General features: G+C 74.0%; 48 protein-coding genes and 1 tRNA gene. 40 read left to right on the top strand and 9 right to left on the bottom strand.

What is annotated here, in order from left to right; translation table 11 throughout:
* The first annotated feature begins 2 nt into the window (after nt 1-2).
* From IH44_RS0117100 to ddaH, 16 genes are all read left to right on the top strand, one after another.
* Entirely contained in the window at nt 3-3,425 is a 3,423-nt protein-coding gene (locus IH44_RS0117100; protein WP_051816997.1) for a DUF4132 domain-containing protein, read from the top strand.
* 320 nt (nt 3,426-3,745) lie between these two features.
* A complete protein-coding gene (locus tag IH44_RS0117095) occupies nt 3,746-5,149 on the top strand; it encodes a hypothetical protein (RefSeq protein WP_030460440.1) in 1,404 nt (467 codons plus the stop codon).
* Nucleotides 5,150-5,383: 234 nt separating this feature from the next.
* Complete coding sequence (locus IH44_RS0117090) at nt 5,384-6,664, top strand: SidA/IucD/PvdA family monooxygenase (protein WP_030460439.1); 1,281 nt, start codon at nt 5,384-5,386, stop codon at nt 6,662-6,664.
* Complete coding sequence (locus IH44_RS0117085; RefSeq protein WP_051816996.1) at nt 6,664-8,247, top strand: class I tRNA ligase family protein; 1,584 nt, start codon at nt 6,664-6,666, stop codon at nt 8,245-8,247. The genes IH44_RS0117090 and IH44_RS0117085 overlap by 1 nt, the downstream gene beginning before the upstream one ends.
* The gene (locus IH44_RS0117080) at nt 8,244-9,323 is read left to right on the top strand and encodes an FAD-binding oxidoreductase (RefSeq protein WP_030460437.1); all 1,080 of its coding nucleotides are present in this window, start codon (nt 8,244-8,246) and stop codon (nt 9,321-9,323) included. The genes IH44_RS0117085 and IH44_RS0117080 overlap by 4 nt, the downstream gene beginning before the upstream one ends.
* Nucleotides 9,320-10,612, top strand: coding sequence for an MFS transporter (locus IH44_RS0117075; RefSeq protein WP_030460436.1), 1,293 nt, complete (start codon nt 9,320-9,322; stop codon nt 10,610-10,612). The genes IH44_RS0117080 and IH44_RS0117075 overlap by 4 nt, the downstream gene beginning before the upstream one ends.
* Nucleotides 10,609-11,889, top strand: coding sequence for an ATP-grasp domain-containing protein (locus IH44_RS0117070; RefSeq protein WP_030460435.1), 1,281 nt, complete (start codon nt 10,609-10,611; stop codon nt 11,887-11,889). The genes IH44_RS0117075 and IH44_RS0117070 overlap by 4 nt, the downstream gene beginning before the upstream one ends.
* Entirely contained in the window at nt 11,886-13,202 is a 1,317-nt protein-coding gene (locus tag IH44_RS0117065) for an ATP-grasp domain-containing protein (protein WP_030460434.1), read from the top strand. The genes IH44_RS0117070 and IH44_RS0117065 overlap by 4 nt, the downstream gene beginning before the upstream one ends.
* Nucleotides 13,199-14,392 (top strand): acyl-CoA dehydrogenase family protein, encoded by a 1,194-nt coding sequence (locus IH44_RS0117060; RefSeq protein WP_030460433.1) that lies wholly within the window; start codon nt 13,199-13,201, stop codon nt 14,390-14,392. Before IH44_RS0117065 ends, IH44_RS0117060 begins: the two co-directional genes overlap by 4 nt.
* A 50-nt stretch (nt 14,393-14,442) precedes the next feature.
* Nucleotides 14,443-15,612 carry an acyl-CoA dehydrogenase family protein gene (locus IH44_RS0117055; protein ID WP_030460432.1) on the top strand — a complete coding sequence of 390 codons (1,170 nt, stop codon included), beginning with the start codon at nt 14,443-14,445 and terminating at the stop codon, nt 15,610-15,612.
* Nucleotides 15,613-15,648: 36 nt separating this feature from the next.
* Nucleotides 15,649-17,376 (top strand): tryptophan 2-C-methyltransferase, encoded by a 1,728-nt coding sequence (gene tsrT, locus IH44_RS0117050; RefSeq protein WP_030460431.1) that lies wholly within the window; start codon nt 15,649-15,651, stop codon nt 17,374-17,376.
* Nucleotides 17,377-17,439: 63 nt separating this feature from the next.
* Nucleotides 17,440-18,174: a response regulator transcription factor gene (locus IH44_RS0117045; RefSeq protein WP_232794975.1), complete on the top strand. Its 735-nt coding sequence runs from the start codon at nt 17,440-17,442 to the stop codon at nt 18,172-18,174.
* 54 nt (nt 18,175-18,228) lie between these two features.
* Nucleotides 18,229-18,564, top strand: coding sequence for a cupin domain-containing protein (locus IH44_RS0117040; protein WP_051816995.1), 336 nt, complete (start codon nt 18,229-18,231; stop codon nt 18,562-18,564).
* Nucleotides 18,561-18,908, top strand: coding sequence for a hypothetical protein (locus tag IH44_RS0117035; RefSeq protein WP_030460428.1), 348 nt, complete (start codon nt 18,561-18,563; stop codon nt 18,906-18,908). The genes IH44_RS0117040 and IH44_RS0117035 overlap by 4 nt, the downstream gene beginning before the upstream one ends.
* Nucleotides 18,905-20,260, top strand: a complete 1,356-nt coding sequence (locus IH44_RS0117030) for an FAD-binding oxidoreductase (protein WP_030460427.1) — start codon at nt 18,905-18,907, stop codon at nt 20,258-20,260. The genes IH44_RS0117035 and IH44_RS0117030 overlap by 4 nt, the downstream gene beginning before the upstream one ends.
* Nucleotides 20,261-20,337: 77 nt before the next feature.
* The gene (ddaH, locus tag IH44_RS0117025) at nt 20,338-21,147 is read left to right on the top strand and encodes a dimethylargininase (RefSeq protein ID WP_030460426.1); all 810 of its coding nucleotides are present in this window, start codon (nt 20,338-20,340) and stop codon (nt 21,145-21,147) included.
* A 67-nt stretch (nt 21,148-21,214) separates the two neighbouring features.
* Here ddaH and katG read toward each other — a convergent pair whose 3' ends face one another.
* Nucleotides 21,215-23,437, bottom strand: coding sequence for a catalase/peroxidase HPI (gene katG, locus IH44_RS0117020; protein WP_030460425.1), 2,223 nt, complete (start codon nt 23,435-23,437; stop codon nt 21,215-21,217).
* A gap of 191 nt (nt 23,438-23,628) precedes the next feature.
* Between katG and IH44_RS0117015 the strand changes: the two genes are divergently transcribed.
* The gene (locus tag IH44_RS0117015; protein ID WP_030460424.1) at nt 23,629-24,039 is read left to right on the top strand and encodes a Fur family transcriptional regulator; all 411 of its coding nucleotides are present in this window, start codon (nt 23,629-23,631) and stop codon (nt 24,037-24,039) included.
* Here IH44_RS0117015 and IH44_RS0117010 read toward each other — a convergent pair.
* Nucleotides 24,009-25,493 (bottom strand): MFS transporter, encoded by a 1,485-nt coding sequence (locus IH44_RS0117010; RefSeq protein WP_051816994.1) that lies wholly within the window; start codon nt 25,491-25,493, stop codon nt 24,009-24,011. The two genes, IH44_RS0117015 and IH44_RS0117010, sit on opposite strands and share 31 nt — an antisense overlap.
* 91 nt (nt 25,494-25,584) lie before the next feature.
* On the opposite strand from IH44_RS0117010, the gene IH44_RS0117005 reads away from it, so the two are divergent.
* From IH44_RS0117005 to IH44_RS0116990, 4 genes are all read left to right on the top strand, one after another.
* Nucleotides 25,585-26,019: a MerR family transcriptional regulator gene (locus IH44_RS0117005; protein WP_030460422.1), complete on the top strand. Its 435-nt coding sequence runs from the start codon at nt 25,585-25,587 to the stop codon at nt 26,017-26,019.
* 149 nt (nt 26,020-26,168) lie between these two features.
* A complete protein-coding gene (locus tag IH44_RS0117000; protein ID WP_051816993.1) occupies nt 26,169-26,876 on the top strand; it encodes a hypothetical protein in 708 nt (235 codons plus the stop codon).
* On the top strand, nt 26,876-27,880 hold the full coding sequence (locus IH44_RS0116995) for a hypothetical protein (RefSeq protein WP_030460420.1): 1,005 nt from the start codon (nt 26,876-26,878) through the stop codon (nt 27,878-27,880). The genes IH44_RS0117000 and IH44_RS0116995 overlap by 1 nt, the downstream gene beginning before the upstream one ends.
* Nucleotides 27,870-28,697, top strand: coding sequence for a hypothetical protein (locus tag IH44_RS0116990; RefSeq protein WP_157852350.1), 828 nt, complete (start codon nt 27,870-27,872; stop codon nt 28,695-28,697). Before IH44_RS0116995 ends, IH44_RS0116990 begins: the two co-directional genes overlap by 11 nt.
* 106 nt (nt 28,698-28,803) lie before the next feature.
* Here IH44_RS0116990 and IH44_RS0116985 read toward each other — a convergent pair.
* Nucleotides 28,804-28,891, bottom strand: a tRNA-Leu gene (locus IH44_RS0116985).
* Nucleotides 28,892-29,345: 454 nt separating this feature from the next.
* Here IH44_RS0116985 and IH44_RS0116980 point away from each other — a divergent pair.
* A complete protein-coding gene (locus IH44_RS0116980; RefSeq protein ID WP_369794963.1) occupies nt 29,346-29,921 on the top strand; it encodes an ATP-binding protein in 576 nt (191 codons plus the stop codon).
* Between the two features lie 26 nt (nt 29,922-29,947).
* On the opposite strand, the gene idi is transcribed toward IH44_RS0116980, so the two are convergent.
* A complete protein-coding gene (idi, locus tag IH44_RS0116975; protein WP_369794962.1) occupies nt 29,948-30,559 on the bottom strand; it encodes an isopentenyl-diphosphate Delta-isomerase in 612 nt (203 codons plus the stop codon).
* Between the two features lie 447 nt (nt 30,560-31,006).
* On the opposite strand from idi, the gene IH44_RS0116970 reads away from it, so the two are divergent.
* From IH44_RS0116970 to IH44_RS0116900, 15 genes are all read left to right on the top strand, one after another.
* Nucleotides 31,007-31,762, top strand: coding sequence for a sugar phosphate nucleotidyltransferase (locus tag IH44_RS0116970; RefSeq protein WP_030460416.1), 756 nt, complete (start codon nt 31,007-31,009; stop codon nt 31,760-31,762).
* The gene (locus tag IH44_RS0116965; protein WP_030460415.1) at nt 31,750-32,811 is read left to right on the top strand and encodes an iron-containing alcohol dehydrogenase family protein; all 1,062 of its coding nucleotides are present in this window, start codon (nt 31,750-31,752) and stop codon (nt 32,809-32,811) included. The genes IH44_RS0116970 and IH44_RS0116965 overlap by 13 nt, the downstream gene beginning before the upstream one ends.
* Nucleotides 32,789-33,619: a CDP-alcohol phosphatidyltransferase family protein gene (locus tag IH44_RS0116960; protein ID WP_081966929.1), complete on the top strand. Its 831-nt coding sequence runs from the start codon at nt 32,789-32,791 to the stop codon at nt 33,617-33,619. The genes IH44_RS0116965 and IH44_RS0116960 overlap by 23 nt, the downstream gene beginning before the upstream one ends.
* Nucleotides 33,616-34,500, top strand: a complete 885-nt coding sequence (locus IH44_RS0116955; protein WP_030460413.1) for a glycosyltransferase family 2 protein — start codon at nt 33,616-33,618, stop codon at nt 34,498-34,500. Before IH44_RS0116960 ends, IH44_RS0116955 begins: the two co-directional genes overlap by 4 nt.
* Before the next feature lie 134 nt (nt 34,501-34,634).
* Entirely contained in the window at nt 34,635-35,576 is a 942-nt protein-coding gene (locus tag IH44_RS0116950) for an ABC transporter permease (RefSeq protein WP_030460412.1), read from the top strand.
* 37 nt (nt 35,577-35,613) lie between these two features.
* The gene (locus IH44_RS0116945) at nt 35,614-36,375 is read left to right on the top strand and encodes an ABC transporter ATP-binding protein (RefSeq protein WP_030460411.1); all 762 of its coding nucleotides are present in this window, start codon (nt 35,614-35,616) and stop codon (nt 36,373-36,375) included.
* A 192-nt stretch (nt 36,376-36,567) separates the two neighbouring features.
* Entirely contained in the window at nt 36,568-37,488 is a 921-nt protein-coding gene (hpnC, locus tag IH44_RS0116940; RefSeq protein WP_232794974.1) for a squalene synthase HpnC, read from the top strand.
* Nucleotides 37,489-37,529: 41 nt separating this feature from the next.
* Nucleotides 37,530-38,387: a presqualene diphosphate synthase HpnD gene (gene hpnD, locus IH44_RS0116935; RefSeq protein WP_051816992.1), complete on the top strand. Its 858-nt coding sequence runs from the start codon at nt 37,530-37,532 to the stop codon at nt 38,385-38,387.
* Between the two features lie 94 nt (nt 38,388-38,481).
* Nucleotides 38,482-39,879, top strand: a complete 1,398-nt coding sequence (gene hpnE, locus IH44_RS0116930; RefSeq protein ID WP_030460408.1) for a hydroxysqualene dehydroxylase HpnE — start codon at nt 38,482-38,484, stop codon at nt 39,877-39,879.
* The gene (locus IH44_RS0116925) at nt 39,876-41,039 is read left to right on the top strand and encodes a polyprenyl synthetase family protein (protein ID WP_369794961.1); all 1,164 of its coding nucleotides are present in this window, start codon (nt 39,876-39,878) and stop codon (nt 41,037-41,039) included. The genes hpnE and IH44_RS0116925 overlap by 4 nt, the downstream gene beginning before the upstream one ends.
* 7 nt (nt 41,040-41,046) lie before the next feature.
* Nucleotides 41,047-43,005 (top strand): squalene--hopene cyclase, encoded by a 1,959-nt coding sequence (gene shc, locus IH44_RS0116920; RefSeq protein ID WP_030460406.1) that lies wholly within the window; start codon nt 41,047-41,049, stop codon nt 43,003-43,005.
* Nucleotides 43,002-43,670 (top strand): hypothetical protein, encoded by a 669-nt coding sequence (locus IH44_RS0116915; protein WP_063759629.1) that lies wholly within the window; start codon nt 43,002-43,004, stop codon nt 43,668-43,670. The genes shc and IH44_RS0116915 overlap by 4 nt, the downstream gene beginning before the upstream one ends.
* A gap of 3 nt (nt 43,671-43,673) precedes the next feature.
* Nucleotides 43,674-44,699 (top strand): adenosyl-hopene transferase HpnH, encoded by a 1,026-nt coding sequence (hpnH, locus tag IH44_RS0116910; protein WP_030460404.1) that lies wholly within the window; start codon nt 43,674-43,676, stop codon nt 44,697-44,699.
* 123 nt (nt 44,700-44,822) lie between these two features.
* Nucleotides 44,823-46,748 carry a 1-deoxy-D-xylulose-5-phosphate synthase gene (gene dxs / locus IH44_RS0116905; protein ID WP_030460403.1) on the top strand — a complete coding sequence of 642 codons (1,926 nt, stop codon included), beginning with the start codon at nt 44,823-44,825 and terminating at the stop codon, nt 46,746-46,748.
* A 19-nt stretch (nt 46,749-46,767) separates the two neighbouring features.
* Complete coding sequence (locus IH44_RS0116900; RefSeq protein ID WP_030460402.1) at nt 46,768-48,159, top strand: aspartate aminotransferase family protein; 1,392 nt, start codon at nt 46,768-46,770, stop codon at nt 48,157-48,159.
* Between the two features lie 3 nt (nt 48,160-48,162).
* On the opposite strand, the gene IH44_RS0116895 is transcribed toward IH44_RS0116900, so the two are convergent.
* The 4 genes from IH44_RS0116895 to fabG all read right to left on the bottom strand — a co-directional run bounded on the left by IH44_RS0116895 (nt 48,163) and on the right by fabG (nt 50,979).
* Nucleotides 48,163-48,438 carry a DUF6343 family protein gene (locus tag IH44_RS0116895; RefSeq protein ID WP_030460401.1) on the bottom strand — a complete coding sequence of 92 codons (276 nt, stop codon included), beginning with the start codon at nt 48,436-48,438 and terminating at the stop codon, nt 48,163-48,165.
* A gap of 82 nt (nt 48,439-48,520) precedes the next feature.
* A complete protein-coding gene (locus IH44_RS49720; RefSeq protein WP_369794959.1) occupies nt 48,521-49,543 on the bottom strand; it encodes a phosphatase PAP2 family protein in 1,023 nt (340 codons plus the stop codon).
* 306 nt (nt 49,544-49,849) lie between these two features.
* Nucleotides 49,850-50,041, bottom strand: coding sequence for a hypothetical protein (locus IH44_RS0116885; protein WP_030460399.1), 192 nt, complete (start codon nt 50,039-50,041; stop codon nt 49,850-49,852).
* Between the two features lie 152 nt (nt 50,042-50,193).
* Nucleotides 50,194-50,979: a 3-oxoacyl-ACP reductase FabG gene (gene fabG / locus IH44_RS0116880; protein ID WP_051816991.1), complete on the bottom strand. Its 786-nt coding sequence runs from the start codon at nt 50,977-50,979 to the stop codon at nt 50,194-50,196.
* A 507-nt stretch (nt 50,980-51,486) separates the two neighbouring features.
* On the opposite strand from fabG, the gene IH44_RS48095 reads away from it, so the two are divergent.
* Entirely contained in the window at nt 51,487-52,287 is an 801-nt protein-coding gene (locus tag IH44_RS48095; protein WP_232794972.1) for a MarR family winged helix-turn-helix transcriptional regulator, read from the top strand.
* Between the two features lie 168 nt (nt 52,288-52,455).
* Here the strand turns inward: IH44_RS48095 and IH44_RS0116865 are convergent, their stop codons facing one another.
* Nucleotides 52,456-53,331 carry an aldo/keto reductase gene (locus IH44_RS0116865; RefSeq protein ID WP_030460396.1) on the bottom strand — a complete coding sequence of 292 codons (876 nt, stop codon included), beginning with the start codon at nt 53,329-53,331 and terminating at the stop codon, nt 52,456-52,458.
* 392 nt (nt 53,332-53,723) lie between these two features.
* Between IH44_RS0116865 and IH44_RS0116860 the strand changes: the two genes are divergently transcribed.
* Both IH44_RS0116860 and IH44_RS0116855 read left to right on the top strand, forming a co-directional pair.
* Nucleotides 53,724-55,589: an ABC transporter ATP-binding protein gene (locus IH44_RS0116860; protein WP_030460395.1), complete on the top strand. Its 1,866-nt coding sequence runs from the start codon at nt 53,724-53,726 to the stop codon at nt 55,587-55,589.
* Nucleotides 55,590-55,758: 169 nt separating this feature from the next.
* Nucleotides 55,759-57,516, top strand: coding sequence for an ABC transporter ATP-binding protein (locus IH44_RS0116855; RefSeq protein ID WP_030460394.1), 1,758 nt, complete (start codon nt 55,759-55,761; stop codon nt 57,514-57,516).
* The last annotated feature ends 155 nt before the right edge of the window (nt 57,517-57,671 follow it).

The following is a 57,671-nucleotide window of genomic DNA, read 5'->3' as shown; positions in this document are numbered from 1 at the left end:
GAGTGCAGCAGTGGGAGCCGGTCGGCGGCGGTTCGGCGGAGTGCCGGGAGGCCGACGTGTCCGCCCCGGTCGCCGGGTTCCCGGGCGAGGACGTGTTCGTGCTGCCCGAGGCGTGGCGCGAACACGTGCTGCCGCGCCGCCGGGGCGGGGTGCCGGTGCCGCTGCCCGAGTGGTGGCCGGTGGTGGGCGCGGCGGCGGTGGCCGAGGCGGAGGACCTCCACATGACCGGGCCGCACCGGGCGATCGAGCAGGTGCTGACCGCCCCGGGGTCCGACCCCGGAGTGGTGGCCGCCGTCCGGGCGTACCGGGCCGGTGCGCCGGACCCGGTGGGGCTGGCGGTGGTCACCGCGATGGTCCGGGAGTGGGGGGTCTCCGACCAGGCGGAGCGGGAGTTCGCGGGCTGGACGGCGCGCTTCGGCCTGAGCCTCGCGGTGCGGGCCGCCCTGATGACCCTGGAGGTGGACACCTCACAGCTGCAGGTGTCCTACGGGCAGCGGGCCAGGGTGACCCTTCGCGACCTGGACTCCATACAGCATTCCGGTACGGAGTTCGACCTCCGGGTGCTGGCGGCCGCCCGCCGGGCGCTGGCCGCCGCGCCGGAGCCCGAGTACGCCGCCGTGGTGGCGGAGTTGGCGGGGATGCGGGGCACCCTGGCGAGCCGGGCGGCCACCGCGTTCCTGGTGCCGGAGCGGGCGGAGTGGGTGGACGAGTGCCTGGCCGAGATGTTCGGGCACTCGCGCGCGATGAGCGGCCTGCTGCGCGCGCTGCTGCTGCCCGCACTCGGCAGCGCCGAGCAGGCGCAGCGGTTCGGCGCGGAGGATCGCGGGGCGTGGACGTACTGGACGCCCCAGGTGGTGGCCACCCTCACCGACGGGGTGGGGCCGGCCGCGGCGCCGCTGGTGGCGGGGGCGCTGGAGCAGAATGCCTGGGACGACGACTGGGCGCGCGGGTGCGCCGAGTACGTGGCGGAGTTCCCGACCGACGAGGCGATGGTCGAGCTGGTAGACCGGATCGCCGGCAAGACCTTCCGGCTGGTGCTGCTGGCGATGGTGGAGCGCTTCCCGGTGCGCTCGGTGCGGGTGCTGTCGGCGGCGGCGCGGCGCGGTGGCGTTGAGGCGGCGGCGGTTCGGCACCTGCTCAACCGGCAGGTGGCGTTGCTGCGTTCGCGGCTGCCGGAGATCCTGCCGACCCTGGACGAGGAGAGCGCCGCGTACGTGCGGGGCCTGGAGGGGGCGCGGGAGCCGCTGCCCGAGGCGGTGCCGGAACGGCTGCCCGCGCTGCTGGTCGACCCGCCGTGGGCGCGGCGGCGCGCCGTCCGCAAGCCGCGGGTGCTGACCGGCCTGGTGGCCGACCAGGAGGTCCAACTGCTCTGGCAGGAGGGCGAGTCGGCGGCGTTCGCGGCCACCCCCTACCGCTCCTGGGAGTACACGGCGAACATCGGCTGGGCGGAGAAGGTGCGCAAATCCGAGGAGAACGGCTGGACCGGCCAGTGCTGTCGGCTGCTGGCCATCGCTCCGGCGGAGTTGATGGCGCCGTACCTGGAGTCCTGGGACCCGCGCGAACTGGCCTCCTGCGGCGAGCAGTTGGCACCGGTACTGGCCAGGTTCGGCCCGGCCGCGCTGCGGCTGGTGCTCGGTGCGGCAGTGGCCCGGCCGGCCCAGGTCGCGCCGGTGCTGCTGCCGGTGCGGGGCGCGGTCGCGGCGGAGGTGATGGCGGACGCCCTGCTGCGGCTCAAGTCCGTTCAGCCGGTGGCCCGTTCGTGGTTCGCCCGGCACAGGGTGGCCGGGGCGCTGCTGCTGGTCCCGGCGGCGGTCGGCAAGGCCGGGAAGGCCCGGCTGGCGGCGGAGAACGCGCTGCGGCTGGTGGCCGCCCAGCAGGGGGCGGAGGTGCTGACGGCGGCGGTGGCCGAGCGGTACGGCGAGCACGCCGCCGCGGTGGTCGCGGACGCGCTGGAATCCGACCCGCTGGAGACCGCGCTGCCCACCAAGCTGCCCGAACTCCCGTCCTGGCTGCGGCCGGAGGCGCTGCCGCAGGTGCAACTGGCCGACGGTGGCGGGGCGTTGCCGCTCCATGCGGTGCGCCACCTGCTGACGCTGCTGCAGTTGGGGAAGCTGCGCGACCCGTACCCGGGCCTGGCGGTGGTCGCACCGGCGCTGCGGGCCGACACGGTGCGGGCGTTCTGCTGGGCGCTGCTGGAGGAGTGGCGGCAGGCCGGGATGCCGGGGCCGGGCAGTTGGACGCTGTACGCGCTCGGCGAGTTCGGTGACGACGACACCGCCCGGCAGCTGGCGCCGCTGCTGCGCGAGTGGCCGGGGCAGAACGCCCACCAGCGGGCGGTGGAGGGCCTGGACGTGCTGGCCGCGATCGGCACCGATGCCGCCCTGCTGCAACTCCAGAACATCGCGCAGCGGGTGAAGTTCAAGGCGCTCAAGGTCCGTGCCCAGGAGAAGGTCGCCGAGATCGCCGAGGTACTGGGCCTGACGGGCGAGCAGTTGGCCGACCGCTTGGTGCCGGACCTGGGCCTGTCCCCGGACGGCACCACGGTCATCGACTACGGCAGCCGGACGTTCACCGTCGGCTTCGACGAGCAACTGCGCCCGTACGTGCTGGACTCCGACGGCAAACGGCGCAAGGACCTGCCCGCCCCCGGCACCCGCGACGACCAGGAACTCGCCCCCGCCGAGCGCAAGCGCTTCGCCGCCCTGAAGAAGGAAGCCCGCACCCTGGCCGCCGACCAGACCGCCCGCCTGGAAGCCGCCATGGTCACCGAACGGACCTGGAGCGCGGGCGAGTTCACCGACTTGCTGGTCACCCACCCCCTACTCGGCCACCTGGTGCGCCGCCTGGTTTGGACGGCCGACCACACCGCTTTCCGGGTCGCCGAGGACCGCACCTTCACCGACGTCCACGACGAGCCCTTCGCGCTGCCCCGGGACGCCACCGTCCGGCTCGTCCACCCGCTGCACCTGGCACCCGCCGACCTCGGCGCCTGGGCGGAGCTGTTCGCGGACTACGAGATCGTTCAGCCGTTCCGCCAACTGGGCCGCCCGACAGCCGCGTTGACCGAGGAGGAGGCCGCCGGCCACCGGCTGCACCGGTTCGAGAAGCACACCGTCCCGACGAGTCGGCTGCTCGCCCTGACCAAGCGCGGCTGGCGGCGCGGCGAACCGCACGACGCGGGGCTGGAGTTCTGGTTCCACAAGCCGCTGTCGAACGGCCGCCACCTGGTGATCGAGATCCAGCCGGGCATCGTGGTCGCCCTCCCCAACGAGTACGACGAGCAGACCTTCGAGGCGGTGTGGCTGGGCGCCTCACCGGAGGGCTACTGGCCGAACGGCCGCGAGTACCGTGACCGGCTCGGCGACCTGGACGCCGTTTCCGTCTCCGAACTCCTCGCCGACCTCCAGGAGTTGACCGCCGACTGACGAAGGACGGCCGATCGGCCGAGCCGGTGCGTCCGTCCGAGGAGTGAGAAAGGGGCAGCGCGGTGCGGGACGCGGCCGCTAGGGTGCCTGGCATGACCCTGTTGGTGAGCCGCCGCCATGTCGACCATGGCCGTGCCACCACGACGGGCTGTCGCCGCGTCGGCTGACGCGGCCCGCACCCCTTCCCTCCCGTCGAGGGCCGCTCACGCACTCCGCCGAGCGGCCCCGCGCTTGCCCCGTCCCCGGTGCCGGGTGCCGTTCGGCGTCCCTTCCTTCCGCTCCCGGCGGAAGGGCCACGACTTCCCGAACAGGACCCCGCCATGCGCCCACGTCTGCTGCTGCCCGCCCTCGCCCTGGCCGCCGCGCTCGCCGCCACCGCCTTCGGGCCGCTGCCCCCGCAGAACCCGGCGACCGCCCCGAACGGCAACGCCGGCATGCACGGCGACTCCGCGTCCAGCGACACCACCCCGTACGCCGGGCCCGGCACCGGGGCCGTCGACTGGAGCCGCACCGCGCTCGCCTCGGCCTGCCCCACCGTCACGGTCGGGCAGGACGGCTACCCGGTCGCGCTGTGCACCACGATCTTCGGCCGGACCCCGACCGTGCACCTGCTCGACCCGGCGAACGGCGACGACCTGGCCTCGCTGGAGCTCCCCAAGGGCGCCCTGTTCGGCGGCGTGTACGCCTACCTGGACCAGAACGACGCCCTGGTCGCCGTCGACGGCAACGACGACCTGCTCCGGATCGGGCACCACCGCACCGGCAGCGGATGGCAGTTGACGGTCGACCAGCGCACCCCGCTGGCCGCCGCGGTACCGTCCGGCGACAACATCGTCGGCCTCAGCCCCGGCTGGGACGGCAAGGTGTGGTTCGCCACCGACCACGGCGTGATCGGCACCGCCGACACCGCCACCGGCGCGGTCCGCACCCTGGCCACCGGCGAGGGCGTCGCCAACAGCATCTCCACCGTCCCCGGCCACACCGCCGTCGCCACCGACCACGCCCTGTACCTGCTCGGCCAGGCCGCCGACGGCACCCCCGTCGTGCAGTGGCGCGCCCCGTACGACCGCGGCCCCGGCCGCAAGCCCGGCCAGCTCAGCTGGGGCACCGGCGCCACGCCCAGCTTCTTCGGGCCCGGCGACGGCACCGAGTACGTCACCCTCACCGACAACGCCGCCCCGCACGAGAACCTGCTGGTCTACAAGGTCGACGCCGGGCCGGTACCGGTCTGCACCACGCCCGCGCTCACCAAGTGGGCGGCCAGCGGCACCGAGGACGCGGTGATCGCCTCCGGCCGCAGCGTGTTCGTCACCAACACCTACGGCTACCCGTACCCGGCGCTGCCCGACGGCGCGCCCGCCAGCGTCCCCGCCTCGGCCTCCTACCAGGGCGGCATGGCCCGGATCGACCTGAACGCCGACGGCACCGGCTGCGCCACCGTCTGGGAGAGCGACGTCAAGTCGGCCGCGCTGCCCCGGCTCTCGCTCGGGGACGGCCTGATCTACACCGCCACCGTCAGCGGCCCCACCGACTCGGTCGGCGCCCAGACCTTCGCCACCTACGCGCACGCGGTGATCGACCCGGCCACCGGCGCCAAGGTCGCCGGGAGCACCTTCGGCATCGGCCTGCTGTACAACCCGCTGCAGATGACCGGCACCACCGCCCCCGACGGCACCCTCTACCAGGGCACCGAGACCGGGGTGCTGCGGATCACCCGGAAGTAGCGGCCGCACGGCAGAACGGGCCCCGGGGGCGGGCCGGACCGGTTCCGGCGATCCCGGGGCCCTTCGCGTGCCCGTCCGGAATTTCCCCCACGGCCGGGAAACCCGCCCTACCCGCCGGGAATCCGGGATTCCTAGATTCCTCCTCGAACCAACCGGCCAACCGACCGACCGGTCAACCGACCGATCGACCGGTCAACCGGCCCTGGACGAAACCGAGTTCACGAGGGGGAAAGTGTGGCTGACCTAGAGGTGGGCGTACTGGCGATCGGCGCCGGCCCGGCGAACCTGGCCCTCGCCGCCGCGATCGAGGAGAGCGGCTCCGCCGAACTGGCCCGGAACACCCTGCTGTTGGAGCAGGCCCCGGACATCAAGTGGCAGCGCGACCTGCTGATGCCCTGGGCCCGCAGCCAGGTGTCCTTCCTGAAGGACCTGGTGACGCTGCGCGACCCGCGCAGCCGCTTCTCGTTCCTCAACTTCCTGCACCAGCACGACCGTTTGGACCAGTTCATCAACCTGGGCACCTTCCACCCGCACCGCTGGGAGTTCTCCGACTACCTCCAGTGGGTGGCCCGCTCGCTGGAGCAGGTGCGGATCCGCTACGACGCCAAGGCCACCGCCACCGAGCCGCGCCACGACGCCGACGGCAAGCTGATCGGCTGGCAGGTCACCCTCGCCGACGGCGACACCATCCGCTGCCGCGACCTGGTCGTCGGCGCCGGCCGCGACATGCACATCCCCGCGGTCTTCGCCGACCTGCCCGCCGAGAAGGTCATCCACAGCGCCCGCTTCCGCAGCCGGATCAACGCCGTCGACAAGGACGCCCCGCTGCGCACCGTGGTGGTCGGCGGCGCGCAGAGCGCCGCCGAGATGTTCATGGCGCTGTACGAGAACCTGCCGAACTCCACCGTCACCATGCTGGTCCGCTCGATCGGCCTGCAGAACTACCAGACCAGCAAGTTCGTCAACGAGCTGTTCTACCCGTCCTTCGTCGACGAGTTCTTCGACGCCCCGGCCGACACCCGCGCCCAACTCCTGGACGAGATGCGGTTCACCAACTACGCCGCGCTCGCCCCGCCGTTCCTGGACGAGCTGTACATGCTGCTGTACCGGGAGAAGATGATCGGCACCGGCCGGGCCGAGGTCCGGGCGATGACCGAGGTCGCCGCCGCCCGCGAGGAGGACGGCGAGGTGGTCCTCGACCTGCGCGACCGGCGCACCGGCAAGGTCACCGAGCTCCGCTGCGACCTGGTCCTGCTCGGCACCGGCTACGACAGCCGGATGCCGTCCCTGGTGCGGGAGTTGACCGGCAAGACCGGACTGTCCGAGGTCTCCGTCAGCCGCGACTACCGGGTCGACCTGGGCACCGGCACCGACGCCGCGCTCTACCTCCAGGGCGTCAACGAGGCCACCCACGGCATCGCGGACTCGCTGATCAGCGTGCTCGCCCACCGGGCCCGCGACATCACCGGCGACCTGCTGGAGCGCCACGGCCTCACCCCGGCCGGTGCCCGCTGATGGCCGCGCTGCTGGTGATCGCCCCCGGCCCCACCGCCAACGGGGACCTGCACCTGGGCCACCTGGCCGGCCCGTTCCTGTCCGCCGACGTGTGCGCCCGCTACGCCCGCGCCACCGGCCGTGACAGCCTGTTCGGCACCGGCGTCCACTTCACCCAGAACTACATCGTCACCACCGCCCGCCGGCTCGGCGAGGCCCCCGAGGAACTGCGGCTGCGCGCCGCCGAGCAGGTCGAGGCCACCCTGGCCGCGGCCGGCATCGTCCCCGACGGCTTCGTCCGGTTCGACGAGCGCTACCTCAAGACCGTCCGCACCTTCTTCGAACGGCTGCACGGCGAAGGCCACCTGCGCCTGCGCAAGGTGCGCTTCCCGTACCTGCCGGACACCGGCGAGTACCTCACCGACGCCTACGTCCGCGGCGGCTGCCCGGTCTGCCTCGCCGAGGGCTGCGCCGGGCTGTGCGAGAACTGCGGCCACTGGATCGCCTCCGGCGACCTGCTCGACCCGCGCTCCACCCGGCACCCCGAACTCCCGGTCGAACTCCGGGAGAAGGAGGTCCTGGTGCTGCCGCTGGAGGAGCACCGCACCGCGCTCGCCAGCCACTTCGCCCGGCTCGCCCCCACCATGCGGCCCCGGCTCGCCCAGCTGGTCGAGGAGCTGATGGCCCGCCGGCTGCCCGACTACCCGATCACCCTGCCGATCGACTGGGGCATCCCCGCCCCGTTCGCCGAGACCCCCGGCCAGGTGCTGTACTCCGACACCGAGACCGTCGCCTGGAGCCTGCACGCCATCGCGCTGGCCGCCGAGTCCCGCGGCGAGGTGCCCGGCGACGAGGAACGGCACTGGGCACTGGAGGCCGGGCCCGAAGTGGCCTACTTCTTCGGCTCCGACGCCAGCTTCGCCTTCGCGCTGGCCGGCACCGCCATGCTGCTCGCCCTCGGCGGCCTCGCGCTGCCCGCGCACTTCGTCACCAACGAGTTCTACGAACTCGACAGCGACAAGTTCTCCACCAGCCGCGGCCACGTCGTCACCGGCCGCCAGCTCACCGCCGAAGTCCCGCGCGACCTCGCCCGCTACTACCTGGCCGCCACCGGCCCCGACTTCCAGCGCACCAACTTCACCCGCGCCGCCATGGACCGGGTCTGCGGCCAGCGCCTGGTCGAACCGTGGAACCGGGTCGCCGCCAAGGCCGAGGCGTACCTCGACCGCGGCCCGCTGCCGGTCAGCGCCCGCTCCCGGCACGCCGCCGCCCTGATCGCCGAACGCTTCGCGGCCGCCCTGCGCCCGCGCCGCTTCAGCCTCAGCGCCGCCGCCTTCACCCTCACCGAACAGCTCGGCCGGCTCGACCGCTGGGAGGTCACCGACGCCGACGCCGGCGACTTCTGGCACGAACTCGACCTGTTCCTGCGCTGCGCCGCCCCGCTGCTGGTCGACCTCGGCGCCGAGGGTCTGCCCGACCCCGCCATCCCCGCCGAACCCACCGCCACCACCGTCCGGCCCCGCGCCCTGCCCCGGCTGGCGACCGGCCTGCGCGGCGGTGCGCGCGGCGGTCCGCGCGGCGGTGCGCGCGGCGGCGGACGGTGAGCACCGCCGCGCACGTGGTGGTGGTCGGCGCGGGCGTCACCGGCCTGCTCACCGCCGTCGCCTGCGCCCGGGCCGGGCACCGGGTCACCGTGCTGGAACGCGGCCCGCTGCCCAACCCCGACGCCACCTCGCACGACCAGCACCGCGCCCTGCGCACCCTGCTGCCCGGCGACCCCGACGGCACCGCCCGCCGGATCGCCGCGCACCGCCACTGGGAAGACCTGGAAACCCTGTTCGGCACCCCGCTGCACCGCCGGGTCGGCACGCTCACCGCCCACCCCGCGGAACGGGTCGACGAACTGCTCGCCGAGGCCGGCGAGGCCGGCGTCCCGGTCGACCTGCCGGCGCCGGACGCCCTCCCGCCGCTCGGCCTGCCGCCCGGCACCGTCGGGGTGCGCGAGCGCACCGGCGGCGTGCTGCTCGCCGACCGGGTGCTGCGGGCCGCCGCCCGCTGGCTGACCGCCCGGCCCGGGGTGGCGCTGCGCCCGCACAGCACCGTCCGCTCGGTGTTCACCGGCTCCGGCCGGATCGTGCTGGACACCGGCGAGGTGCTCCGCGGCGACCTCGCCCTGCTGGCCGGCGGCCCGTGGACCCGCCGGCTGGCCGACAGCCCGGTCACGCTGTACCGGCAGACCATGCTCTACCTGGGGCGGCCGGACGGTGCCGTGACCAGTGGCGACGAGGGCCCCGGCGGCGACCGCTGGGACGACGCCCCCGCCGCGGGCGGCCTCGGCCGGGCGGGCCGCGGCTGGGTGCTGCCGCCCGGCGCCGGCACCCTGCTCAAGCTCAGCTCCGACACCGTGTGCCGCCCCGTCGCGGACACCGACAGCCGCGGCGAGGACCAGCAGCCGTACCTGGACCGGCTCGCCGCCGAGGGCGTCCTGCCCGACCTGGAGCGCTACCCCGTGGCCGGCGTCCGGGTCTGCCACTACACCGCGGACACCGCCACCGGCGGCCCGCTGCTCACCCGGGTCTCCCCGGGCCTGTGGACCCGCGCCGCGTGCGGCGGCAGCGGGTTCTCCACCGCTCCGCTGGTCGCGGAACGCATCGCCGAGGCAGTGAAGGAGGAGGCGTGACCGACGACGACAAGCCACCGATCGGCGTCCTCGACACGCTCAGAGCCACCCCGACCACCGTCCGCTACCTGCTCGGCGGCGTCCTGGTCAACCAGCTCGGCGCGTTCGTCCAGACCTTCCTGGTGCTGTACCTGACGCACCGGGGGATGTCCGGCGGCACCGCGGGCCTGGCGCTCGCCGCGTACAGCCTGGGCACCGTGTTCGGCACCGTGCTCGGCGGGGAGATCACCCACCGGCTCGGGGCGCGCACCACCATCGTCGCGGCGATGGCCGGCTCCGCGCCGCTGGTCGCGGTGCTGCCGCTGCTGGCCCGGCCCGGGCGGGTCCCGGTGCTGCTGGCGGCGATCGCGCTGGCCGGCCTGTTCGCCCAGGCGTACCGGCCCGCCGCCTCGGTGCTGCTCAGCGACCTGATGCCGGAGCGCTACCAGGTGATGGCGTTCTCCATGATGCGGATCGCCCTGAACACCGGCGCCGCGCTCGCCCCGCTGATCGCCGCCGGGGTGATCCTGCTCGACTGGGACCTGCTGTTCTGGCTGGACGGCGCCACCACCCTGGTCTACGCGCTGCTCGCGTACCGGCTGCTGCCCCGGCACGCGGCGCCCGAGCAGGCGTCCGAACCGGCGGCCGCCCCCCGGACGAGGGCCGAGCGCCGCTCCGGCGGCCGGGCCGCGTACGGGCTGATGCTCCGGGACCGGGCCTACCTCGCCTACCTGGCGGCGGTGGTGCTCGGGACGGTCGCCTACGTGCAGTCCTCGATCTCGCTGCCGCTGGAGATCGTCCACGACGGCTACCCGACCTGGCTGTACAGCGCGGTGCTGACCGCCTCCTCGCTGGTGCTGATCACCTGCGAGCTGAAGATCACCGCGTACATCACCCGGATCCCCACCCACCTCGCGGTCGGCGTCGGCCACCTGGTCAACTCGGTCGGGCTGGCCGCCTACGGGCTGGCCGTGCACTCCGGGGCGTTCGTGCTGTTCGGCGCGGTGCTCGCGGTCAGCGGCCTGATGATCGCCGGGCCCAGCATGTTCGCCCACCCGGCCACCTTCCCGGCCGGGTCGAAGGCCCGCTACCTGGCCACCATGCAGGCCGCGGCCGGCCTGGCCTCGGCGGTCGGACCGCTGTTCGGCGTCTGGGCCTGGACGCACCTGCACGCCGGGTTCTGGGTGCTGATGGCCCTGGTCAACGGCCTGGCCGGGGTGCTCGCCCTGCTCGGCACCAAGCACCGGGCGGACCGGGCGGACACCGCCCGGCCGGACACCGCCCCGGAACCCGTGGGGGAGACCGCATGAACGCGCCCGACCGGCCGCGGCCGGTGCTGATCGTCGGCTACGTGGCCTTCGCGGTGCCCGCCGTCGCCGCCTTCCAGGGCCCCGACTCGGTGGTGTACGTCGAGGAACCGGACGTCGCCCGCAAGCGGCACCTCGCCGAGGCCGTCCAACACATCGACTACGCGCGCGAGTTGATCGAGTGGGAGTACCACCTGCCGGGCCGGGCGGACGCCTTCTACGCCGCCCGCCCCGAACTCGACCCGGTCGCGGTGATCCCGGCCGTCGAGTACGCGGTGCCGTTCGCGGCCCGGCTCGCGGAGCGCTACGGGCTGCCCGGCGCGGGCCTCGGCGCGGCCCAACTGCTGCGCGACAAGCACCAGTTGCGGGTGGTCGCGGCCGCCGCCGGGATCGCCGGCCCGGCCAGCGAACCGGTCGCCGACGCCGCCGCCCTGGCCGGCTTCCTGGCCCGGCACCCCGGCCCGGCGGTGCTCAAGCCCGCCAACCGGCAGGCGTCGGTCGGCACCCTGGTGGTCCACGGCCCCGAGGAGGTCGAGGCGGCCTGGGCGTTCGGACAGGCCCAGGACGAGGGCGCGTTCGTCCCGGACCGGCCGATCGCCCCCGTCATGCTGGCCGAACAGTACGTCCGGGGGTCGGAGTTCAGCGTCGAGATGCTGGTCGAGGGCGGCCGCCCGGTGTTCGCCAACACCACCGGCAAGCTGCTCTACCCCGGCCGGTACCCGATCGAGGCCGGACACACCGTCCCGGCCGAACTCCCGGTCGAAACCCACGAGTTGCTGGCCGCCGAGACCGAACGGCTGGCCGCCGCGGTCGGCTTCGGCACCGGCGTGCTGCACTGCGAGTGGATCCTGGCCGACGGCGTCCCGGTGCTGGTCGAGTGCGCCGGACGGCTGCCCGGCGACTCGATCACCGACCTGATCGAGGCCGCCTACCCCGTCGAGCTGACCCGAGCCTACTTCGCCCTGATGCGCGGCGAGGACCCCGGCCCGCTGCCCGCCAAGGCCGAACGCGCCACCGCCGCCGCCTTCCTGGCCCCCGACCGGCCCGGCACCGTCACCGCCGTGCACGGCCTGGACGCGGCCGCCGCCGCCGCGGGCGTGCAGCTCGCCGCGGTCGGCATCGCCCCCGGCCACCGCGCCGCCGGCCTGCGCAGCTCCTGGGACCGGGTCGGCATCGTCACCACCCTCGCCGACACCCCCGCCGAGGCCCGCCGGCTGGCCGACGAGGCCGCCGCACTGGTCCGGTTCGACATCGACCCCCTCGCGGAGGAGGAATCATGACGGAACATCAGCAAACGTCGCCGGACACCCTGCTGGTGATCGGCAGCGGACTCAAGGAGTACCGCGAGTACCTGGTCGGCCCGATGAGCCGCCGGGCCCGCGCCGCCGGCCTGGAACTGCTGCTGGTCAACAACCTGCGGCCGACCTGGCAGCGCGAGTACTTCGACGAGATCGTGGTCGCCGACGTCTTCGACACCGCCACCATGAACGCCACCGTCCGGGAGATCGCCGCCCGCAGGCACGTCGTCGGCCTGCTCTGCTGGGACGAGCCGCTGGTGCTGGACGCCGGCCTGCTGGCCGCCGAACTCGGCGTCCCCGGCCTGTCCGAGCGCGGCGTGCGCGGCGTGCGCGACAAGGAGCGCACCCGCACCGTGCTCACCGCCGCCGGCCTGCGCCAGCCCGGTTTCGCGCTCACCACGAGCCCGGCCGAGGCCCGGGCCGCCGCCGCCCGGATCGGCTACCCGGTGGTGCTCAAGCCGCGCGCCATGGGCGCCAGCATCGGCGTGGTGTTCGCCGCCGACGAGCAGGAACTCGACGAGGCGTTCCGCACCGCGCTGTCCGCCAGCGAGGTCGACCCCGGCCCGTACCGGGCCAGCGTGATCGTCGAGGAGTACGCGGGCGGCCCGGAGATCAGCGTGGACGGCGCCGTCCACAAGGGCGAGTACCTGCCGCTGTTCCTGGCCCGCAAGTACAGCAGCGACGAGCCGTACTTCGAGGAGGTCGGCCACATCGTCGACGCCGCCGACCCGCTGCTCGCCGACCCCGCGCTGCTGGCCCACCTGGCCGACGCGCACCGGGCGCTCGGCGTCGAGGACGGCATCACCCACACCGAGCTGCGGCTCACCCCGCGCGGCCCGCTGATCGTCGAGGTCAACGGCCGGCTCGGCGGCGACCTGATCCCGCTGCTGGGCCGGATCGCCACCGGCATCGAGCCCGGCGAGGTGCTGTTCGACGTCGCCGTGGGCCGCCGCCCGGAGACCGCGCCGAGCCGCACCGCGGTGGCCGGCATCCGCTTCGGCTGCCCCGAACAGGACTGCCGGCTCGAAGAGTTGACCCTCCCCGAGCCCGGCGACGCGCCCGGCCTGCGGCACGCCGCGCCGATGGCCCCGCCCGGCACCGTGCTGCGGCTGCCCCCCGGCGGCTACCTGGCCCGGCACTCCTTCGTGATCTGCGAGGCCGACAGCCTCCCCGCCTGCGAACAGCGCCTGGCCGACGCCGCCGCCCTGGTCGAGGCGCGGGTCTCCGCGGTCGGCCCGGCCGACCCGCAGGCCCCGTTCGCCATGCCCGCCGGGCTGCTGGACGTGGACCGGTGAGCGCCGCCGCGGCCCTGGACGCCGCCGAGATCCTGCGCCGGGCCCGGGAGCTGGCGCCGGTGCTGCGGGAGAAGGCCCCGGCGATCGAGGCCAACCGCACGCTGCCCGCCGAGGTGGTCGAACTGCTGCGCGCCACCGGCGTGTTCCGGATGTGCTTCGCCCGCTCCTGGGGCGGCCCCGAACTCACCTCGCTGGAACAGCTGGAGGTGGTGGAGGCGCTCGCGTACGGCGACGCCTCGGCCGCCTGGTGCGCCGTGATCGGCGCCAACAGCGGCCTGCTGGCCAACTTCCTGCACCAGTCCGTGGTCAGGGACGTCTACCCCGACCTGGACCTGATCACCGCGGGCGTGCTCGCCCCCGCCGGCCGGGCCGAGCGCGTCCCCGGCGGCTTCAAGCTCAGCGGCCGCTGGTCGTTCGGCTCCGGCATCGCGCACAGCGACTGGGTCACCTCCGGCGCCTTCCTGTTCCAGGACGGCGAGCCCTGGGCCGAGCCCGGCAGCCCGCACGCGCACGACTCCCGGCAGTTCCTGGTGCCCCGCTCCGCCGTCGAACTCGTCCCGAACTGGGACACCACCGGCCTGCGCGGGACCGGCAGTTGCGACTACACGATGGACGGCGTGTTCGTCCCCGAGGAGCACACCTTCACCTTCTGGGAGGTCCGCGGCGCCCCGAGCCCGCTCGCCCAGCCGGACTCCTTCATGCGCGCCCTGTGCGGCGTCCCGCTCGGGGTGGCCCGGGCCGCCCTCGACCACGTCCGCGAGGTCGCCACCGCCCGTTACGACCGGATGGCCGGCCGCAGCTGGGCCGACAGCTGGCGGGTGCAGACCGAACTCGCCCGCTGCGAGGCCGAGTTCAACGCCGCCCGGGAGGGCGCCCGGGCCGCCGCCCGGCGCCAGTGGGAGGTGCTGGCGGCCGGCGGCACCCTGGACGACCTCACCCCGGACGAGCGGGCCGCCTCCCCGCTCGCCTGGCTGCACGCCTTCCGGGCCTCCCGGGCCGTCGTCGTCCGGCTCTACGACCTGCTGCAGACCTGGTCGATCAACCGCTCCTCGCCGATGGACCGCTGGCTGCGCGACACCGCCGTGATGTGCCAGAACCTCACCGCCCAGGACGCGGTGCTGGAGTCGGTCGGCGCCTACCTGCTCGGCCGGCCGCCGCTGTTCCGGATCAGCCTCGGCCTCTCCACCTGAACGACTCCAGCCGAACGACGACTGCCCACCGCAGAAGGAGAAACGACCCGATGACATCGGAAATCCTGCGCCGCGCCCAGGAGTTGGCGCCGGTGCTGCGGGAGAAGGCCCCGGCGATCGAGGCCAACCGCACGCTGCCCGCCGAGGTGGTCGAACTGCTGCGCGCCACCGGCGTGTTCGGCATGTGCTACGGCCCCGAGTGGGGCGGCCCCGGCCTCACCTCGATGCAGCAGACCGAGGTGGTGGAGGCGCTCGCGTACGGCGACGCCTCGGCCGCCTGGTGCGCCGTGATCGGCGCCAACACCGGCATCTACGCCAACTTCCTGGACCAGACCGTCGCCAAGGAGGTCTTCCCGCGCCTGGACCTGGTGGTGGCCGGCCTGCTCCAGCCCTCGGGCCGGGCCGAGCGCGTCCCCGGCGGCTTCAAGCTCAGCGGCCGCTGGTCGTTCGGCTCCGGCATCAAGCACGCCGACTGGGTGACCTCCGGCGCCTTCCTGTTCCAGGACGGCGAGCCCTGGGCCGAGCCCGGCAGCAAGCACGCGCACGACTCCCGGCAGTTCCTGGTCCGCCGCGAACAGGTCGAGGTGATCGATAACTGGGACACCACCGGCCTGTGCGGCAGCGGCAGTTGCGACTACACGATGACCGACGTGTTCGTCCCCGAGGAGCACACCTACACCTTCGCCACCCCGCAGGGCCGCCCCGGCCCGCTCGCCCAGCCGGACTCCTTCACTCGGGCGATGTGCGGCGTCCCGCTCGGCGTGGCCCGGGCGGCGCTCGACCACGCCCGCGAGGTCGCCACCACCCGCTACGACCGGATGGCCGGCCGCAGCTGGGCCGACAGCTGGCGGGTGCAGACCGAACTCGCCCGGCTGGAAGCCGAGTTCAACGCCGCCCGGGCGGGCGTGTACGGCTCGATGCACCGCCAGTGGGAGGTGCTGGCGGCCGGCGGCACCCTGGACGACCTCACCCCCACCGAGCGGGCCGCCTCCCCGCTGTCCTGGCTGCACGCCTTCCGCAGCTCCCGGGACATCGTGGCCCGGCTCTACGACCTGCTGCAGACCTGGTCGATCAACCGCACCTCGCCGATGGACCGCTGGCTGCGCGACACCGCCGTCCTCGCCCAGCACCTGGTCGCCCAGGACCGCATCCTGCAGTCCGCCGGCGCCTACCTGCTGGGCGCCGAGCCCGAGTTCGGCATCAGCCTCGGCCTGGTCTGACCCCGCGAACCCCAACCCACGAGGGAGGCAACCCCGATGAGCAGACTCGTCCTGCTGGTCAACCCGAACAAGGTGCATCCGCCGATCGCCCCCTACGCCCTCGACGTGCTCACCACCGCGCTGGAGGACGACGGCTTCGAAGTGGAGGTGCTCGACCTGACCTTCCGCCGCGACGACTGGAAGACCTGCCTGCACGAGTACTTCGCCGAACGCTCCCCGATGCTGGTCGGGGTGACCGTCCGCAACACCGACACCGTGTACGCCTTCGAGCAGCGCCCGTTCGTCGGCGAGCACCGGGAGATCATCACCGAGATCCGCCGGCTCACCGACGCGCCCGTGGTCGGCGGCGGGATCGGCTTCTCCACCATGCCGTTCGCGCTGGTCGAGTACTTCGGCATCGACTACGGGGTGAAGGGCCCCGGCGAGAAGATCCTCTGCGAACTGGCCGCCGCCGTCGCCGAGGGACGCGACACCGCCGGCATCCCCGGCCTGATCCGCAACACCGCCCGCGGCGCCGTCCGGGTCCCGCCCGCGGTGCTCACCGTCCGCCACGGACAGACCCAACTCGCCGAGGCCACAGGCCAGTTCGAGCCCCGGGTGTGGCAGGTCGACCGGCTCTCGGTGTACCGGCGGCGCTCCGGCGTCCCGCGCCGGGTCGACAACCTGGAGTACTACCGGCGCGGCGGCCTCGGCTCCATCCTGACCAAGAACGGCTGCGCCTACCGCTGCTCGCACTGCGTCGAACCCGACGCCAAGGGCACCCGCTACGGGCAGCGCGAACTCGCCTCCGTGGTCGACGAGATGGAGTCGCTGGCCGCGCAGGGCATCCTGGACCAGCACACCACCGACAGCGAGTTCAACCTCTCGATCGCGCACGCCAAGAACCTGCTGCGGGAGATCGTCCGCCGCCGGCACGCCGACCCGGACAACCCGCTGAACGGCCTGCGGCTCTGGGTCTACTGCCAACCCAGCCCGTTCGACGAGGAGTTCGCCGACCTGCTGGCCGAGGCCGGCTGCCGCGGCGTCAACGTCGGCAGCGACCACATCCGCCCCGAGGTGCTCAGCGGCTGGAAGGTCACCGAGAAGGGCGGCACCTACTACACCTTCGCCGACACCGAGCGGCTGGTCCGGCTGTGCCACGAGCGCGGCATCCTCACCATGGTCGAGGCGCTGTTCGGCATGCCGGGGGAGACCCCCGAGACGGTCCGCGCCTGCGTGGACGCCTTCATGGCGCTGGACGCCACCGTCACCGGCTTCTCGCTCGGCCTGCGGCTGTTCCCGTACACCCCGATGGGCATCGACATCGCCGAACGCTGCGCGGGCGTGCGCACCGTCCCCGGCCTGCAGTCCAACACCGCCGACGGCCCGATCGTGCTCAAGCCGCTGCGGATGTGCGGCTCCCCGGCCGAGTACGAGCGGCAGTTCATGTTCGACGAGCACGGCAACTTCCGGCTGGTCTGCTACTTCTCGCCCGACCTGCTGCCCGACCCGGCCCGCGCCGCCGACCCCGCCGAACGCTGGCACGGCGCGGTCGCCGACCTGTGGGCGCTGATCGACCCGGCCGACCACCACCGGGTCATGCTCCCCACCGTCGAGGGCATGAGCGAGCACGACAACAACTACGCCGACAACCCCTTCCTCACCAGCCTCGGCGGCCTCGGCTACACCGGCGCGTTCTGGTCGCACTGGCGCGGCCGCGAGGAGATCATGCGCAAGGCCCGGGAAGTCGCCGTCCAATCCTCACATCTGCCAACTCCTGCGTGACATTGTGCACTTGAGGCACCGAATTGATCAGATCATGATGATGTAACGGAATCATCACTACCGGTGATCAACTCCGGGACCGCACCGCACCACCGCCGCACCACCACACGCCGCGAGGGGACGATGAACCAGCACGGGACCACCACGCCGCTGACCGTGCTGCTCGCCGACGCCCAGCCCGCCGTCCGCCGGGGCGTCCGCTCCATGGTCGAGGCCGGCGGCGGCGCGGCCGTGGTCGACGAGGCCGGCACCACCGGCGAGGTGCTCGCCGCCACCGCCCGGCACCGCCCCGACGTCCTGGTCCTCGACCCGCAGATGGACGACGGCACCGGCATGCGGATGATCAGCCAGGTCCTGCGCCTCACCCCGGAGACCGGCGTCCTGGTGTTCAGCCCCTTCGACGACGACAAGGCCGTCGCCGCCGCCTTCCACGCCGGCGCCCGCGGCTACCTGGTCAAACGCGCCACCGCCGACCAGATCGTCCGCGGCATCCACGCCGTCGGCGCCGGCGAGGCCATCCTCGACCGGGTCATCGCCGCCCGCCTCGGCACCCTGATCGGCACCGGCCAGCGCCCGCGCAGCTACCCGTTCCCGCAGCTCAGCGACCGCGAACGGGACGTCCTCGAACACCTCGCCGCCGGCCGCTCCAACACCTTCATCGCCCGCGAACTCGCCCTCGCCTCCAAGACCGTCAGCAACCGGATCTCCGGCATCCTCGGCAAACTCGGCGTCGCCGACCGCGCCCAGGCCCTGGTCCTCGCCCGCGACGCCGGCCTCGGCCACGCCCCCGCCCGCTGACCCGGTCCGCCCACCTCCCGAACCCGAACCCGAGCCTTCGAACGGAGCCCCGCCATGCCCGAAACCGTGGTGATCCGGCGCCAGGAACCCGACCACCTCGAACGCGCCCACGGCCTCGACCTCCGCCTCCTCCACCCCTGGGGCGACCTCACCGCCCCCTTCCACGGCGCCTGGTGCGTCCTGCGCCCCGGCGACCTCACCGACACCCACCAGCACACCGAACGCGAACTCTTCGTCTGCATCAGCGGAAGCGGCGAGATCCGCACCGCCGACACCAGCCACCCCGTCACCGCCGGCGACCTCGTCCTGCTCCCCGCCGACACCGACCACGCCGTCGCCAACCCGCACGACACCGACTTCGCCTACTACGCCATCTGGTGGCAGGCATGAACCCGCCGCCCCCCGACCGCCTCGACTACGAAGGCCGCCGCTTCCACGCCCCCGACGGCGACCGCCGCACCACCGCCCTCTACCACCAGCAGGACGACCTGGTCTGGGCCGAGATCACCGGCGGCACCGTCCAACGCGGCTGGACCGCCGGCACCCGCCAACCCGACGGCACCCTCGCCATGGGCTACACCTTCGTCCTCACCGACGGCCAGGTCGTCTGCGGCCGCACCCACAACACCCCCACCCTCACCCCCGACGGCCGCATCCGCCTCCACGAGACCTGGGAACGCTACGGCCCCCACCCCACCACCGGCACCTCCACCATCGAAGAGATCGCCCCGTGACCCCCGCCGACTGGACGCTGCTCGACAAGCACACCACCGGCCCCCTGCTGCGCCCCGGGGACGCGGCCTTCCAGGAGTCCTCCGCCGCGTTCAACGAGCGCTGGGCGCACCGCGCGCCCGTCGCCGTGCTGCGGGCCGCCGACGCCGCGGACGTGCTGCGGGCGATCGACTGGGCCCGGGACCACGGGGTGCCGATCGTCCCGCGCGGGGGCGGCCACTCGTACGCCGGGCACTCGGTGAACTCCGGCCTGGTGGTGGACCTGCGGGCGCTGGACGCGATCGCCGTCGACCCCGCCACCGGCAGGGTCACCGTCGGCGGCGGCGTCCTGACCGGCGCGCTGTACGCCGCGCTGCGCCCGCACGGGCTGGCGCTGCCGCTCGGCAACGGCGCGGGCGTCGGCATCGCCGGCCTGGCGCTCGGCGGCGGCTCGGCCGCGACCTCCCGCCGGTTCGGGCTGACGGCCGACACGCTGCGCGCCACCACCCTGGCCACCGCCGCCGGCACCGTCCTGACCTGCGACGCCGAGCAGCACGAGGACCTGTACTGGGCCTGCCGGGGCGGTGGCGGCGGCAACTTCGGGATCAACCTGGACCTGACCTTCCAGGCCGTCGAGGCCCCCGCCGCCGCCACCTGCCTGCTGCTCTGGGAGGCCGCCCACGCCGCCGAAGTCCTGTTCGCCGTCCAGCAGTTGATGCTCACCGCCCCCGAGGAGACCTCGCTGCGCCTGGGCGTCGCCCGCTCCGGCGGCCGCACGGTGGTCTCCGCCGTCGGCCTGCACCTGGGCCCGGCCGCCGAGCTGCGCGAACTGCTCGCCCCGGCGTTCGCGGCCGCCCCGCCGCTGCGCGCGGAGCTCGCCGACCGGCCGTTCTGGGACGCGATGGACTACCTGAAGCACGAGACCAGCGGCGGGGCGTTCGCGGTCCGCACCCACTTCGCCGCCCGCCCGCTGCCGCCGGAGGCCCTGACGGCCGCGCTGGCCCACCTGGCGGCCGCGCCGCCGAGCGGCAACGCCGACGGCTGCGGGTTCGCCCTGTTCGGCTGGGGCGGCGCGATCAACCGGGTCGACCCGGCGGCCACCGCGTTCGTCCACCGCGACGCCCGGTACCTGGTCAGCCTGGACACCTCCTGGCTGCCCGGCGAGGACCCGGCCCCGCACCTCGCCCACCTCGCCGGACTCGATCACCTGATCGCCCCGCACGCGACCGGCGGCGCCTACCTGAACTTCACCGACCCGGACCTGCGGGACTGGCGCGCGGCCTACTACGGTGCGAACTACCCGAGGCTGGTCGCCACCAAGCGCCGCCACGACCCGGACGGGCTGTTCGCCTTCCCGCAGTCCATCGGCAGCTGAAGACCCCAAGTGCCCTCGTGCGCAACGAAACTGACTGACCGTCAGTCACTGCGCCATGCCCGGAAGGAGACACCACCGTGTCGCCGCGTACCGCCACCCCGCGCCACTACCTGATGTGCCGGCCCGCGCACTTCACCGTCGACTACTCGATCAACCCGTGGATGGACCCGGCCAAGCCGACCGACACCGGCACCGCCCTCGCCCAGTGGGACCAGCTGCACGCACTGTTCCAACGCCTGGGCCACACCGTGGAGTTGATCGAACCGCTGCCCGGCCTGCCGGACATGGTGTTCGCCGCCAACGGCGCCACCACCCTGGACGGCAGGGTGCTCGGCGCCCGCTTCCGCCACCCCGAGCGGGCCGCCGAGGGCCCCGCGTACGCCGACTGGTTCCGCGAGCGCGGCTGGCGGGTCAAGGACGCCGAGCGGGTCAACGAGGGCGAGGGCGACCTGCTGGTGGCGGGCGACCGGATCCTGGCCGGCACCGGCTTCCGCACCGAGGCCGCCGCGCACGCCGAGGCGGCGGAGTTCCTCGGCCGCGAGGTGGTGACCCTGCGGCTGGTCGACCCGCGCCACTACCACCTGGACACCGCGCTCGCGGTGCTCAGCGACACCGAGGTCATGTACTACCCGCCGGCCTTCGACGCCGCCTCCCGCGCCGTCCTGGAGCGCCTCTACCCGGACGCGCTGCTGGCCGGCGCCGACGACGCCCGGGTGTTCGGCCTGAACGCGGTCTCCGACGGCGCCAACGTGGTCCTCCCGGAGGCCGCCGTCGGCCTCGCCGAGCAACTGCGCGAACGCGGCTTCACCCCGATCGGCGTCGACCTGACCGAGCTGCTCCGGGCCGGCGGCGCCGTCAAGTGCTGCACCCTGGAACTGCGCCACTGACCCCGCGGAACGGCGGGGCCCGGACCGCACCAGCGGCCCGGGCCCCGCCCGCTTCACTGCCTCACGCTCACACCAGGTCGAAGCGGTCCAGCTCCATCACCTTGGTCCAGGCGGCGGCGAAGTCCTTGACGAACTTCTCCTTGGCGTCGTCCGAGGCGTACACCTCGGCCAGCGCCCGCAGCTCCGAGTTGGAGCCGAACACCAGGTCGGCCCGGGTGCCGGTCCACTTGACCGCGCCGGAGGCGTCGCGGCCCTCGTACACCGTGTTGTCCGAGGCGACCGCGGACCAGGTGACGCCCAGGTCCAGCAGGTTGGTGAAGAAGTCGTTCGACAGGGTGCCCGGCCGGTCGGTGAACACGCCGTGCTGCGAGCCGCCGGTGTTGGCGCCCAGCACCCGCAGGCCGCCGACCAGCACGGTCAGCTCGGGGGCGGACAGGTTCAGCAGGTTGGCCTTGTCCACCAGCAGGTACTCGGCCGGGAGCCGGGTGCCCTTGCCCTGGTAGTTGCGGAACCCGTCGGCCTGCGGCTCCAGCGCGGCGAACGACTCGACGTCGGTCTTCTCCTGGGTGGCGTCCACCCGGCCGGGGCGGAAGCCCACCTCGACCTCGACGCCGCCCTCCTTCGCGGCCCGCTCGACCGCCGCGGTGCCGCCGAGCACGATCAGGTCGGCCAGCGAGACCTGCTTGCCGCCCTGCGCGTTGAACTCCTGCTGCACGCCCTCCAGCACCCGCAGCACCTGCGCCAGCTGCTCCGGGTCGTTGGCCTCCCAGCCGCGCTGCGGCTCCAGCCGGATCCGGGCGCCGTTGGCGCCGCCGCGCTTGTCACTGCCGCGGAAGGACGCCGCCGCGGCCCACGCGGTGGACACCAGCTGGGCGGTGGTCAGCCCGGAGTCCAGCAGCTTCGCCTTGAGCGCCGCCACGTCCGCCGCGTCGATCGGCTCGCCCTGGGCGGCCGGCAGCGGGTCCTGCCAGAGCAGCTCCTCGGACGGCACCTCCGGGCCGAGGTAGCGGACGACCGGGCCCATGTCGCGGTGGGTCAGCTTGTACCAGGCGCGGGCGAAGGCGTCCGCGAAGGCCGCCGGGTCGTTCAGGAAGCGGCGGGAGATCTGCTCGTACACCGGGTCGAAGCGCAGCGACAGGTCGGTGGTGAGCATCTGCGGGGCGTGCTTCTTCGCCGGGTCGAAGGCGTCCGGCACGGTGCCCTCGCCGGCGCCGCCCTTCGGCTTCCACTGGTGCGCCCCGGCGGGCGACTTCGTCAGCTCCCACTCGTAGCCGAACAGGATCTCGAAGAAGGAGTTGTCCCAGGTGGTCGGGGTGTTGGTCCAGGTCACCTCCAGGCCGGAGGTGATCGCGTCGGCGCCCTTGCCGGAGCCGTAGCCGCTCTTCCAGCCGAGGCCCTGCTCCTCCAGCCCCGCGCCCTCGGGGGCCTCGCCGACGTTGTCCGCCGGGCCCGCGCCGTGGGTCTTGCCGAAGGTGTGGCCGCCGGCGATCAGCGCGACGGTCTCCTCGTCGTTCATCGCCATCCGGCGGAAGGTCTCGCGGATGTCGCGGGCCGCCGCGATCGGGTCCGGGTTGCCGTTGGGGCCCTCCGGGTTGACGTAGATCAGGCCCATCTGGACGGCACCCAGCGGCTCCTCCAGCTGGCGGTCGCCGGTGTAGCGCTCGTCGCCCAGCCAGGTGGTCTCCGGGCCCCAGTACACGTCCTCGTCGGCCTCCCAGACGTCCGCCCGGCCGCCGCCGAAGCCGAAGGTCTCGAAGCCCATCGACTCCAGCGCCACGTTGCCCGACAGGATCAGCAGGTCGGCCCAGGACAGCGCCTGGCCGTACTTCTGCTTGACCGGCCAGAGCAGGCGGCGGGCCTTGTCCAGGTTGGCGTTGTCCGGCCAGGAGTTGAGCGGGGCGAAGCGCTGCTGGCCGGCGCCCGCGCCGCCGCGGCCGTCGGAGATCCGGTAGGTGCCGGCGCTGTGCCAGGCCATCCGGATGATCAGCGGGCCGTAGTGGCCGAAGTCGGCCGGCCACCAGTCCTGCGAGGTGGTGAGCACGGTCGCGATGTCGCGCTTGACGGCCGCCAGGTCGAGCGCGGAGAAGGCCGCCGGGTAGTCGAAGTCCGCGCCCAGCGGGTTCGCCACGGCCGGGTTCTTCGCCAGGATCTTCAGGTTCAGCCGGTGCGGCCACCACTGCTGGTTGCCGCCGCCCTGGGTCGGATGGGCGGCCCGGCCGTGCGCGACCGGGCAGCCGCCCGCACCCTCGGACTTGGGGTCGGTGACGATGGCGTCGTCGTTCTCGGGCATGGGGAAGTCCCTCCGGGTCGGGCGGATCACGTTCTGCGACGGGCACCTTGGCTGTTTGCCGGAACCGATCCTAAGATAGACCCAGTCTAAGTCAAGAAGAGGGTCAATCGGGTGGTGATCCGCTCGAATCGGGTGTCCGGCGAGGCCCGCTGTACAGTTCGGGCGAATGTTGAGCTGATTGGGTGAACAAGATGAGTGACCTGCTGGAACGGCTGCGGTCCCGCGGCTGGCGGCTGACCTCGCAGCGACGGGTGGTCGCCGAGGTGCTCGACGGCGACCACGTCCATCTGACCGCGGACGAGGTGCACGCGCGCGCCGCCGACCGCCTCCCCGAGATCTCCCGCGCCACCGTCTACAACACCCTCGGTGAACTCGTCACCCTCGGTGAGGTCCTGGAGGTCGCCACCGACGGCCGCGCCAAGCGCTACGACCCCAACGCCCACCGGCCGCACCAGCACCTGGTCTGCTCCGCCTGCGGCACCATCCGGGACGTCCACCCCACCGGCGACCCGCTCGCCGCCCTCCCCGCCGCCGAGCGCTTCGGCTTCGCCGTCGCCACCGCCGAGGTCACCTACCGCGGACTCTGCCCCGACTGCGCCTGACCCGTCCCCCGCACCACCCCGGCCCGATCGGCCACCGCCGCCCGATCGGCCACCACCTGGTCAGCCGCCACCCGGTCAGCCGTCGGACGCCCGCCCGGCCGCACCGCGCCCAGCAGCGCGATCAGCACCCCCGCCGCCACCAGCAGCCACCACACCCCGCGCGCCGCCGAAGTGAACGCCGCGCCGCCCGCCGCCACCCCCGGCGCCAGCAGGCTGCCCGCCACCGCCACGCCCACCGCCGAGCCGGTCTGCCGGGCCGTCGAGGCCAGCGCGGCCGCCACCGAGGCCATCGACCCCGGCATCCCCGACACCGCCGTGTTGCTGATCGGCGGGTTCACCGTCCCCTGGAACACCCCCACCAGCGCGAACACCGCCAGCAGCACCGGCACCGGCGTCCGGGGGCCCACCGGCAGCAGCAACAGCCCGGCCAGCGCCAGCGACACGCCCGCCACCAGCAGCGGCCCGCGCGGCCCGGACCGGCCCACCGCCCGGCCGGTGTGCGGCGACAGCACCAGGATCAGCACCCCCACCGGCGCCAGGCACAGCCCCGCCCGCAGCGCCGGCATCCCGCGCTCCTCCTGCAGGTACAGCGTCACCGCGAACAGGAACGCCCCGAACGCGCACAGCGCCGCGAACGCCATCGCCAGCGCCGCCACCAGCGGGCCGCGGCGCAGCAGCCGCACCTCCAGCAGCGGGTCCGTCCGCCGCGCCTCGTACCACCCCAGCACCGGGACGGCCACCGCCGCGACCGCCAGCGGCCCCCACACCGTCGGCGCGGACCAGCCGGACCGGCCCGCCGAGATCAGCCCGAACACCGTCCCGCCCAGCAGCGCCACCACCAGCAGCTGCCCCACCGGGTCGAACCGGCGGGCCCGCGCCGCCCGGGACTCCGGCACCCAGCGCAGCGCGCCCGCCACGCCCGCCGCCACCACCGGCAGGTTCACCCAGAACACCGCCCGCCAGCCCCAGCCGTCCACCAGCGCCCCGCCCAGCACCGGGCCCAGCACCAGCCCCAGCCCGGACACCGACCCGAACACCCCGATCGCCCGGGCCCGTTCGGCCGGCTCCGGGAACGCGGTGGCCACGATCGCCATCGCCACCGGGTTCAGCATCGTCCCGCCCACCGCCTGCACCGCCCGCGCCGCCACCAGCCAGCCCGTCCCCGGCGCCAGCGCGCACAGCGCCGACCCCAGCCCGAACACCAGCAGCCCCAGCACGAACACCCGCCGCCGCCCCCACCGGTCCGCCGCCGCCCCCGCCGGCAGCAGGAACGCCGCCAGCACCAGCGTGTACGCGTCCACCGTCCACTGCAGGGCCGGCACCGGCGCCCCCCACTCCCGCCGCACGGCGGGCAGCGCCACGTTCACCACGGTGATGTCCAGCACCACCAGCAGCATGCTCAGGCAGCACACCGCGAGCACCAACCACCTTCGCCGGTCGTCCGGTCCTGGCACCGGTCAGCCTCCGTCCGCCGCCGGCACGGGTGTTGACCGCACGTCAACGGGGCCCCGACCGGCCGGCGGCACCGACGCTACGATTTCGAGCGTGCTCGAGATCAAGCCCGAAACCGTGCTCCCCGCCGAGGGCGTGACGATCGCCGAGGCCGCCGAACGCACCGGCGTCAGCGTCCACACCCTGCGCTACTACGAACGCGCCGGCCTGGTCGTCACCCCGATCGACCGCACCCCCGGCGGCCGCCGCCGCTACCACCACCGCGACCTCCGCTGGATCGACATCTGCACCCGGCTGCGCGCCACCGGCATGCCGATCCGCAGCATCCGCCGCTACGCCGAACTCGTCATGGCGGGCGACGGCAACGAGGCCGAACGGCTGGCCCTGCTGGAGGCCCACCAGGCCGAGACCGCCGCCCGCCTCGCCGAACTCCGTACCCACCTCGACCGCATCGACCACAAGGTCGCCACCTACCGCGCCCGGCTCGCCGAGGGCCGCGCCGAGGGCCTCTGGACCCCGAACCCTTGACCAGGATTTGACCCCCCTGGGCAAAGCTTTACCCCAGGTCGGACGGCCTCCCGCCGCCCTCCCCGGCCCGCCGCGCGCTGCGCTACAGTCTGGCCGCCCGACCCGGTGGCGCACCCGCCGGGCCCGATCGACTGCACGGGGGACGCACAGTGGCGGTTGACGACCTGCCGGCACCGGTGGTGACGTTCCTCAACGTCATCGGGGTGCCCTGGCCGTACATCAACGAGGACGAGGTCCGCGAGTTCGCCGCCATGGTGCGGAAGTTCGGCCAGGCCGTGGAGCGGACCCACGCCGAGGCGACCCGGGCGATGGACGGCTTCGCCCAGGCGTACCAGGGCGCCGCCACCCGGCGGATGCAGTCCGGCTGGTCCGAGCTCTCCGAACGGCACACCCGGGAACTGGTGCTGGGCTGCACGCTGCTCGCCGAGGCGCTGGAGGTCGGCGCCGAGGTGATCGTCGCGCAGAAGGTCGAGGCCCTGGTCGAACTGGGCGTCATGGCCGCCGCCTTCATCGCCGACCAGGCCGCCGCGGTGGCCACCCTCGGACTGGCCGAGGCCGCCGTGCCGGTGATCGTGGAGGCCGGGAAGAAGCTGCTGGAGACGCTCAAGCAGCAGATCATCCAGTACGTCATCGGCGAGATCATCGAGGCCGCGGCCAAACCGCTCTTCGCCAAGATCGAGCACGCCATGTCCGGCCTGGACTGGGGGCAGACCTCGGGCGGAGCCGGCGCCGCGGACGGCTTCAGCCTCGACGCCGACCTGGCCGACCGGCACCTGAGCACGATGCGCGCCCACACCGAGGCGTTCCGCGGCCACGCGCAGGAACTGCGCGGCGGACTCGAGAGGCTGGCGTTCTGATGGGGGCCGGAGGAGAGGAGCAGGCGGTCTTCCGGGCGCTCAAGAACGACGCCCTGGACTCGCTGCCGAAGATCGCCGAGAAGCACGCCTCGGTCGTCGAGGAGGCCGCCGAGAAGGGCACCCGGAACCTCGCCGCCCACGCCGCCACCGAGGCGAAGATCGCCGAGGACCTCAGGGCGGTGGCCCCGAAGGACCTCAAGGCGGCCGGCCCCCGCCCGGCGGGCGGGGCGCACGGGCCGGCCGGCGGGGCCGGGACGGTCCCGCGCACCGGCCCCGGCCACGGCCCGCTCGAACCCGAGCACTACGGCAACGGCGCGCTCCGCGACGGCCCCGGCTACCAGCAGGAGATCGACCGCGAGCTGGCCCCCCGCGGCCTCGACCGCGCCGAGCACGACCGCCTCCGCCTCACCCCCACCAACGACCTGGACGAGCAGCAGCTCCGCCAGGTCGTCCAGGTCCGCGACGCGATCAAGCTGGACGAGGGCCGGATGGTCACCAAGATCGTCAAGCCCGACGTCGCGGAGGCGTACCTGGAGAACAGCGCCTCGCTCGGCGGCCGGACCTTCAACCCCGGCGAGTTCCGCGGCTCCATCGCGCGCGGCTCCGACACCGCCGACCTGCGCAGCATGGACGACCTGCGCAACGGCCTGGCCCTCGACGACGGCGGCGCCGGCTGGACCCCGGTCCCGCCCGGCGCCACCGAGGCGTACCAGCTGCGCTTCCCCGCCCCGCACGGCATGCAGGCCGACCCGACCCTCGGCGCGGTCGGCGACCAGGCCCTGGCCGACCGGGTCGCGGGCCTGGCCGGGAAGAATGCGGGCAGGGCCTGGGACGAACCGTTCCTGGGCACCGGCTACACCGGCGGCGGCGTCCCGGAGTGGGACGCCAGGCCCACCGGCTTCCCGCACGGTGCGGAGATCTGGCGGATGAACGCCGACGGGACCGAAGAGGCCGTCGGCCACTTCGACAAGGACGATGGGCTGTGGAAGTACTATGACAACTGACCCGACGGGCCGTCACCAGCCGGTCAGGGGCGAGTTCGCGGCCTTCCGCGGCGTGCTGTACCCGGCCCGCGCCGCCGCCGGCCGCTGGCCGTGCGTCGAACTGCTCCCCGCCCCCGGCACCCCCGCCCCGGAGGGCGTCGCCCCCCGGCTCGCCGCCGACGGCTCGGTGGCCGGCTACCCGCTGCCGCCCGAACTGCTCGACGCCTGGTACACCGCGCACTGGACCTTCCGCTGGCGCGGCGAGCCCTTCGAGTGCACCGACCGGGTCGGCGACACCGTCTCCGGCAGCTACCTCGGCAGCGACCGGGAGTTCGCCGCGCAGCACCTGAAGCGCCGGATCACCGGCCACCGGGGCACCTTCCCGCTCGCCGAGGTCACCGAGCCCGAGGAGCACCGCGAGGACCTGCTCGGCCCGCGCCTCGAACTGGCCCGGCGGCTGGCCGAGGCCGACCACTTCCGGCCCGGCGGCCGCGCCGTCCTCGCCGGCACCACCCACCGGGCCGCCACCAGCACCGACGCCCGGGGCCTGGTCGTCCTCGACGGGGTCGGCGCGGTCCCCCCGGAGCAGCTCGACGCCTGGTACCGCACCCACTGGACGTTCCGCTGGCAGGACGGCCCGTTCGACGCCGTCGGCACCGTGGAGGGCCGGATCAAGGGCGTCTACACCGGCGGCAGTTGGGGCTTCGCCGACGGCCACCAGCTGGACGAGGAGACCGCCCCCGACGGGACGCACACCCGGTACACCGTGGAGGCGGACCTGGACAGCGTCACCGACCTCACCCCGCACCGCACCGACCTGCTGCCCCCGCGCCACTGACCCCCGGCCCCCCGGACCCGGCGGCCCCACGGCCGCCGGGCCGCACACCGGAGCCCGGCCCGGCCCGGAAAAGCAGAAAGACCCCAGATCAACTGGGGTCTCACTCTGGTGTCCGAGGGGGGACTTGAACCCCCACGCCCGATAAAGGGCACTAGCACCTCAAGCTAGCGCGTCTGCCATTCCGCCACCCGGACCGGGTGTTCACCTCGGGGCTTCCTCTCGGCTGCCCCCTGGCGACAGAGAGAACACTACCAGGCCCGGGGAGTGCTTCTCACCTGCGTTTTCGGTGCCCCGGGCGGCCCCGGCCCGGGGATCGGGGCAGAACCGGACAAGCCGGGCGGCGGCCCGGCCGTCGGGAGGGCGATTGCGCTGGTGGGCGGGGGCGGAAGCGATTTCGGACGGGCGTTCTGAGGGCAACAGTGGGCCCGCGGCGCGACGCGACCGGCCAGGAGGGCGCAGAACACGTACCGAATCGGTCGGGAACCTTCACGACACGCGTAGTTCCAGTCCCGGTGCGGGTCATCGGGGGGTGCTCTCCTAGCCTCTGTGGACCAGGGAGCCTTGAGCGGAACGCCCGATTCCCGACAGCCGCCGCCGGTCGGACCCCGGCGCGGGAGCCTCCCGTCCCCGCGTGAAGGGCGGCATGCAGTGGAACAGACGGACAAGGCGGTCCCCGACGCCGCGAGCTGGTGGCCCGGCCGCGAGCGGGGGCCGGGCCCCGACCCGGGGGTGTGGCGGTTCTCGGCGGTCTCCCACGAGGCGTCGGTGCCGCGCACCCGGCACGCGGTGCGCGACCGGCTGCTGGCCCAGGGGATGGCGGGGGAGCGCTACCAGGAACTGGTGGACGACCTGCTGCTGATCGTCTCCGAGCTGGTGTCCAACGCCGTCACGCACGCGGCGGTGCTCTCGCCCGAGGTGGTCTGCGAGCTCGCCGTCACCGCCGACCGGGTCCGGATCTCGGTGGTCGACGGTCACCCGTACCGCCCCAAGGCGCAGGAGAACGACCCGGCCCGGCCGGGCGGGCGCGGGCTGCTGCTGGTCAAGAGCATCACCCTGCAGGCCGGCGGCGAGTGCGACGTGGAGCGCACCGCGGACGGCGGCAAGGTGATCTGGGCCCACGGCTCCCTCGTCGGCACCGCCCGGACTCGGCCCTCACCCCTCCCCCAGCCTTCGGCCGGGAGGTGCCCCCTTCTTCACCCACCCTCCATGTGCCGGCCGGTCTGAGCCCGCGACCGGCGGGCCCGGTCCGGCTACCAGTCGTGCCCGGCGATCTCCCGGATGCCCGGCAGCGCCGCCTCGAAGACCGTCTCGAACCAGACCGAGAACGGCTTCTCGGCCCGCAGCTCGCGCAGCTCGGCCGCGGTCACGAACCGGGTGTCCTCGATCTCCTCCGGGTCCGGCTCCAGCTCCGCCGTGACCAGCCCGACGAACAGGTGGTTCCACTCCCGCTCGATCAGCCCGGACGCCTCGTCCGGCAGGTCGTAGCGGACGGTGCCCGCCTCGCAGAGCAGGGCCGGCGCGGCGCCGAGCTCCTCCGCGGTGCGCCGGGCGGCCGCGGTGAACGGCTGCTCGCCCGGGTACGGGTGCCCGCAGCAGGTGTTCGACCAGACGCCGGGGGAGTGGTACTTGCCGAGCGCCCGGCGCTGCAGCAGCAGGCGCCCCTGGCGGTCGAACAGGAAGACCGAGAACGCCCGGTGCAGTCGGCCCGGCTGCTGGTGGGCCCAGAGCTTCTCACCGGTCCCGATGGTCACGCCGTCGTCGTCGACCAGCTCCAGCAGGATCTCGCCGGGCGCGGCCGGGGACGGGGGGACCAGCTCCGGCGAGAGGGCCTCGGTCGGGCTGACAGCAGGGCTCATGGGCACAATGCCCCTTTCGGCACGTGGACCGGAGCCGCCGCCCGGGCCGGTGCGGTCCGCGGCTGCCCGCCCCGGTCCGTGGGGTCGGCTGCACGCGCGTCGGTCCGGATTGGTCGGTCCGGCCGACGCCGTCGGGGCCCAAGTCTGCCGCATGGCCCGCCCCGTGCGGGCCCGCGACGCACACCCGGGGGTCGGAGGAGGGCGCCACTGGCAGAAGTGTTCGACCAGTGGTCCACCACGGTCACCGGACGTTCACCGAGCTCCCCCGAACGATCACCGACGCCGTGCGGGGCCGCGTTCTGGCAGGTCGCCGAGGTCGCCTACCATCAGTGGCACCGGGCGGTCCGCAGCGGCCGCCCGCTCGGCGCGCCGCAGCCGCGGCCGCACCAGGCCCGCACGGCGCGACCGACCCGGATCGGCGTCCGCGGCACCCGAGAGACCCTGGAGTCCCGCATGATCGGCCTCGTCCTGGCCGCCGGCGCCGGCCGCCGGCTCCGCCCCTACACCGACACCCTGCCCAAGGCGCTGGTGCCGGTGGACGGGGAGCGGACGGTGCTCGACCTGACCCTCGGGAACTTCGCCGAGGTCGGCCTGCGCGAGGCGGCGATCGTGGTCGGCTACCGCAAGGAGGCGGTGTACGAGCGCCGCGAGGCGCTGGAGCGCACCTACGGCGTCAAGCTGACCCTGGTCGAGAACGACAGGGCCGAGGAGTGGAACAACGCCTACTCGCTGTGGTGCGCCCGCGAGCTGTTCGCCGAGGGCCTGCTGCTGGCCAACGGCGACACCGTGCACCCCGCCTCGGTGCAGCGCACCATGCTGGACGGCAACGACCGCCGGATCAAGGAGGGCCGCGCCCCCGGCATCCTGCTCGCGCTGGACACGGTGAAGAAGCTCGCCGACGAGGAGATGAAGGTCGTCGTCGACCCCGAGCTGGGGATGCGCCGGATCACCAAGCTGATGGACCCGCTGGACGCCACCGGCGAGTACATCGGCGTCACCGTGATCAACCCGTCCGCCGCCGACGCCCTCGCCGACGCCCTCAAGGCCGTGTACGAGCGCGACCCGCAGCTGTACTACGAGGACGGCTACCAGGAGATGGTCGACCGCGGCCTGACGATCGACGTGCAGCCGATCGGCGAGGTCTCCTGGGTCGAGGTCGACAACCACGAGGACCTCGCCAAGGCCCGGGAGATCGCGTGCCGGTACTGACCCGCCTGGTGCCCTCGCCGGTCTTCGTGGAGATCCGCGCGGGCGCCCTGGACGCGCTCGGCGGGATCCTCGCCGACCAGCGGCTGTCCGCGGCCGGCCGGATCGCGGTGGCGATCAGCGGGGGCTCCGGCGCGGTGCTGCGCGAGCGCCTGGAGCCCGCGCTGCCCGGCGCGGACTGGTACCTGGTCGAGGACGGCACCCTGGACAGCGCGGTCCGGCTGACCGACGAGATCCGCCGCGGCCACTACGACGCCCTGGTCGGCCTCGGCGGCGGCAAGATCATCGACGTGGCGAAGTACGCCGCGGCGCGGGTCGGCCTGCCGGTGGTCGCGGTCGCCACCAACCTGGCCCACGACGGCATCTGCTCCCCGGTCTCCACCCTCGACAACGACGCCGGCCGCGGCTCCTACGGGGTCCCGGGGCCGATCGGCATCGTGGTCGACCTGGACGTCATCGCCAAGGCCCCGAAGCGCTTCGTGGCCGCCGGGATCGGCGACGCCGTCTCCAACATCTCCGCCTGCGCGGACTGGGAGCTCTCGCACGCGGTGACCGGCGAACCCGTCGACGGACTGGCCGTGGCGATGGCCCGCTCGGCCGGCGAGAACCTGCTCCGGCACCCGGGCACCCTGGAAGACCCGGACCTGCTGACCACGCTGGCGGAAGCCCTGGTACTGTCCGGCATCGCGATGAACATCGCAGGCAGCACCCGGCCCAGTTCGGGCGCCTGCCACGAGATCTCGCACGCCCTGGACGTGCTGTACCCCAAGCGGTCCGCGCAGCACGGCGAGCAGGTCGGCCTCGGCGCCGCCTTCGCCTGCCACCTGCGGGGCGAACGGGAACTGTCCGGACTGATCGTGGAGCGCCTGCGCTTCCACGGCCTCCCGGTGACCGCCGATCAGATCGGCTTCACCGGGGCGGAGTTCACCGAAGCGGTGCACTACGCTCCGAACACCAGACCGGGGCGCTTCACCATCCTCGAACACCTCGACCTCTCCGCCACAGACATCAGGGACGCGTACGCCGACTATGTCCAAGCCGTCAACAGCTGAACGCCCGCCGGTCGACCTCACCCGGCGCCCGTCGATCGAGGAACTGCGGGCGGTGATCCATCCCGAGGGGATGCTGCAGCGCCGCAGCGCCGAGCACTGGGCCGGCCGCCTCTACATGCGGAAGATCTCGCTGCGGATCACCCGGGTCCTGTCGACCGCCACGGCGATCACGCCCAACGGCCTGACCTACCTGATGATGCTCACCGGCATCCTGGCCGGCCTCGCCCTGGTCGTCCCCGGCCTGACCGGCGCGGTCCTGGGCGCGGTGCTGATCCAGGTCTACCTGCTGCTGGACTGCGTGGACGGCGAGGTGGCCCGCTGGCGCCGGCAGACCTCGCTCACCGGCGTCTACCTGGACCGGGTCGGCCACTACATGTCCGAGGCCGCGCTGCTCACCGGCCTGGGCCTGCGGGCCGCCGACCTGTTCCACCGCGAGGGCGCGCACGCCGCCTGGCAGTGGGCCTTCCTGGGCACGCTGGCCGCGCTCGGCGCGATCCTGATCAAGTCCGAGACCGACCTGGTGGACGTGGCCCGGGCCCGCTCCGGCCTGACCGCCGTCGAGGACAGCGCCTCGGTGCCGCGCTCGACCGCGGTGGCCAAGGCCCGCCGGGCCGCCTCGCTGCTGAAGTTCCACCGCCTGGTCGGCGCGGTCGAGGCCTCGCTGTTCATCCTGGCCGCCGGCATCGCCGACGCGGTCCGCGGCGACCTGTTCTTCACCCGCCTCGCGGTCGTGGTGCTGGCCGCCATCGCCGTGCTGCAGACCGTCCTGCACCTGCTGTCCATCGTGCTGTCCAGCAGGCTGCGATGAGCGACGACTTCCGACTCGGCGCGGTCATCATCACGATGGGCAACCGGCCCGCCGAGCTGAACGCCCTGATCGAGTCGGTGCGCGCCCAGCAGGGCCCGCCGGTGGAGCTCGCGGTGGTCGGCAACGGCGCCCCGCTGCCCGTCCTGCCCGAGGGCGTGCGCAGCGTCGAGCTGCCGGAGAACCTGGGTATCCCCGGCGGCCGCAACGTCGGCATCGAGCTGTTCGGCCCGGACGGCCGGGACGTCGACGCGGTGCTCTTCCTGGACGACGACGGCCTGCTGCCGAACACCGACTCGGCCGAGCTGCTGCGCGCGGCGTTCACCGCCGACCCGGGCCTGGGCATCGTCTCGTTCCGGATCGCCGACCCGGAGACCGGCACCACCCAGCGCCGCCACGTCCCCCGGCTGCGCGCCAGCGACCCGCTGCGCGGCTCCCGGGTCACCACCTTCCTGGGCGGCGCCAGCGCGGTGCGCAGCGCGGTGTTCCCGCAGGCCGGGCAGCTGCCGGCGGAGTTCTTCTACGCGCACGAGGAGACCGACCTGGCCTGGCGCGCGCTGGACGCCGGCTGGTCGATCGACTACCGCCCGGACGTGGTGCTGCACCACCCGGCGACCTCCCCGGCCCGGCACGCGACCTACTTCCACAACGTGGCCCGCAACCGGGTGTGGCTGGCCCGACGGAACCTTCCGGCCCCGTTGGTGCCTCTCTACCTGGGAACCTGGTTCCTGCTGACCGTCGCCCGCCGTCCCTCCGCCGAGGGGCTGAGGGCCTGGCTGGGCGGTTTCCGGGCGGGCTTCCGCGAGCCCTGCGGTCCGCGGCGGCCCATGCGATGGCGTACGGTCTGGCGTCTGACCAGACTAGGCCGACCTCCGATCATCTGATTGGATCAGTGCTCGATCGCCCGGTCGGTGAGCAGCACCGGCCGGACCCCCGTGATCCAGTGGATCCCCCTCGGCGCAGGCCGGCGGACCCCCGCCGACCGGCCGCCCCGACCGATCCCGCGTGAAGGACGAATGTGTCGACAGTGAGTGAACCCGTCAGCCCCTCGGCCCCCAGGGGTGCGGACGCGGGCCTGACCCCCAAACAGCTCGCGGACAGGTACGGCCTGTCGGTGAGCGGTGCCCGGCCGGGTCTGTTCGCGTACACCAAGCAGCTCTGGGCGCGACGCCACTTCATCTGGGCCTTCGCCACCGCCCGTCTGGTGGCCCAGTACACCGACGCCAAGCTCGGTCAGCTCTGGCAGGTGGTGACCCCGCTGCTCAACTGCGGCGTGTTCTACCTGGTCTTCGGCGTCATCCTGCGCAGCAAGGAAGGCTTCCCGGACGGCACCTACATCGCCTGGCTGTGCATCGGCGTCTTCATCTTCCAGTTCACCCAGAACGCGGTGCAGTCCGGCACCCGGGCGATCTCCGACAACCTCGGCCTGATCCGGGCGCTGCACTTCCCGCGCGCCAGCCTGCCGATCGCCTTCACCGTGATCCAGCTGCAGCAGCTGCTGATCTCGATGGTGGTGCTGGTGGTGACGGTGCTGGCGGCCGGCATCACCCCGGGCCCGACCTGGCTGCTGATCATCCCGGCGCTGCTCCTGCAGACGCTGTTCAACACCGGCGTCTCGCTGGTCTTCGCCCGGATCGGCGCCAAGACCAGCGACATCTCCCAGCTCATCCCGTTCGTGATGCGGGCGTGGATGTTCCTGTCCGGCGTGATGTTCAGCATCCAGGACCGGGTCAGCTCCTGGCCGCGCGTGATCCAGGTGCTCTGCGACATCAACCCGGCGTCGGTCTACATGAACCTGCTCCGGCACGCCTTCGCCCCCGTCATCTACAACCCGCACCAGCCGGTGCACCAGTCGCTGCCCCCGCACCAGTGGACGTACGGCATCGCCTGGGGCGTCGGGCTGTTCGTCATCGGATTCGTCTTCTTCTGGAAGGCCGAGGAGGAGTACGGCCGTGGCTGACACCGACCTGACCAAGACCTACGTCCAGGACGCCGACATGACGCGCCAGCCCACCGTGGTCGTCGACGACGTGCACATCGTCTACCGGGTGCACGGCGCGGGCTCCGGCAAGGGCAGCGCCACCTCGGCGCTGAGCCGCATCCTCACCCGCAAGCGCGCCTCCGGCGTCCGCGAGGTGCACGCCGTGCGGGGCATCAGCTTCACCGCCTACAGGGGCGAGGCGATCGGCCTGATCGGCTCCAACGGCTCCGGCAAGTCGACCATGCTGGCCGCCATCGCGGGCCTGCTGCCGACCGAGCGGGGCGGCATCTACACCAACGGCCAGCCCTCGCTGCTGGGTGTCAACGCGGCGCTGATGAACGAGCTGACCGGTGAGCGCAACGTGGTGCTCGGCTGCCTGGCGATGGGCATGAGCCCCGCCCAGGTGCGCGCCCGCTACCAGGACATCGTCGACTTCTCGGGGATCAACGAGAAGGGCGACTTCATCTCGCTGCCGATGCGCACCTACTCCTCCGGCATGGGCGCCCGGCTGCGGTTCTCCATCGCGGCGGCCAAGACTCACGACGTGCTGCTGATCGACGAGGCCCTCGCCACCGGCGACCAGGGCTTCCAGCAGCGCTCCAAGGCCCGGATCAACGAGCTGCGGCAGCAGGCGGGCACGGTCTTCCTGGTCAGCCACGACAACAACGCGATCCGCGAGGTCTGCGAGCGGACCATCTGGATCGAGCACGGCGAGCTGATCATGGACGGCCCCACCGAAGAGGTGGTCCGCCGGTACGAGAAGGGCGAGCGCCCCTGAGCGGGGGCGGGTCGCACGGCGCAGGGCCGGTGCGCGGGGAGCGGATCCCCGGGCACCGGCCCTGCGCCGTGCGGCGGGTGAAGGCGTGGCGACGGAAGCGTGTCCGTGGCGCGGTGGCGGTGCGGCCCGGTGTAGAACGGGGGAGTGACGGCAGTGTCGGATTCAACTAAGTCGGATAACCAGACAGCGGCGGTGACGCTGGACAAGGCGGACCTGGAGAACTTCCCGGTCGCCCCCGGCTTCCTGCCCGCCGCCTGGCGCGGCGACCTGATGGCGGTCTACGGCTTCGCCCGCCTGGTCGACGACGCCGGCGACGGCGACCTCGCCGACCCGGCCGCCGCCGCCCGGCTGCTGGACGTGCCCGGCGCCCCCGCGGACGAGGGCTTCCGGCTCGCCCTGCTGGACGGCCTGGAGCGCGACCTGGACCGCGCCTTCGCCGCCGCCCTCGGCGACGACCCGTCCCCGCACGGCACCGTCCTGGGCACCGACCCCGGCGAGCCCCGGCACCCGCTGGTGCGCCGCCTGGTCCCGCTGATCGAGCGGCACGCCGTCACCCCCGAGCCGTTCCGCCGGCTGATCGAGGCCAACCGGGTGGACCAGACCACCACCCGCTACCCGGCCTACGCCGACCTGCGCCACTACTGCACCCTCTCCGCCGACCCGGTCGGCCGCCTGGTGCTCGCGCTGGCCGGCCGGGCCACCCCGGACCGGATCGAGCTGTCCGACGCGATCTGCACCGCGCTGCAGATCGTCGAGCACCTCCAGGACGTCGCCGAGGACCTCGACCGCGGCCGGATCTACCTCCCGCTCGAAGACCTCGCGGTCTTCGGCGTCACCGAGCGCGACCTCGCCGCCGACACCGCCTCCCGCGGCGTGCGCCAGCTGATCGCCTGGGAGGCGAGCCGGGCCCGGACCCTGCTCGACCGCGGCGCGCCGCTGGTGGGTACGGTTCACGGGAGGCTCCGACTGCTGCTGGCGGGATTCACCGCCGGCGGGTACGCGGCCCTGGACGCCATCGAGGCGGTCAGGTTCGACGTGCTCGCGCACCGGGCGAAGCCCGACAAGCGCCGCCTGGCCGGCCGGGCGGCGGCACTCTTCGTGAAGGGAAGGTGAGCGCCCGCGTGGGGGCATCACCACTGGCGTCCGCGCCGGTCATGGCGGCCTACCGGTACTGCGAGGCGGTCACCGCCCTGCAGGCCCGCAACTTCAGCTACGGCATCCGGCTGCTGCCCGAGGCCAAGCGGCTGGCGATGTCGGCGCTGTACGCGCTGGCCCGCCGGGTCGACGACATCGGCGACGGCGAACTGCCCGCCGAGCAGAAGGCCGAGGCACTGGCCCGCACCCGCACCCTGCTCGACGAGGTCCGGGCGGGCGCGGTCACCGAGGAGGACACCGACCCGATCAAGGTCGCGCTGGCCGACGCGGCCCGCCGCTTCCCGATCCCGCTCGGCGGCTTCGACGAACTGATCGACGGCGTCGAGATGGACCTCAAGGGCGTCGAGTACGGCACCTACGAGGAGCTCAAGGTCTACTGCCGCTGCGTGGCCGGCTCGATCGGCCGGCTCTCGCTGGGCGTCTACGGCTGCGAGGACCAGGAGCGCGGCGCCGAGTACGCCGACACCCTGGGCCTGGCCCTGCAGCTCACCAACATCCTGCGCGACGTGCGCGAGGACGCCCTGAACGGCCGCACCTACCTGCCCACCGAGGACCTGGTCCGGTTCGGCTGCCAGCAGGGCTTCGCGCTGCCCGCCCTCCCGGCCGGCGCCGACTTCACCGGCCTGGTCGCCTTCGAGGCCGAGCGCGCCCAGCGCGCCTTCGAGGAGGGCCTGCGGCTGCTCCCGATGCTCGACCGCCGCAGCCGCGCCGCCACCGCCGCGATGGCCGGCATCTACCACCGCCTGCTCGGCCGGATCGCCGCCGACCCGCACTCGGTGCTCCGCGGCCGGGTCTCGCTGCCCGGCTGGGAGAAGGCGTACGTGGCACTGTCCGGGCTCGCCGGAGGGCGTTCTTGATTCTCGCGCTAGTTCTGTCACGCTGTGTCAACAGGGAATCACGACGCATGCGCACGTTGTTGTGCCCACCGTCCACTGCCGTCCGGGAGGGCCGATGAGCACGCCGACAGCGCCGCGCGAGCGCACCGCCGTGGTCGTCGGCGGCGGCCTGGCCGGCATCACCGCCGCCCTCCGCCTCGCCGACGCGGGCGTGCGCACCACCCTGCTGGAGGCCCGGCCCCGGCTCGGCGGCCTGGCCTTCTCCTTCCAGCGCGGCGAACTGACCGTCGACAACGGCCAGCACGTCTACCTGCGCTGCTGCACCGCCTACCGCGGCCTGGTCGACCGGCTCGGCGCGAACGCCATGGTCGACCTCCAGCCCCGGCTGGACGTCCCGGTGCTCTCGCTCGCCCCCGACGGCAGCCGCAGCCTCGGCCGGCTGCGCCGCGCCGAGCTGCCCGTCCCGCTGCACCTGGCCGGCAGCCTCGCCACCTACCGGCACCTGAGCCCGGCCGACCGGCTGCGGGTGGTGCGCGGCGCGCTCGCCCTGCAGAAGCTCGACCTCGCCGACCCGGCGCTGGACGACCTCTCCTTCGGCGAGTGGCTGCGCCGGCACGGCCAGACCCCGGCCACCGTGGCCGCCGTCTGGGACCTGGTCGGCGTGGCCACCCTGAACGCCACCGCCGACCGCACCTCGATGGCGCTGGCCGCGATGGTCTTCAAGACCGGCCTGCTCTCCGAGCCGGGCGCCGCCGACATCGGCACGGCCGGCGTCCCGCTCGGCGGGATCCACCACGACCGGGCGACGGCCGAGCTGGAGCGGGCCGGCGTCCGGATCCGGCTGCGCACCCGGGCCGCCGAACTGAAGGCCGCCGAGCAGAACGCCGTCCGGCTGGAGGGCGGCGAGCTGCTCACCGCCGACACCGTGGTGCTGGCCGGCGCCCAGGACACCGCGGCCGCCCTGCTGCCGCCCGGCGCCATCCCCGACCAGCACCGGCTGGCCGGCTTCGGCACCGCCCCGATCCTCAACGTGCACGTGGTCTACGACCGGCCGCTGATCCGCCGCCCGTTCTTCGCGGCGCTCGGCTCCCCGGTGCAGTTCGTCTTCGACCGCACCCGGCACTCCGGCCTGGCCGTCCCCGGCGCCCAGTACCTGGCGGTCTCGCAGTCCGCCGCCGAGGACGAGATCGACCTGCCGGTGGCCGAGCTGCGGGCCCGCTACCTGCCGGAGCTGGAGCGACTGCTGCCGGCCGCCCGCGGCGCCCGGGTGCTGGACTTCTTCGTCACCCGGGAGCGCACCGCCACCTTCGACCCGGCGCCCGGCACCGCCCGGCTGCGCCCCGGCGCGCGCACCGACCTCCCCGGCATCCTGCTCGCCGGGTCCTGGACGGCCACGGGTTGGCCAGCGACCATGGAGGGCGCGGTGCGCAGCGGGCACGCTGCCGCCGACGCCGCCCTGGCCGGCCACGGCCGGCTCCCGGTCGACCGGGGAGACGGGCGGTGGCCCCGATGACGCCGAGCCCCCACCCCCCGACCACCGACACCACAACCGTCCGACCGCCCGCCGCGGCCGGACGGACGCACCGAGAGGGAACGCACGTGGAGGCACGCACCGGCTCGACGGTCGAGGACACCCCGACCGTCCTCGACCTGCTGGCGCGCGGACGCACGCTCTGCACGCCGCCGATGCGCGCGGCCGTCGCCCGTTTGGCGGCACCGATGGACACCGTCGCGGCCTACCACTTCGGCTGGATCGACCGGGACGGCCGCCCCGCCGCGGGCGACGGCGGCAAGGCGGTGCGCCCGGCGCTGGCCCTGCTGTCAGCCGAAGCGGTGGGCGCCGACGCGCAGGTGGGCGTACCCGGCGGCGTGTCGGTCGAGCTGGTGCACAATTTCTCCCTCCTCCATGATGACCTGATGGACGGTGACGAGACGCGCAGGCACCGGGCCACCGCCTGGACGGTGTTCGGTCCGGCCCAGGCCGTGCTGGCCGGCGACGCGCTGGCCACCCTCGGCACCGAGGTCCTGCTGGACGCCGCGGTGACCGGCGGGGCCGCCCCGGCCGACGCCGCCCGCGCCGTCCGGCTGATCACCACCGCCACCCGGGGGCTGATCGACGGCCAGGCCCTGGACGTCTCGTTCGAGCAGCGCGACGCGGTGACGGTCGAGGAGTGCCTGGCCATGGAGGGCGGCAAGACCGGCGCCCTGCTGGCGGCCTCCGCGGCGATCGGCGCGGTGCTGGCCGGCGCCGACGACAAGGTCTCCGACGCGCTCCAGCGGTACGGCCACCACCTGGGCCTGGCGTTCCAGGCGGTGGACGACCTGCTGGGCATCTGGGGCGCCACCGAAGTGACCGGCAAGCCGCACTGGAGCGACCTCCAGTCGCGGAAGAAGTCGCTGCCGGTGTGCGCCGCGCTGGCCGAGGGGGGCGCCGCCTCCCGCGAGCTGGCCGCACAGCTGGCCGACCCGACCGGCCGCGGCGAGGAGAGCGAGCAGGTGCTCGCCGCCCGCGCCGCGCTGATCGAGCGGGCCGGCGGCCGGGCCTGGACGCAGGAAGAGGCCCGCCGCCAGTACGACACCGCCCTCGCCGCCCTCGGCGAGGTGCCCATGGCCGACGAGGTGCGCGAGCACTTCGTCGCACTCGCCGAATTCGTGGTGGTCAGAGAGAGGTGACGTAAGAGTGACAGCAACCGCGGGTGGAAGGCTCGGACCCCAAACCTCAGTTGCAGTAACACGATCTGACGATTCCTCACCCGCGGCGGCGCTCAGCCGGGCCACCGCACACCTGCTGTCACTCCAGCACGCCGACGGCTGGTGGAAGGGCGACCTGGAGACCAACGTCACCATGGACGCCGAAGACCTGCTGCTCAGGGAGTTCCTGGGCATCCGCACCGAGGAGCAGACCCGGGCCACCGCGGCCTGGATCCGCTCCCGGCAGCGGGAGGACGGCACCTGGGCCACCTTCCACGGCGGCCCGCCCGAACTCTCCACCACCGTCGAGGCGTACGTGGCCCTCCGGCTCGCCGGGGACGCCCCGGACGCCCCGCACATGCGGGCCGCCGCCGCCTTCGTCCGCGAGCGCGGCGGCATCGCCGCCAGCCGGGTGTTCACCCGGATCTGGCTCGCCCTGTTCGGCTGGTGGCCCTGGGAGAAGCTCCCCGAGCTGCCCCCCGAGGTGCTGTTCCTGCCCAGCTGGGCGCCGCTGAACATCTACTCCTTCGGCCAGTGGGCCCGGCAGACCATCGTCCCGCTCACCGTGGTCTCCGCGCACCGCCCGGTCCGCCCCGCCCCGTTCGGCCTCGGCGAACTGCACACCGACCCGGCCGACCCGTACCCCGAGCGGCCGCTCGCCCCCGCGCACAGCTGGGACGGCCTCTTCCAGCGGCTCGACCAGCTGATGCACCGCTACCACCGGCACGCCATCAAGCCGGTGCGCCGCCTGGCGCTGCGGCAGGCCGCCGCCTGGATCATCGAGCGGCAGGAGGCCGACGGCTGCTGGGGCGGCATCCAGCCGCCCGCCGTCTACTCGCTGATCGCGCTGCGGCTGCTCGGCTACCGGCTCGACCACCCGGTGATGAAGGCCGGGCTCGCCGCCTTCGACTCCTTCACCGTCCACACCGAGGACGGCAAGCGCTGGATGGAGGCCTGCCAGTCCCCGGTCTGGGACACCTGCCTGGCCGCCATCGCGCTGCGCGACGCCGGACTGCCCGGCGACCACCCCGCCCTGGTGGGCGCCGGCAGCTGGATGCTCGGCGAGGAGATCACCACCCGCGGCGACTGGGCCGTCAAACGCCCCCGGCTGGCCCCCGGCGGCTGGGCCTTCGAGTTCCAGAACGACACCTACCCGGACGTCGACGACACCGCCGAGGTGGTCCTCGCGCTGCGCCGGATCGACCACCCCGACACCGCCCGGCTGGCCGGCGCCGTCGAACGGGCCGTCGAGTGGAACCTCGGCATGCAGTCCAAGGACGGCGCCTGGGGCGCCTTCGACGCCGACAACACCAGCAGGCTCCCCAACAAGCTCCCGTTCTGCGACTTCGGCGAGGTCATCGACCCGCCCTCGGCCGACGTCACCGCGCACGTGGTGGAGATGCTCGCCGAGACCGGCCGCACCCGGGACCCGCGCACCCGGCGCGGCGTCGCCTGGCTGCTGCGCCACCAGGAGGCCGACGGCTCCTGGTTCGGCCGCTGGGGCACCAACTACATCTACGGCACCGGCTCGGTGGTGCCCGCCCTGATCGCCGCCGGCCTCACCCCCGGCCACCCCGCCGTCCGGCGCGCCGTCGCCTGGCTGACCGGCCGGCAGAACCCGGACGGCGGCTGGGGCGAGGACATGCGCTCCTACGAGGACCCGGCCACCTGGGCCGGCCGCGGCGAGTCCACCGCCTCGCAGACCGCCTGGGCGCTGATGGCGCTGCTGGCGGCCGGCGAGCGCGAGTCCGAGGCGGTCGAGCGCGGCGTCGCCTGGCTCACCGCCACCCAGCGCCCCGACGGGACGTGGGACGAACCGCAGTTCACCGGCACCGGCTTCCCCTGGGACTTCTCCATCAACTACCACCTGTACCGGCTGGTCTTCCCGGTCACCGCGCTCGGCCGCTACGTGCACGGCACCCCGCTCGGCCGGGGCGGTGCGCGATGACCGCGCCGCTGCTGGTGCTGTGCGCGCTCGGGCCGGAGGCCTGGGCGCTGCGCGGCGGCGACTGGTCCGGTGCGGCCGGCGGCCCGCCAGTGCTGGCCCGGACCGGGATGGGCCGCAGGGCCGCCGGGCAGAAGGCCGCCGCCCTGCTCGACGCGGGCGGCTACGGGGCCCTGCTGGTCGCCGGGTTCGGCGCGGCGCTCGGGCCCGGGGTGCGCCCCGGCGAGGTGATCGTCGCCGACCGGGTCACCGACGCCGAGGGCGGCGACCACCCGCTGGCCTCCGCGCCCGCGCTGGCCACCGCCCTGGAGGAGGCGGGCCTGCGGGCCCACCTCGGCACCCACCGCACCGCCGACCACGTGGTGCGCGGCGCCGAACGGGCCCGGCTGCACGCCGCGGGCGCGCTCGCCGTCGACATGGAGGCCGCCGCCGTCCTCGCCGCCCGCGCCGCGCACGCCCCCGGCCTGCCCGCGGCGGTGCTGCGGGTGGTGGTCGACACCCCCGAGCGGGAACTGATCCGCCCCGGCACCCTGCCGGCCGGGGTCCGGGCCTGGCGGACGCTGCGCGCCGCCGTCCCCGCCCTCACCGCGTGGCACCGGCAGGTCGCCGCCACGCCCGCCCAGCTGACGAACCCACAGCCCTCGACGCTCCCCCAGGAGGCGAGCTAAGCCATGGCCATGCCGCTGCGTCAGACCGTCCGCGTGTCCACCTACCTCATGCAGCAGAAGATCAGGGGGCGGAAGAAGTTCCCGCTCATCGTCGAGCTGGAGCCGCTGTTCGCCTGCAACCTCAAGTGCGAGGGCTGCGGGAAGATCCAGCACCCGGCGGGCGTCCTCAAGCAGCGGATGCCGGTCGCCCAGGCGGTCGGCGCGGTCCTGGAGTGCGGCGCCCCGATGGTCTCCATCGCCGGCGGCGAGCCGCTGATGCACCCGCAGATCGACGAGATCGTCCGCCAGCTGGTGGAGCGCCGCAAGTACGTCTTCCTGTGCACCAACGCCCTGCTGCTGCGCAAGAAGCTCGACAAGTTCACCCCTTCGCCGTACTTCACCTTCGCCGTCCACATCGACGGCCTGGAGGAGCGGCACGACGCCTCGGTGGCCAAGGAGGGGACGTTCGCGGAGGCCGTCGAGGCGATCAAGGAGGCCAAGCGGCGGGGCTTCCGGGTCACCACCAACTCGACCTTCTTCAACACCGACACCGCGCAGACCGTGGTCGAGGTGCTGGACTTCCTCAACGACGACCTCAAGGTCGACGAGATGATGATCTCCCCGGCCTACGCCTACGAGAAGGCCCCCGACCAGGAGCACTTCCTCGGCGTCGAACAGACCCGCGAGCTGTTCCGCAAGGCCTTCGCCGGCGGCAACCGGCGGCGCTGGCGACTCAACCACAGCCCGCTGTTCCTGGACTTCCTGGAGGGCAAGGTCGACTTCGAGTGCACCGCCTGGGGCATCCCCAACTACTCGCTGTTCGGCTGGCAGCGCCCCTGCTACCTGATGTCCGACGGCTACGTCCCCACCTACCGCGAGCTGATCGAGAAGACCGACTGGGACAAGTACGGCCGCGGCCGCGACCCGCGCTGCGACAACTGCATGGCCCACTGCGGCTACGAGCCGACCGCGGTGCTCGCCACCATGGGCTCGCTCAAGGAGTCGATCCGCGCCGCCCGCGAGACCCTCGCCTCGCCCAAGGCGGTCTGACCGGCCGTCACCGGCCGCCCGCGCCCGCGCGGGCGGCCCACGCCGACAGGCGACCGCGACCACCGGGCCGCAGGCTGGACACCGACACTCCACGCACACCGAACCAGCCGTGAGGGGTACGCCATGCCACTGCTGAGCCGGATCACCGGGCCCGCCGACCTCCGACGCCTGCACCCCGAGCAGTTGCCGCTGCTCGCCGACGAGATCCGCGACTTCCTGATCGACGCCGTCACCCGCACCGGCGGCCACCTCGGCCCCAACCTCGGCGTGGTCGAGCTCAGCATCGCTCTGCACCGGGTCTTCGACTCCCCGCACGACCGCGTCCTGTGGGACACCGGCCACCAGGCCTACGTGCACAAACTGCTCACCGGCCGGCAGGACTTCAGCCGGCTGCGCGCCAAGGACGGGCTCTCCGGCTACCCCTCGCGGGCCGAGTCCGAGCACGACCTGATCGAGAACTCGCACGCCTCCACCGCGCTCGGCTACGCCGACGGCATCGCCAAGGCCAACCAGCTGCTCGGGGTGGACCGCTGCACCGTCGCGGTGATCGGCGACGGCGCGCTCACCGGCGGCATGGCCTGGGAGGCGCTCAACAACATCGCCGAGGCCGAGGACCGCCCGCTGGTCATCGTCGTCAACGACAACGAGCGCTCCTACTCGCCGACCATCGGCGGCCTCGCCCACCACCTCGCCACCCTGCGCACCACCCGCGGCTACGAGCGCTTCCTGGCCTGGGGCAAGGACGCCCTGCAGCGCACCCCCGTGGTCGGCCCGCCGCTGTTCGACGCGCTGCACGGCGCCAAGAAGGGCTTCAAGGACGCCTTCGCCCCGCAGGGCATGTTCGAGGACCTCGGCCTGAAGTACCTCGGCCCGATCGACGGCCACGACATCGCCGCCGTCGAACAGGCGCTGCGCCAGGCCCGGAACTTCGGCGGGCCCGTCATCGTGCACTGCCTGACCGTCAAGGGCCGCGGCTACCGGCCCGCCGAGCAGGACGAGGCCGACCGCTTCCACGCGGTGGGCCCGATCGACCCGTACACCTGCCTGCCGATCTCCCCGTCCGCCGGGGCCTCCTGGACCTCCGTGTTCGGGCAGGAGATGCTCGCCCTCGGCGCCGAGCGCCCCGACCTGGTCGCCGTCACCGCCGCGATGCTGCACCCGGTGGGGCTCGGGCCGTTCGCCGCCGCGCACCCCGGGCGGACCTACGACGTCGGGATCGCCGAGCAGCACGCGGTGGCCTCCGCCGCGGGCCTGGCCACCGGCGGGCTGCACCCCGTCGTCGCGGTGTACGCGACCTTCCTGAACCGGGCCTTCGACCAGGTGCTGATGGACGTCGCGCTGCACCGGCTCGGCGTCACCTTCGTGCTCGACCGGGCGGGCGTCACCGGCAACGACGGGGCCTCGCACAACGGCATGTGGGACATGTCGGTCCTGCAGGTCGTCCCCGGGCTGCGGCTGGCCGCCCCGCGCGACGCCGACCGGCTGCGCGAGCAGCTCCGGGAGGCCGTCGCCGTCGAGGACGCGCCCACCGTGGTGCGCTTCCCCAAGGGCGACCTCGGGCCCGCGATCCCGGCGGTCGAGCGGATCGGCGGCGTCGACGTGCTGGCCCGCACCGGCCCCAGCCCCGACGTGCTGCTGGTCGCCGTCGGCCCGATGGCGCCCGCCTGCCTGGACGCCGCCGCGCTGCTGGCCGCCGACGGCATCACCGCCACCGTGGTCGACCCGCGCTGGGTCAAGCCCGTCGACCCGGCGCTGGTCGCGCTGGCCGCCGCGCACCGGATGGTGGTCACCGTCGAGGACAACGGGCGGGCCGGCGGCGTCGGCGCCGCCGTCGCCCAGGCCATGCGGGACGCCGAGGTCGACGTCCCGCTGCGCGACCTGGGCATCCCGCAGGAGTTCCTGGCGCACGCCTCGCGCGGTGAGATCCTGGAGGAGATCGGACTCACCGGCACCGGCGTCGCCGCCCAGACCGCCGCCTACGCCCGCCGCCTGCTGCCCGGCACGCGGAGCGGCGCCCAGGAGTACCGGCCCAGGGTGCCGCGCAAGTGACCGATCGGAGAGAACCAGCGTGACCCAGGCCGAACCGCTCGACCTCGCCGCCCTGCTCGACGCCCGGGGCGGCGAGCGCTACGAACTGCACGCCCGCTACCTCAACCCGCAGCTGCCCCGGATGCTGCACACCATCGGCTTCGACCGGTACTACGAACGCGCCAAGGGGCCGTACTTCTACGACGCCGAGGGCAACGAGTACCTCGACATGCTCGCCGGGTTCGGCATCTTCGCGCTCGGCCGGCACCACCCCGCCGTCCGGGCCGCGATCGAGCAGGTGATGGAGCTGGAGACGGCCGACCTGACCCGCTTCGACTGCTCCCCGCTGCCCGGCCTGCTCGCCGAGCAGCTGATCGCCCACGCCCCCGGCCTGGACCGGGTGTTCTTCGGCAACAGCGGCACCGAGGCGGTCGAGACGGCGCTCAAGTTCGCCCGGTACGCCACCGGGAAGCGCCGCGTCCTGTACTGCGACCACGCCTTCCACGGCCTCACCGCGGGCTCGCTCTCGGTCAACGGCGAGGGCGGCTTCCGCAAGGGCTTCGACCCGCTGCTGCCGGACACCGCGATCCCGCTCGGCGACCTCGGCGCGCTGAAGAAGGAGCTGAAGAAGGGCGACGTCGCGGCGCTGATCGTCGAACCGATCCAGGGCAAGGGCGTGCTCGCCCCGCCGCCCGGCTGGCTGGCCGCCGCCCAGGAACTGCTGCACGCCCACAAGGCGCTGCTGATCTGCGACGAGGTGCAGACCGGCGTCGGCCGCACCGGCACCTTCTTCGCCTACCAGGCCGAGGAGGGCGTCCGCCCCGACCTGGTCTGCGCGGCCAAGGCGCTCTCCGGCGGGTACGTGCCGATCGGGGCGACGCTCGGCAAGTCGTGGATCTTCGAGAAGGTGTACTCCTCGATGGACCGGGTGCTGGTCCACTCCGCCAGCTTCGGCTCCAACGCCCAGGCGATGGCCGCCGGCCTGGCCACCCTGCACGTGATGCGGCAGGAGGGCGTGGTGGAGAACGCCGCGAAGGTCGGCGAACTGTTCCGGTCCCGGCTGGCGGCGCTGACCGAGCGGTACGAGCTGCTCGCCGAGGTGCGCGGGCGCGGGCTGATGATCGGCATCGAGTTCGGCCGCCCCAAGTCGCTGAAGCTACGCACCGGTTGGACGGCGCTGCAGGCCGCCCGCAAGGGGCTGTTCGCGCAGATGGTGGTCGTCCCGCTGCTGCAGCGGCACCGGATCCTCACCCAGGTCTCCGGCGACCACCTGGAGGTGATCAAGCTGATCCCGCCGCTGATCGTCACCGAGAAGGAGGTCGACCGCTTCGTCGACGCCTTCACCGAGGTGATGGACGACGCCCACCGCGGCAGCGGCCTGATGTGGGACTTCGGGCGGACGCTGGTCAAGCAGGCGGTCGGCTCGCGCTAGCGGTCACAGCTCGGTGCGGCGGCGGCGCACCACGACCCACAGGTCCGCCGCCGCCACCGCGGTCAGCACCCCGCAGCCCACCGCGAACACCACCAGTGTCCCGCTGCTGGGCGCGCCGTGCGGGGAGGCCAGTGCCGCCCACACCGCGAACCCTGCCGTGCAGAGCGCGAAGAACGGCAGGAACAGCACCGACAGCAGGAAGCGCAGCTTCAGGTCGCTGCGCGCGTTGGCCGGCTCCGTCCCGCTCAGCCACACCTTCGGGGTCCTGGCCCGCCGCATACGCAACCGCCTCCCTCGTACCCTTCCAGGGTAGGACCGTTCGGGTACGGGGAGGCGGAACGATGGACGACCGGCTGGACGACTATCCGGGGCTGCCGGTGGAACCGGCCCGGGCGCTGGCCGCCGAGCGCGGCTGGCGCACCGTGCGGGTGCTGGCGCCGGACGCGCTGCTGACCATGGAGTACCGCTCGGACCGGCTCAACCTGACGGTGCGCGACGGCGTGGTGGAGCGCGCCTGGGCGGGCTGAGGACGGGCCGGCAGCGGGTGGGACGGCCACGGCTGCGGGAGCGGGGAGGCGGTCGGGCGCGGCCGGGGCACGGCGGCCGGGCGGGCGAAGCGGCCCTCCCGGTGCCAGGCGGCCAGCACCCGCCGGTCCAGCGCGGCGACGGCCGGCTCGGCCAGCGGCAGCGAGAGCAGCACCAGCGCGCCCGCCGCCCAGCCCGCGAACACGTCCGAGATCCAGTGGGTGCCCAGGTAGACGGTGGTCAGCCCGATCGAGGCCGCGGTGAGTCCCGCCAGCACGGTGCCGGTGCGGCGCCAGCGGGTGGCCAGGTAGGCCAGCACGCCCCAGGTGACCACGGCGTTCGCGGTGTGGCCGGAGGGGAAGATGCTGCCGCCGGAGAACAGTTCGGGCGAGCCCACGTAGTGCGCGTAGTGCGGGCCCAGCCGGCCGGTCAGGATCTTCACCCCGCCGACCGTGACGTTCAGCAGCAGCAGGGCCATGCCCATCACCAGCAGCGGCCGCGCCGAGTGCGAGCGGTAGCAGCGCCAGCCCAGCCACAGGCAGGCCGCGATCGCGGTCGGGCCGCGCTGTCCGGCGATCACCCAGATGTCCAGGTAGGGCAGGGCGTCCGGCCAGCGCCGGTACGGCCGCAGCAGTTGCAGCGACCAGTCCAGGTCGACCAGCGGGGAGTCGTACAGGATGGCCAGGACCACCAGCAGGTAGAGCACTCCGACCAGGCCGAAGAGCAGGGCGTGCCGCCGGCTGATCGACGGGAGCGCGGATTCGGTCGTTCCGGTGTGGGGATCGTGACCGGATCGGACCGGAACCGCGCGCGGTGCGGTCGATATCTGTTGCTCGGGTGATTCGGGCTTGGCTGGCACGGCTTCGACATTACCGGTCGCCCCGGAGCCTTCCGGGCTATTCGGGGGATCTGTCACCCGCTGGTGACGTGTCGTCCCCGGTTTCTCCATAGGGGCAGTTCAAGGGCGGAGCGGCGGGGCCGGAAAGGTGCGGTGCGTGGGGGAAATCACGCTCCCCGGCGCTCCCGGGCGCCGCATTCCGGTGGTTTCTCCAATGGCCCGGACGGTGGTGCGAGAACGAATGAGGCGGCCGATTTCCCGTGACCCAGGTCACTTCCGGGTCGCTTCCGGGAAATCGGCCGCCGATTCGAACGGGCGGCGCCGGGCTCAGGGCAGCAGTCGTTCGACGGCCGCCGCGCCCTGTTCCTCCAGGTCCTTCTTGGCCTTCGCCAGCAGCGCCGGGGTGGGCGTGCGGCCCGAGGCCATCACCAGGTCCTCGGGGTCGACCGGGTGCTCCGCCCCGGTGTGCAGCAGGTTGTCCGGGGTCGGCATGGACTCGCTGTCCGTGGAGTCGGTCATCAAGATCCTCCGTGGGTGGAGCGCCGGAGGGGCCGGCCCGGCCCCTCCGACGGGGCGCGCCCGCCGCCGGGGCCGGCGGCGGGAGGTCTGCCATCGAGTCTGGACCCCGGCCCCGGGCGGCGCACCACGAGCGCGCCGCGGCGCCGGCCGGGTCAGTCGAGCGGGCCGCCGGCCACGTAGATGACCTGGCCGGAGACGAAGCCGGCGCCCTCGGAGGCCAGGAAGGAGATGGTGTGCGCGATGTCCTCCGGCACGCCGACCCGCTGGACCGGGATGGCGGAGGCGGCGGCCTGCTTGAACGCCTCGAACTCCATGCCGACCCGGGCCGCGGTGGCCGCGGTCATGTCGGTGGCGATGAAGCCGGGGGCGACCGCGTTGGCGGTGATGCCGAACTTGCCCAGCTCGATCGCCAGGGTCTTGGTGAAGCCCTGCAGGCCGGCCTTGGCCGCCGAGTAGTTGGCCTGGCCGCGGTTGCCCTGGGCGGAGGAGGAGGACAGGTTGACGACCCGCCCGAAGCCGGCCGCCACCATGTGCTTCTGCACCGCGCGGGTCATCAGGAAGGCGCCCTTGAGGTGCACGCTCATCACGGTGTCCCAGTCCGACTCGGACATCTTGAACAGCAGGTTGTCGCGCAGCACGCCGGCGTTGTTCACCAGCACCACCGGGGTGCCCAGCTCGGCGGCGATCCGGTCCACCGCGGCCTGCACCTGCTCGGCGTCCGACACGTCCGCGCCGACGGCCAGCGCGCGGCCGCCCGCGGCCTCGATCGCCTCGGCGGTGCCCTTGGCGGTGGACTCCTCCAGGTCGACCACGGCGACGGCGTAACCGTCCGCGGCCAGCCGGAGCGCGGTGGCGGCGCCGATCCCACGCGCCGCACCCGTCACCACGGCCACCCGCACCGGGGCGTCGGCGGTCACGGACGTGCTCTGCTCGGTCATCTTCGTACTCGTCTCTCTCGAAGTCGGACGACGGGACCGGCGCGGGCCGGCGACCCGTGGATGAGAAATAAATGAGGTGCGCAGCGCGCAGCGCGGCAACCCTACCGGCGGGTAGGGTTTCCGGCCAGGGGCAGCGCCGCAGGTGACGGAGGGTGAGGGCGAAAAGCGGCCGAGCGGGTGAACCGGGTTGGGCGTGGTCCCGACATGCGGGGGAAATATGCCAACTTCGCCGAACCTGCGACTACTCTGCGCCCCTACCTGCCAGTCCAGGCCGACCGTTTGTATAGTGTGCGCCAGCAGCCACCGGCTGCACGGCCGGCGCGTCCTCACTCACAGCGGGATGCTCACTCGCCGTTACTGCCCCGCTCGGGTGTCCCACACACACCCGGGCGTGACACCGGGACGGATTTCATGGTGCTGGGGGAGATCCCGACAACCCGCGTGCCCGGCCGACTGCAGCAGTCGCCCGGTCACCTCATCCGCGTGGCCCAGCAGGTGCACACCCGCTTGTGGTCCGAATACGTCGGTACCGAGCTGACGGCTCCGCAGTTCGCGGTGCTGCTGGTACTGGCCCTGGAGCCCGGAGCCGACCAGCGCACGGTCGGCGAACGGGCCTCGCTCGACAAGGCGACGATGGCCGAGATGGTCGCCCGGCTGGTCCGACGGGGCCTGGTGCTCCGCCGCCGGGACCCGGCCGACGGCCGCCGCAAGCTGCTCGCCCTCTCGCAGAGCGGCGCTCAGGCCGTCCGCGAGGCGACCGGCGGCGTGGTCCGGGTCCAGCGGACCCTGTTCGAGCCGCTCGGCCCGGACGAGCAGCTGGAGATCGTCCGGGTGATGGCCCGGATAGCCCGGCTGGAGCCGTCCGCGGTCGCCGTGCCGGGGGAGGCCAGGCCCACGCTGGACGCCCAGCGGGCCATCGGCTACCTGATCCGGGTCGCCCAGCAGGTGCACACCAAGCTCTGGACGGAGAAGGTCGGCACCGAGCTGACGGCCCCTCAGTACGCGGTGCTGGACGCCCTGGAGACCGAGCCGGGCGCCGACCAGCGCACGGTCGGTGAGCTGGCCTCGCTCGACAAGGCGACGATGGCCGAGATGGTCAGCCGGCTGGTCCGGCGCGGCCTGGTGCTGCGCCGCCGGGACCCCTCGGACGGGCGCCGCAACCTGCTCTCGCTCTCCCCGACCGGCCAGGAGCTGCTGCACCGCTCCACCGCCGGGGTCCGCGAGGTCCAGGAGGCACTGCTCGCCCCGCTGGAACCGCAGGAGCACGCACCGGCACTGGCGCTGCTCGCGAAGGCGGCCCGGCTGTAACGATTCTGCAAAACGCTGCCCGGTCGTTCGGGCGGCGAGCGCGCCCCGGCCGGTAACGCGGCACCGCCCGGGACGTGCCGGAGGGGGCCGAAACCCGATCGGGTTTCGGCCCCCTCCGGCGTCGGTGGAGTTGACTCTCCGTCAGCGGACGGGGCGTCAACTCCGCTCTCAGTTCCAGTCGAAGTCCGCCGGGTCCGGGCCGATCCGCTGCCCGGTGGCGATGCCGTCGATCGCCGCGAGGTCCTCGGCGTCCAGCTCGAAGCCGGTGACGTCCAGGTTCTCCCGGATCCGGGCCGGGGTGACCGACTTCGGGATGGCGATCACGCCGGACTGCAGGTGCCAGCGCAGCACCACCTGGGCCGCGGTGCGGCCGTGCTTGGCGGCGACGGCCAGCAGGGCGGGCTCGGCCAGCAGGTCCTTGCCCTGGCCCAGCGGGCTCCACGCCTCGGTGGCGATGCCGTGCTCGGCGTGCAGGGCGCGCAGCTCGGCCTGCGGGAAGTACGGGTGCAGCTCGATCTGGTTCAGGGCCGGCTTCACCTCGGCCTCGGCGAGCAGCGCCCGCAGGTCCGGCACCCGGAAGTTGGAGACGCCGATCGCGCGGACCCGGCCCTCGGCGTGCAGCTGCTCGAAGGCGCGCCAGATGTTCAGGAAGGCGTCGCCGTGCATCGGGCGCGGCCAGTGGATCAGGTACAGGTCCAGCCGGTCGAGGCCGAGGCGGCCGAGCGACTCGTCGAAGGTGCGCAGCACCCGGTCGCGGCCCTGCTGACCGGACCAGTCGACGGTGCCCGAGTTCCACAGCTTGGTGGTCACGAACAGCTCGTCGCGGGCCACGCCGGACTCGGCGATCGCCTGGCCGGTGCCCTTCTCGTTCTCGTAGATCTCGGCGGTGTCGATCGAGCGGTAGCCGGCCTCGATCGCGGTGCGCACCGCGGGGACGGCCTCCGCGTCCGGCACCTGCCAGACGCCGAAGCCGAGCTGCGGGATCCGCACGCCGTCGTTCAGCGTGATCGAGGGGATCGGGGGGACTGCGGGGGTGCTGGTCACGGGAAGGGGTGCCCTTCGGTTGCCGGTTCGCTTCTGCTGGTCCTGCTGGTCCTGCTGGTCCTGCTGTTGTTGCCCGTGTTGCCTCTCCGGGCTTCCGGAGCGGCTGCAACGGCAGTGAGCTGCGGTTTATTCCCGGGAGCGGGTAGTTCCCCGGAACGGATGAAAGCCGGCGGGGCCGGCGGCCGGATCGGGCCGTTCTGCCGGAAAACCTGTTGCGTGCGTCACAGGGCGACGGTCAGGCTCACCGCATGTGACGAGCCGACCACCCCTTCCGCCGCTCACCTCCGACGCGCCGGAGCCCGCACCGGGCCCGGCCGGCCGACGCCGCCCGCCGTGCTCCCCCGGCCGGGCCCGTCCCTCCCTGCCCCGCCGCACCCCGTAACGGAGCGACCATGCCGCTCGTCCCCCTTCCGCTGCCCGATCCCGGCAGCCCCGACCTCAGTTCGCCGCGCGGGTTCCTGCGCTGGCTCGGCCGCTCCCAGCTCCGGGGCCGGCTGCTCGCCACGCTGTGGAGCACGCTGGAGCTCGGTGCGCTGGCCGCGCTGCCGGTGGCGATCGGCCGCGGCGTCCAGGCCGTCGTCGACCGGGACACCCGGGCCCTGCTGGCGGCCGGTCTGCTCGCCCTGCTGCTGTCCGCCCTGCAGACCACGATGACGGTGCTGGTGCACCGCCGGGCGGTGTGGAACTGGATCCACGCCGCCTCCCAGGTCCGCCAGCTGGTGGCCCGTCAGGCCTCCGCGCTGGGCGGCGGGTTGAGCCGGCGGATCGCCACCGGCGAGATCGTCGCCGTCTCCAGCGGCGACGTCGAGAAGATCGGCTGGTACGTCGAGCTCACCGCCCGGCTGTACGGCGCGGTGCTGGCCTGGCTCGGCGTCAGCGTCGTGGTGCTGTGGCACCAACCCGGCCTCGGGCTGGCCGTGCTGCTCGGCATGCCCGTGCTGGCTGCCGCGGTGTGGCCGCTGCTCGGGCCGTTCGAGCGGCGGTACACCGAGCAGCGCGCGCTCGGCGGCAAGGCCTCCGAGCTGGCCGCCGACACGGTCGCCGGGCTGCGGGTGCTGCGCGGCATCGGCGGCGAGGAGCTGTTCCTGCGCCGCTACCGGGCCGCCTCCCAGCGGGTGCGCGCCGCCGCCGTCCGTACCGCTCGCACCTGGGCGGTGATGCAGGCCCAGGAGGTGCTGCTGCCCGGCCTGTTCGTCATCGGCGTCACCTGGTACGGCGCCCGGCTGGCCCTCGACGGGTCGATCGGGGTCGGCGAGCTGATCGCCGTCTACGGCGCCACCGCCTTCCTGGCCGCCCCGCTGCGGGTGATCGGCGAGGCCGCGCACGCCTGGAGCGTCGCCCGGGTCTCGGCCGGGCGGGCGGTCAAGGTGCTCGCGCTGACCCGGGAGGAGGGCCCGAATGGTGACGGAGCGTCAGCTCCGGTCGGGGCGGGGGGCGGTGAGGGCGCGGTGGAGCTGGTGCGCCGGGCCGGGCGGTCGGACCTGCACGATCCGGTCAGCGGGCTGACCGCCCGGGCCGGGCGGCTGACCGCGGTGGTCTGCGGCGACCCGGACGCGGCGGGGGAGTTGGCGGCCCGGCTCGGCGGGCGGCCCGCGCTCGCCGAGGGCGAGCGGGCCAAGCCCTCCGTCCGGCTCGGCGGGATCGCGCTGGACGGGGTGCCGCTGGCCGCCGCCCGAGCAGCGGTGCTGGTCCACGACAAGGAGCCGGTGCTGCTCTCCGGCACCCTGGCCGGGCTGCTCGACGTCCCCCGCTCCGGCCGGGTCGAGCCCGCCGAGGCACTGGCCGCCGCCCGCGCCGAGGACGCGCTGGAGGCGCTGGTCGAGGGCTCGCCCGAGTGCGCGGGCGACCCGATGGCGGCCCGGATCACCGAGCGCGGCCGCTCGCTCTCCGGCGGCCAGCGCCAGCGCCTCGCGCTGGCCCGCTCGCTGGTGGCCGACCCGCCGGTGCTGGTGCTGGACGAACCGACCAGCGCGGTCGACGCCCACACCGAGTCGCGGATCGCCGCGGGCCTGCGCGAACTGCGGGCCGGGCGCACCACGGTGGTCTTCGCCACCAGTCCGCTGCTGCTCGACCGGGCCGACACCGTCCTGCTGCTCCAGCAGGGCCGGGTCGCCGCCACCGGCACCCACCGGGAGCTGATGGCGGCGGACCCGCGCTACCGGGCGGTCGTCACCCGGGACGAGGGCGCGCCGGGCGGCGCGAGGGCAGGGGACGCAGGGGAAGCGGAGGTAGCGGTGGGTTCGGGAGGTGCGCAGTGAACGGGTGCCCGTCCGTGGTCCGGACTGCCGCGGAGGTCGTCCGGGGGCGCGTCCACCAGCACGTCCAGCGGAGCCGGAGCCGGAGCCGGAGCCGGAGTCAGAGCTGGAGCTGGAGTCAGAGTCAGAGTCGGAGTCGGAGTCGAAGGAGTACGTCGTGAAGCCCCCGAAGATGCACGAGCAGGGGCCGGCCACCACGCTGCCGGTCGGCTCCACCGCGGCCGTGCGGGCGTACGGGCGGATGCTGTTGCGGCGTCACCGCAAGGGGCTGGCTGCGGTGGTGGGCCTGCACGGGGCGGCGACGGTGGCGGGGCTGGTCGGGCCGGCGGTGCTCGGGTCGCTGGTGCAGTCGCTGTCGGTGGAGGGCGGAGGCGGGCGGATCGCCGCCGCGATCGGGTGGTACCTGGCCGCGCTGGTGGTGCAGTCGGTGTTCACCGGGCTGTCGCTGCTGCGCGGCAGCGTGCTCGGCGAGGAGGCGCTGGCCGACCTGCGGGAGGACTTCCTGGTCCGCTCGGTGGGGCTGCCGCTCGGCGTGCTGGAGCGGGCCGGCACCGGTGACCTGGTCTCCCGGGGCACCACCGACATCGACCGGCTGGCCCGCTCGGTCCGCGACGCGGTGCCCGAACTGGTGGTCGCCGTGGTCTCGGTGGTGCTGGTGCTCGGCGCGCTGGTGGTCACCTCGCCGCTGCTGGCCGCCACCGCCGTGCTCGGCCTGCCGCTGCTGATCCTCACCTCCCGCTGGTACTTCCGGCGGGCCCCGCAGTCCTACCGCAACGAGTCGGCCGGGTACGCGGCGGTCAACACCGTGCTCGCCGAGACGGTCGACGCCGGGCGGACGGTCGAGGCGCTGCGGCTCGGCGACCGCCGGGTGGAGCTGACGGACCGGAAGATCAGCGAGTGGATCGCCTGGGAGCGGTACACGCTGTGGCTGCGCAGCGTCTGGTTCCCCACCGTGGACGGCACCTACGCGCTGGCCGTGCTCGGCACCCTGGTGCTGGGCGGACTGTTCGCCCTGCACGGCTGGATCGGCCCGGGCCGGCTGACCACCGGGGTGCTGTACGCCCAGGCGCTGGTGCACCCGGTCTCCCGGATCCTGCGCTGGTACGACGAGCTGCAGATCGGGCAGACCTCGCTGGCCCGGCTGGTCGGCGTCCGCGAGGTCGCCGAGCCGGAGACCGACGCGGCGCTGCGCCCGGACGGCCGCCGGGTCGAGGCCCGGCAGGTCAGCTTCGGCTACCGGGAGGGGGCGGACGTGCTGCGCGACATCACGCTGGACGTCGAGCCGGGCAGCCGGGTGGCGCTGGTCGGGCCGTCGGGGGCGGGCAAGTCGACGCTGGGCCGGCTGCTGGCGGGCATCTACGCGCCGGGCCGGGGCCTGGTCACGCTCGGCGGGGCGCAGCTGTCGCGGATGCCGGCCGAGCGGGTGCGCACCGAGGTGGCACTGGTCAACCAAGAGCACCACGTCTTCGTCGGCACCCTGCGGGACAACCTGCACCTGGCCCGCGAGGAGGCCGACGACACCGAGCTGCGGGCCGCGCTCACCGCGGTCGACGCGCAGGAGTGGGTGGACGCGCTGCCGGACGGGCTGGACACCGAAGTCGGCTCCGGCGGCACCGCGTTGACGCCCGCCCAGGCCCAGCAGCTGGCGCTGGCCCGGCTGGTACTGGCCGACCCGCACACCCTGGTGCTGGACGAGGCCACCTCGCTGCTCGACCCGCGGGCGGCCCGGCACCTGGAGCGTTCGCTCTCCCGGGTCCTGGCCGGGCGCACCGTGGTGGCGATCGCGCACCGGCTGCACACCGCGCACGACGCCGACGTGATCGCGGTGGTCGAGCAGGGCCGGATCACCGAGTACGGGCCGCACCCGGAGCTGGTGGCCTCCGGCGGGCCGTACGCGGCGCTCTGGCGGTCCTGGCGGGACGAGAGGTAGCGGGGGAGGGGCTGTTGCCGCACCGTCCGGCGGGGATTCCGGCGGACGGTGCGGCGGTGCGACGCTGGGCCGGTGCCAGGTGGCTCGGTGCAGGCGGGCGGGTGCAGGCGGGGCGGGTGTAGCGCGGATGGGTGAATGGGGCGGGTGAATGGGCG

This window comes from Kitasatospora sp. NRRL B-11411, assembly GCF_000721345.1.
Lineage (GTDB): Bacteria > Actinomycetota > Actinomycetes > Streptomycetales > Streptomycetaceae > Kitasatospora > Kitasatospora cineracea.
Note: the sequence above shows the minus strand (reverse complement) of the source record. Positions and strands in the feature narration are given on the sequence as shown.

Excerpts from the sequence above, each read along its gene's own strand:
- IH44_RS0116995 (WP_030460420.1), top strand. The coding sequence starts at position 26,876 with ATGGGGGCCGGAGGAGAGGAGCAGGCGGTCTTCCGGGCGCTCAAGAAC.
- IH44_RS0116960 (WP_081966929.1), top strand. The coding sequence starts at position 32,789 with ATGTCCAAGCCGTCAACAGCTGAACGCCCGCCGGTCGACCTCACCCGG.
- tsrT (WP_030460431.1), top strand. The coding sequence starts at position 15,649 with ATGAGCAGACTCGTCCTGCTGGTCAACCCGAACAAGGTGCATCCGCCG.
- IH44_RS0117070 (WP_030460435.1), top strand. The coding sequence starts at position 10,609 with ATGAACGCGCCCGACCGGCCGCGGCCGGTGCTGATCGTCGGCTACGTG.
- IH44_RS0117055 (WP_030460432.1), top strand. The coding sequence starts at position 14,443 with ATGACATCGGAAATCCTGCGCCGCGCCCAGGAGTTGGCGCCGGTGCTG.
- IH44_RS0116885 (WP_030460399.1), bottom strand. The coding sequence starts at position 50,041 with ATGACCGACTCCACGGACAGCGAGTCCATGCCGACCCCGGACAACCTG.
- IH44_RS0116955 (WP_030460413.1), top strand. The coding sequence starts at position 33,616 with ATGAGCGACGACTTCCGACTCGGCGCGGTCATCATCACGATGGGCAAC.
- IH44_RS0117040 (WP_051816995.1), top strand. The coding sequence starts at position 18,229 with ATGCCCGAAACCGTGGTGATCCGGCGCCAGGAACCCGACCACCTCGAA.
- IH44_RS0116855 (WP_030460394.1), top strand. The coding sequence starts at position 55,759 with ATGCACGAGCAGGGGCCGGCCACCACGCTGCCGGTCGGCTCCACCGCG.
- IH44_RS0116970 (WP_030460416.1), top strand. The coding sequence starts at position 31,007 with ATGATCGGCCTCGTCCTGGCCGCCGGCGCCGGCCGCCGGCTCCGCCCC.
- IH44_RS0116945 (WP_030460411.1), top strand. The coding sequence starts at position 35,614 with ATGACGCGCCAGCCCACCGTGGTCGTCGACGACGTGCACATCGTCTAC.
- IH44_RS0117035 (WP_030460428.1), top strand. The coding sequence starts at position 18,561 with ATGAACCCGCCGCCCCCCGACCGCCTCGACTACGAAGGCCGCCGCTTC.
- hpnH (WP_030460404.1), top strand. The coding sequence starts at position 43,674 with ATGGCCATGCCGCTGCGTCAGACCGTCCGCGTGTCCACCTACCTCATG.
- IH44_RS0116860 (WP_030460395.1), top strand. The coding sequence starts at position 53,724 with ATGCCGCTCGTCCCCCTTCCGCTGCCCGATCCCGGCAGCCCCGACCTC.
- IH44_RS0116925 (WP_369794961.1), top strand. The coding sequence starts at position 39,876 with ATGACGCCGAGCCCCCACCCCCCGACCACCGACACCACAACCGTCCGA.
- hpnE (WP_030460408.1), top strand. The coding sequence starts at position 38,482 with ATGAGCACGCCGACAGCGCCGCGCGAGCGCACCGCCGTGGTCGTCGGC.
- dxs (WP_030460403.1), top strand. The coding sequence starts at position 44,823 with ATGCCACTGCTGAGCCGGATCACCGGGCCCGCCGACCTCCGACGCCTG.
- IH44_RS0117085 (WP_051816996.1), top strand. The coding sequence starts at position 6,664 with ATGGCCGCGCTGCTGGTGATCGCCCCCGGCCCCACCGCCAACGGGGAC.
- fabG (WP_051816991.1), bottom strand. The coding sequence starts at position 50,979 with ATGACCGAGCAGAGCACGTCCGTGACCGCCGACGCCCCGGTGCGGGTG.
- IH44_RS0116990 (WP_157852350.1), top strand. The coding sequence starts at position 27,870 with ATGACAACTGACCCGACGGGCCGTCACCAGCCGGTCAGGGGCGAGTTC.
- hpnD (WP_051816992.1), top strand. The coding sequence starts at position 37,530 with ATGGCGGCCTACCGGTACTGCGAGGCGGTCACCGCCCTGCAGGCCCGC.
- IH44_RS0116895 (WP_030460401.1), bottom strand. The coding sequence starts at position 48,438 with ATGCGGCGGGCCAGGACCCCGAAGGTGTGGCTGAGCGGGACGGAGCCG.
- IH44_RS0116915 (WP_063759629.1), top strand. The coding sequence starts at position 43,002 with ATGACCGCGCCGCTGCTGGTGCTGTGCGCGCTCGGGCCGGAGGCCTGG.
- katG (WP_030460425.1), bottom strand. The coding sequence starts at position 23,437 with ATGCCCGAGAACGACGACGCCATCGTCACCGACCCCAAGTCCGAGGGT.
- IH44_RS0117065 (WP_030460434.1), top strand. The coding sequence starts at position 11,886 with ATGACGGAACATCAGCAAACGTCGCCGGACACCCTGCTGGTGATCGGC.
- IH44_RS0117095 (WP_030460440.1), top strand. The coding sequence starts at position 3,746 with ATGCGCCCACGTCTGCTGCTGCCCGCCCTCGCCCTGGCCGCCGCGCTC.
- IH44_RS0117015 (WP_030460424.1), top strand. The coding sequence starts at position 23,629 with ATGAGTGACCTGCTGGAACGGCTGCGGTCCCGCGGCTGGCGGCTGACC.